Source organism: Halomonas sp. AOP43-D1-4, from assembly GCF_052446175.1.
GTDB lineage: Bacteria > Pseudomonadota > Gammaproteobacteria > Pseudomonadales > Halomonadaceae > Vreelandella > Vreelandella citrativorans.
This window is the reverse complement of record NZ_JBQSVY010000012.1, coordinates 57672-114315: the sequence shown is the minus strand read 5'-3', so window position 1 is coordinate 114315 and position 56644 is coordinate 57672. Positions and strand designations below refer to the sequence as shown.

The window sequence follows — 56644 nt, the reverse complement described above, 5'->3', positions numbered from 1 at the left end:
ACACCACAGAAGGCAGGCACCACATCAGGAATCACCTTTTGCTGCTCCAGGCGGCTCCAGAGCTTATGTTCACACGTTAAAACGCTCTTGATAGAAGGAGAAGGAAGGTCATAATGCTGGCAGAGGAGAGGAACGAGTACGCTGGTGGGAAAATCCCACTGCGCGATAATGCCATCTATTGACCCTGAGAAGCTGTCTAGTTTCGCCTTGATCTCTTCAAAAAGCTGATTAAACGATAGCTCTTCAGCCTCAACCGCGGTATCCACACTCAGCAGTTCATGAATATTTAATGCTTTTGCCTCACGCAAGGTCTCCATTGCATGACGCTGCTTATCTTCTAAAGCAATTACAAAAATATTACGTTTCATCATTATTCTCTCCGTGAATAAGGTTGTTCTCCTAATGCCGCATAATTAGCGTAAGACAGCTGGTAGCGTTTATCCTTGATATATGTAATTTATTAAATATCAATCCCTATCTTTATTAGCTAACTTGCGGTTAGCCGATCTTTGTTTATGATCCGGTAAGTTTCAGTTTGTTTGTAAATGTAACGCTTTTTTTCAAGCCTGCATTACCTGAAAAGCGTAAGTCGATGATTGATGATATAAATTAATATGAAAAAGTTAACAATTGTTAATTTTTATCACTTGATAGTTTAGTAATATCCTTTATCCAAGTGGGGCAAATAAATAATTCTTGTTTATCTTTTTTTCGTTGACTATATTTTTTTTGCCTCTTACCTCTTTTAGTTATATAAACTTTTTACCTTTTGACCATCATGTATAGCTTACGTCTAACTACAAAGGAGTGTAGAAATGGATAAGGTAATGGCAGGAAATTACGATATTATGGACAAAAAAAGCTTTGGCTTTAATGGTGGCACTGATGATTTCGACGCCTTGAATTTTGATATAACACTAGAGAATGTTCTGGGGTTGTATGGAGATTTGGGCAGCGACTCTTTAGAAAGCTTGCGGTCAACGCGCAAAAAACCGGTCGAATTAAAGAGAAATCAAAAGATGCTCTCATTATGTGATGGCCGGGCCGATATGTTTCTAGTAAAAGAAGGATGGGCGAGCCTTTGTCATGCCACCGATAAGCGAGGCCAGGATATATGTAATGTATTCATGCCTGGCGATATCATCGGTGTTCGAGAAAGCTTTTTTGACAACCACGATATTACTATACTAGCGCTTACTAACTGTAAGTTTGAAAAAATATCGGTCGAAGATATACATAAACTTTTTAAAACCGATATGGACGTTAGAAAAGCGGTAATGTCCTATATCATGGTCAATGACAATATTACGATTGAACGATTAAGAAGCTGTACGCATCATCGTTCTGAAGAGCGTGTTGCCCATTTTTTATTAGAAATTTATACGCGATTCTGCTTTAAAGGGTTGTTGAAGACCAATATTTACGCATTTCCTATTACCCAAGATGTGGTAGGCGAGCTATTAGGCATTACTAGTGTCCATGTTAGCCGCTGCATGACCGCGCTGGAGCAAAAGAAGTTTATACGTAAAACGAGGAGTAGTATTAAGCTTCTTAATCCGGAGGAAATGGCGGCAGCAACAGGTTTTGATAGTGATTTTATTTATGGTCATGTTCTTATAGAGTAACGCTATGTCCGTATTTGAGTAGCTATATGTTACGGGTTTTTAATGAAAGAGTTACTGATAAATGATCAGTAAATCGTATTCTCTTTTGGTTGGTTTTGTTGAACTGTTGGCGTAGTTGTTTTTTTGGTTTGAATGTTGGTCGTCTAGAATGAAATTGCCACTTTTTAAAGCCCTCTCCAATGGAGAGGGCTGTTGGCATGGCTTGGGTAGCATGAAGCCGCATGGCTGATTTGAGTTGGTGAAGTGTGTTAAAGTTAGTGCTGATAATCCCATAAAGCGTCAATGTGGTGGCAAGGGTGTTTTCCATCGCCACGGTCCAAGTATGAAACCTGGTCAGACATTTAAATAGCGAAAGATGGCTTTTGATAGAGCAATAAGCGATCTTTTTTCTAATTCGTGATAACTCAATATTTGTTATCTTTAGGGTTGGCGTTTTTAGTCAACTTTGGTTGGGTGTTGTAAGTAATTGACGAGTTTGATGAAATCTTAACCCATTAAGAAGGTTGAAACGTTAAAAGTCGCTTAAGCGATGTTGGTTTAATCCACGTTATAAAGGCTGTGTTATGCCTTGCAGAGACGTATAAGTTAGCTACCTTGTTATGGCAATGACATTGATCTGAAATTTAATCATACAAGGAGTGGATTAGATGACAGTCAGCAATCTATCTTTTCATAATGTGACCGCCCATAAGCATTACAGCGAGTTAGCGGATTCGCCCTCTTCGCAACATGCGAAATTTTATGACCCCTATCCATCGCGCTTGGCACAGCCTCCTCAAGCGCTTTGGCAGGCGCGTCAGGACGCCGTTGTGAAAGGGCGCCACTTGGCAGGACCTTTAAGCGAACCTCAACTGGATGAATTTGAACGTAAAGGCTTTTTGTTTATCCCGAATCTGATTAGCGGTAGTGAGCTTGATGAGCTATGTGCTGAGATGCAGGCACTTATGAGTACGGATGCTTACCGCGATAAAGACTTCAGTATTACTGAGCCTGAAAGTAACGAAATTCGTTCACTGTTTGCGGTACACCACCTTTCAGAACGCTTGGGCGCACTGGCCAGAGATGAGCGCGTGGCAGGCGCCGCTCGGCAGGTGATTGGTGATGATCCTTATGTGCATCAGTCACGGATTAACTACAAGCCGGGATTCGCCGGTAAAGGCTTTAACTGGCACTCGGATTTTGAGACCTGGCACGCTGAGGATGGTATGCCCGGCATGCATGCAGTGAGTGCGTCCTTGATCCTGACCGATAATCACGAATTTAATGGCCCGCTGATGCTGATTCCTGGCTCGCACAAGAAGTTTGTGCCCTGCATGGGAGAGACGCCAGTGGATAACCATAAACGTTCGTTGAAAGCGCAGGAAGTGGGTGTGCCAAGCCCAGAGGCTCTCACTGAACTGGTTGCCGAGCACGGTATTGAAGCGCCGAAAGGTAAGGCGGGTGGGCTATTGCTGTTTGATTGCAATACACTGCATGCCTCAAACGCTAACTTGTCGCCAGACCCGCGCAGTAACGTGTTCTTTGTCTTTAACCGCCCCGATAATCGCTGCCGCGAGCCGTATGCGGCCCCGCAGCAGCGTCCGGACTTTCTGGCCCATGACCCAGGCCAAGAGTGGCGAGTCGATAAGTGATTGGGAGGATGAGCGATAACCTCGTATTAGGTTGTGGAACATACACATAGGTAGGGTAAACTGTTGCGTCTGTTGTTAAGAACGCGGCACGTATAATGAGAAGGAGAGTACCCGCCATGCGTCTTGTTCCACAATTTACTGACGGTCAGGCATTTCCCCATGCATTGGGCAAAGTCGTATGTGTTGGCCGCAACTATGCTGATCACGCGAAAGAGCTGGATAATCCCGTTCCCAGCGAGCCGCTGTTATTTATTAAGCCTGCGACGAGTGTCGTGGATATAGAGCAGCCGCTGAGCCCGCCTTTTTCTCAAGGCGATGTACACTACGAAACCGAACTGGCCCTATTAGTTGGGGAAACCCTCACCCACGCGACGCCGGATGAAGCGGAGCGTGCGATTGTGGGTATTGGTTTAGCGCTTGATTTAACGCTACGCGATGTACAAACGAAGCTGAAAGAGAAGGGCCACCCGTGGGAAATCGCCAAGGGTTTTGATGGGTCTTGCCCGCTATCCAGGTTCCTGCCGCTAAGCAGAGTACCCAACTGGAATGCGCTGGCCTTTACGCTGGAGGTTGATGGTGAAGCGCGCCAGCATGGGGAAGGTTCGGATATGATCTTTGCGATTCCCTCGCTGGTCGCGGAAATGAGCCGTCATTTCACGCTTGAGCCGGGCGATGTCATTTTAACCGGCACCCCCGCCGGTGTCGGTGAATTAACTCGAGGCACATCACTGCGCTTAACGCTGACCGGCGGTCTGGAAGTGACAACCTCGGTTACTGAATAAGCCAGCGTTGCATAGTGAAAGCGCCCCTTGGCCGTCCAGGGGGGACGCTTTCTATTGGTGCTGAAAAGTAAGGAAAAAAAGTAAGGCGATAGCGTTACTCTAAATACGTATAGCCTTCCAGCCCTTCGTGCAGGCTTGCCGCAAAGCTTTCCTGCTCTTGCTCTGAGAAACCGCTATTGACAATCTGCTCGGTCAGCTTTTGCATAAGTACCTTGGCGTCAAAGTTGACGTAGGCCAGTACATCGGCAACGGTATCACCCGCCAGCGGGTTGGAAAGCACCCACTCGCCGTGCTCGTTTAATGCGGCGTCAACCGAGTCGGTATCGCCGAACAGGTTATGCAAGTCACCCAGAATTTCTTGATACGCCCCCACCAGGAAAAAGCCTAGCCAGCGCTCATCTTCCGAGGGCCATTCGGGAAGGGGCAGGGTGCTTTCTACACCTTGTCCATCAACATAGCTGTCGATACGGCCGTCTGAATCGCAGGTAATATCTTGAATGACAGCACGGCGCGTTGGGGTTTGATTCAACCCGCTTAATGGCAGCACCGGGAAGATCTGCTCAATGCCCCACACATCAGGCACCGACTGGAACAGCGAGAAGTTAACAAACAGCTTGTCAGCCAGCTTCTCGGCCAGCTCGTCCATAATTTCGCGATGTGCACGATTACGAGTATCCAACTGGCTGCGCAAACGCGCACAGGCGGCCAAATACAGGCGCTCGCCTTCGGCACGGGCATTGATATCGCTCAGCCCCAGCACAAACCTGTCCTGTAACTCGCTTACTGCCTGCAGGAGGTCATGCCAGGCCTCGACCAGCATGCGCGGCTCCTGAGGCGTGGCAAGCTGGTCGAACACGCGCCACAGGGCATCAACCTGTATATCGTCCCGAGCCGCCTTCTCGGGTGGCGTATCATCAATGCGCTCTTCGCCAATCACGTTGGTAATAAGCACCGCATGGTGGGCCGTCAACGCTCGGCCCGATTCGCTGATTAAATGGGGCTGAGGTAGGTTGGACTCTTCGCACAGCTGAGCAAAGGCGCTCACCACATTACGGGCATATTCGCGCATGGAGTAGTTGGCTGAGCAGTAACTGCGTGAGCGGGTGCCTTCATAGTCAATGCCCAGGCCGCCGCCCACATCGACCGTATCAATCGGTGCGCCCAGGGTAATCAGGTTCTGATAAAAGCGGGCACACTCACGCAGGCCACGCTGAATGTCGCGGATATTGGCGATCTGCGAACCCAAGTGGAAGTGCACCAACTGCAGGCTTGCCAAGGCATCCTGGGCGCGCAGCGTTTCCACCACCTCCAGAATTTGGCTGGCAGTTAGGCCGAACTTGGATTTTTCACCGCCGGTGTTCTGCCACTTGCCCTTGCCCACCGAGGCAAGCCGGGCGCGCAGGCCAATACGTGGAGTGACGTCAAGCTCCCGGGCCTCTTCCATAATCATCGCAAGCTCGGAGAGCTTTTCCACGACCAGGTAAACACGGTGGCCAAGCTTCTCGCCCAGCAGGGCAAGGCGCACGTACTCACGGTCCTTGTAACCGTTACACACGATCAGCGATGACCCACCGCCCGAGAGAGCAAGTACGGCAAGAAGTTCGGGCTTACTGCCCGCTTCCAGGCCTACTCGGCCATTACCGCGCTCGGAAGTCGCCAGAATTTCCTCGACCACGCGGCGCTGTTGGTTAACCTTAATGGGGTAAACCGCCGTGTAGCCGCCCTGGTAGTCAATATCACTCATGGCGGCATCAAAGGCGCCGCACAGCTGTTCAACCCGGTCGTGCAGAATATCGCTAAAGCGCACCAGAACAGGCAGGCGTAGGCCCGCCTCCTGCAACTGAATAACCAGCTCACGCAGGGGCAGAGTAGGGCCTTCGGCGTCGCTGCCCAAGGGGCGCACAAGCGCTTGGCCGTGGTCGTCTACATCAAAGTAGCCGCTGCCCCATTGGTCGATATTCCATGTGCGGCGAGCACTTAGCGCTGACCCACTTTGCGTTGCACTCATAAGTCAGCCTCAGGAAGAGGTAAGGCGCCATATGCAATGCGTGCGTTTAAGATGGTATGAAAACGCTCGGGGTCGTGAGGTGTTAAATCGTGAGCCGGTGGGTCAACGTAGACGACCAACAGGCGCGATAACCAATAGCGTAGCGCCGTCATGCGTAGCATTATCGGCCATACGTCACGCTCATCGTGGGTGAGTGGTCGGCGTGCCAAGTAAGCCCCCAGCAAGGCATTATAGCGCTCTGCATTGAGCGTGCCGTCTTCATTTGATGCCCAGTCGTTAATCACGATGGCGAGATCAAACAGCAGGTCACCAGTACAGCCATTATAAAAATCAATGATGCCGCCAAGCTGGTCGCCATCGAACAGCGTATTGTCGCGAAACAGGTCACCATGGATAGCCCCTTGGGGCAGTTTGGCGTACTGACTGAAGGCGCTTTCAAAATCCTCGACTTCGTTTTTCATTAATGCCTGATCATCAGGGCTTAAGTACGCCAATACTTTATGGTGCATGGCCTGTAGCCAGTGCAAGTCGCGGGGGTTCGGGCGATGGCCGGAGAAGTGCTGTGAGATCACATGCAAACGCCCCAGCGTATCCCCAAGCGCCCGGCACTGCGCCAGGTTAGGGGCGACGGGATGACGGCCCGGCATACGCGGAAATAGCAGAGCCGGTTTATCCGCCAGGCTGTGCAGTGCAATGCCATCGCGGTCATGAACCGGGCCTGGCACTGGCAAACGGTGTTCATCCAGGTAGTCCAGCAGGTCGACGAAGAACGGCAGCTCTTCATGTTCACCTTGTTCAAACAGGGTGAGCACCAGTTCTCGGCGCTGCGTGGTAACAAAAAACGTTGAATTTTCGGTGCCGCCCGCGACTCCTTGCAGAGATACAAAGCCACCAACATCAAAGTTGTCTAAAAACGTAGCGACCTGTGCGTCGCTAAGCGGGGTGAATACAGCCATGAAAGTCTCGCCCAGGTTGCTAAGCTGATTATTGTAGCGGCTTGCTGGCTGAGTTGGCAGCGTTGTTAAGCGCTTAAGCGTATTTGTATCCGCCAGTTTATTTCAGCCGCTGGCGCTTAGCGCGTATCATGACCCTATACTTTTTTTGCAATGGATATTGGTTATGGCCCGTGCCCCGATCGTGCTCGTCGATGGTTCCTCGTACTTGTATCGTGCCTTCCACGCGCTGCCGCCGTTAACAACCTCTAATGGCCAACCGACGGGAGCCGTTAAGGGCGTGCTGAACATGCTCAAACGGCTCATAAAGGATTATCCGCAAAGCCCAATGGCGGTGGTGTTTGATGCGCCGGGCAAAACCTTCCGTGATGAGCTCTTTGAAGACTACAAGGCGCATCGCCCACCGATGCCGGATGATTTACGCAGCCAGGTTGCCCTACTGCATGCCTGCGTAAAGGCGCTTGGCTTGCCGCTTTTATGCATTGACGGCGTGGAGGCGGATGACGTGATAGGTACGTTAGCGCACCGTGCCACGCAGGCGGGTCGGGATGCAGTGATCTCCACCGGCGATAAAGATATGGCGCAACTGGTGAATGCGCATATCACGCTGGTTAATACCATGAAAGATGAAACCCTGGATGAGACTGGTGTGGAAGGCAAGTTTGGTTTGCCGCCTGCTCTAATTATCGATTACCTCGCCTTGATGGGCGATAAGGTCGATAACATCCCGGGCGTGCCGGGCGTGGGCGAAAAAACCGCCTTGGGGCTGCTGCAGGGAATGGGCGGCGGGCTGGACACCATTTACGGGGATTTAGAGCGGGTTAAAACGCTCTCGTTTCGTGGGGCCAAAACGTTATCCAAAAAGCTTGAAGAGCACCGTGAGCAGGCCTATCTCTCCTATCAGCTTGCCACCATCAAAGTCGACTGCGATCTGCCGGTTGGGCTGGATAATTTAGATATTGCGCACCCGGATCGCGAACAGCTGGTTGCGCTTTATAAAGAGCTTGAATTCAGGCAGTGGCTGGCTGAACTGCTGGAGGGAAAAGATGAGGGCGTGGATGACGTAAAAGGCGGCGAACCGGTACCTGACGATGCTGAGGAAACCAGTGATGCGCAGTCAGCCAGCCCCCAAGAGCGCCAGGACCATGTCATCGTTGAGCAAAGCGAACTGGACGCTTGGCTCAAGCGCTTAAAAAGCGCCAAGCGGTTCTGTTTTGACTTGGAAACGACCAGCCTGAATTACATGGAAGCCGAAATTGTGGGAATTGGCCTAGCGCTCGACGCCGGTGAAGCGGCCTATATTCCGCTGGCCCACGACTATTTGGATGCTCCCGCTCAGTTGGATAGAGCCAAGGTTTTAGCGGCGCTTAAGCCGCTGCTCGAAGATCAAAAGACCATCAAGATTGGTCAGAACCTCAAGTACGATATTTCCGTATTGGCCAACTACGACATTATCGTTGCCGGAACGCTGGCCGATACCATGCTGGCCTCTTATGTATTGAATTCCACGGCAACGCGCCACGACATGGATTCGCTGGCACTTAAGTACCTGGGCGAGAAAACCACCTCGTTTGAAGAGATCGCTGGTAAAGGCGCCAAGCAGCTGACCTTCAACCAGATAGCGTTAGAGCAGGCAGCACCTTATGCCTGTGAAGATGTGGATATTACCCTGCGCTTGTACGATGTGTTGCGCCCGCAGGTAGACAAAGAGGGGCGCCTGGCCCAGGTGCTGGATCACCTGGAGCTGCCTCTGATCAAGGTGATTTCCCGCATTGAGCGTAACGGCGTGGCGATAGATGCTGAGCGCCTACACGCGCAGAGCCAACAGCTGGATAAGCGCATTCGTGAACTGGAAATTGAAGCGTTTGACCTGGCCGGGCGTGAGTTTAATCTGGGCTCGCCCAAGCAGTTAGGCGAAATTCTGTTTAATGAGCTGAAGATCCCTGTTCTCAAGAAAACACCCAAAGGCGCGCCATCAACGGCCGAAGCGGTGCTTGAGGAGCTGGCGCTGGATTACCCGCTGCCCAAGGTCATCATGGAGCATCGCGGGCTTTCCAAGTTGAAGTCCACCTACACCGATAAGCTGCCGCGCTTGATCAACAAGGCAAATAACCGGGTACACACCAGTTATCACCAGGCGGTCACCGCCACCGGTCGTCTCTCTTCATCGGACCCGAACCTGCAGAACATCCCCATTCGCACCGAAGAGGGGCGCAAGATTCGTCAGGCGTTTATTGCCCGGCCTGGCTATCGCATTGTTGCCGCTGACTACTCGCAAATTGAGCTGCGCATCATGGCGCACCTTTCAGAAGACAAGGGCCTGCTGGAAGCGTTTGCCGAGAATCGCGATATCCACACGGCCACTGCCGCGGAAGTCTTCGGCACCGCGCTGGACAAAGTGTCCAGTGATCAGCGGCGTAGTGCTAAAGCGATTAACTTCGGGCTGATTTACGGTATGAGCGCGTGGGGCCTTGCGCGCCAGCTGCATATCGAGCGCAATCAGGCGCAAACCTATATCGACCGCTACTTTGACCGCTACCCAGGCGTGGCTCGCTATATGGACCGGATTCGCACCCAGGCCGCGGAAGATGGGTTTGTGGAAACCGTGCTGGGGCGCCGCCTGTACCTGCCGGAAATCCACTCGCAAAACCGCAACCGCCGTCAAGGCGCCGAGCGTACCGCGATCAACGCGCCCATGCAGGGCACCGCCGCGGATATCATCAAACAGGCCATGATCGACGTGGACGCTTGGCTTGCAGAGGGCGAGTTCGATGCGCTGATGGTCATGCAAGTACATGATGAACTGGTGTTTGAGGTGAAAGAAGAGCAGGTGGAAGCGTTTATTGGTGAAGTGCAAACGCGTATGCAAGCCGCCGCTGAGCTTAAAGTACCGCTGATTGTTGAAGCCGAAAGCGGTGCCAACTGGGATGAAGCCCACTAAATGTAAACAGTGCTCACATGAAAACGGCCCGCCAAATGGCGGGCCGTTTTGTTTGCGTGGGGGAGGGCTTAGCGCCAGCCGACGCGGTCAAAAATACGAATGGCTTCGGGGTTATTCTCACCCAGCACATTAATATTCAGCTCATCCTTTTTGAAGTCACCCCATGACTCTAATACCGGGTCTTTCTTGACTCCTTCGACGACCGGGAACTCATAGTTACGCTCGGCGAAGATTTCCTGGGCGCCATCAGATGATAAGAATTCCAAGAATTTAATGCCGTTTTCCGGGTTTTGCGCATTGGCTACCAGGCCTGCACCGCCAACGTTAACGTGGGTGCCACGGTCGTTCTGGTTGGGGAAAATTGCTCCCACCTTGCGCGCTGCTTCACGGTCAGACTCGTTGTCGGAATGGAGCATACGAACATAGTAGTAGTGGTTGGCAACGGCCAAGTCACACTCGCCACTGGCGACCCCAAGAATCTGGTCAGTATCACCACCTTCGGGGTTACGTGCCAGGTTGTTAAACACGCCCTGGGCCCACTCTTCGGCACCCTCTTCACCGTGATGCTCAATCATGGAGGCAAGCAGCGACTGGTTATAGATGTTGTTGGAGGAGCGAATGCACAGCTGGCCTTCAAACCGAGGATCGGCTAAATCTTCGTAGCTTTCGATTTGGCTGGGGTCGAAGTTATCGCGGTTATAGAAAATTACCCGTGCACGCTGGCTAAAGCCAAACCATAAATTGTCAGGGTGGCGCATTGACTCCGGCAGACGCTCGCTCAGTACCTCAGAATCCACACTTTGGAACAGGCCATCCTGCTCGGCGCGCCATAAACGGCCCGCATCAACCGTCAGCATGACGTCGGCGGGGCTGGCAATGCCCTCACGCTGCATGCGCTCCATCAGTTGGTCGGAGTCGCCTTCCAGAACGTTCACTTCGATGCCCGTCTCGTCGGTGAACGCTTTATAGAGGATTTCATCCGAATCGTAGTGGCGGGCAGAGTAAATGTTAACCGCATCGGCAAGTGCTGTACTTGATACAGCAGCGCCCGCAAAAATGGCGGCGATAGCGACTGAAAGACGTGTTGTTTTCATATAGTTAGCGTCCTAAATGATTATGAGAATAAGTTGCATTAAGTTTTAATATTGAATACTTTCGCAGTACCCGCGTCAAGGGAAAAAAGAACAAGGTGTTCGTGGTTGTGCAACCCTGCGTGCATATCAAGCGAATGAAAAATACAATGGTGTTGATATTCAACGCAGTCTGCCGAGCAGCACGCCAAAAGTGCTGGCTAAGTGAGACGCTGGTTCAACGAGAACATGGTGACATTATGGCAGTAACCGTATCAGCTCCCGATAACGCCACGCTACAGGCGCTTTCGCTACACGATGTTCACCATACGTATGCGGCAAACCAAGTGGTGAAAGGTGTCTCGTTAGAGATTTCCCCTGGAGAAGTCGTGTGCCTGCTGGGGCCATCGGGATGCGGTAAAACCACGCTATTACGTATTGCCGCGGGGCTGGAAGCCCTTCAACAAGGTAGCGTTAGCCTGGAAGGGCAGGCCGTCGCGTCACCCGGCCAGCGTCACCTTCCGCCGGAAAAGCGTAATGTCGGCCTGGCATTTCAGGACTCGGCGCTTTTCCCTCACTTAAGTGTGCTGGAAAACGTCACCTTTGGGCTCAAACAGATGCCCGCGCGTCAGCGCCGCGAACGCGCGGTCGAGCTGTTGACTCAGTTGGGGATGGCGGATTATATCGATACCTACCCGCACATGCTGTCTGGCGGGCAACAACAGCGCGTCGCCTTGGCCCGGGCGCTTGCGCCAACACCCAAGCTGATGCTGCTCGACGAACCCTTTTCGAGCCTGGATGCACGCCTGCGTGACCGTATTCGCGACGATACGCTGCACGTGTTGAAGAAACTGGGGTCAGCCACGTTACTGGTGACCCACGACCCCGAAGAAGCCATGTTTATGGCTGACCGAATTGCCCTCATGCGCGACGGCCGAATTATTCAAACGGGCACGCCGCGTGAGCTTTACTGCACGCCAGTCGATCCGTTTGTGGTGACCTTTTTTGGTGAAGTAAATGAACTCAGCGGCACGGTTAAGCAGGGCCGTGTGCAGACCCCGGTAGGTGAAATAGATGCCAGCTGGCTGCCCGAAGGCAGTAAGGCACGGATTATGATTCGCCCTGAGGCGCTGCGGCTTCAGGAGCGCGACTTGCCCGCAGCCGCCCACCGCCATAGCCACGTGGTCATGGCAAAACTACTCGGGCGTTCCAGCCTCATTCATTTGTGCGCCCACGGGGCTGATGGCCAGGAGGCGCATCTACATGCCCGCGTGCCTGGCGTCTTTCTGCCCCAGGAGGGCCAGCCAATTGATATCGACTTGGACCACTCTCAGGTGTTTGTTTTTCAGGATGAAGCCTAGGTAGACTTACTGAGCATGGCTGCCGGGCCGAGCCCGGCGCATGGCTAGGCTAAGCAGAATCACCGGCAAGATGCCGACCACCACAATAGCCAGCGACGCGGTGGAGGCCTCAGCCAAGCGCTCATCAGACGCCAGGCTATAAGCACGCACCGCCAGAGTATCGAAGTTAAACGGCCGCAGGATAATCGTCGCGGGCAGCTCCTTCATTACATCCACAAACACGAGAATTCCGGCGGCCAGCAGGCTGCTACGCATCAGCGGCGTATGAATACGGCGCAGCGTGCCACCTGCGGTTTGGCCTAAAGTGCGCGAGGCGGCGTCCATATTGGGGGTCACTTTGCCCAGGCTTGCCTCAACCGCATTAAATGACACGGCCAAAAAGCGCACGACATAGGCATAAATTAAAATAAACGCCGAGCCGCTAAACACCAGGCCGATAATTTTTCCGTAGTGGGCGTGTAGCCACGTATTCAGCGTGCTATCCAGCCAGGCAAAGGGAATCAAGATACCCACCGCCACCACCGAGCCGGGAATGGCATAGCCCATGGCGGCGATTCGGGTAAATAGCCGGGCGCCGGGCGAATTATGTAGCCTGACGCCATAGCTCAACAGCACCGCCAGGCCCACGGCAATCAACGCTGCTACTGTGGCAAGGCTTAAGCTGTTGGTAGCGAAGCGGATAAAGCGCGTGCCCAGCAGGGCGTCGCCCTGCTGAATGGCAAGGTTCAGCAGAATGCCGCTGGGCAATAAAAAACCAATCACAATAGGCAGCAAGCAGGCGAGCGTTGCGCCGAGGGCGCGCCAGCCGTGCAGGCGATACTCAGGCAACTGCTGGTAGCGGTTGGTGGTATGAAAATAGCGCCGCTTCCCGCGCGAGAAGCGCTCCAGCAGCACCAGTACAATCACAAACGTCAGCAAGCAGGCCGCCAGCTGCGCGGCTGCCACGGGTTCGCCCAGCCCAAACCAGGTGCGGTAAATGCCGGTGGTAAAGGTATCTACGCCAAAAAACTGCACCGCGCCAAACTCGTTGAGGGTTTCCATCAGCACCAGCGAAACGCCACCCACCAGGGCGGGGCGCGCCAGCGGTAGGGCAACGCTTGCAAACAGATGCCAGGGGCCACGACCCAGCGTGCGCCCTACATCGAGTACGCATACCGATTGCTCAAGAAAGGAGGCGCGGGCGAGCAAATAAACGTAGGGATACAGCACAAACGTGATCAGCGTCGCGGCGCCGCCTAACGAGCGCACGTTGGGGAAATAGTAGTCGCCGTATTGCCAGTCAAACCACCCGCGCAGCGCACTCTGTAGCGGCCCCGCCACCTGCAAAAAATCCGTGTAAGCGTAGGCGATGACATAGGTCGGCACCGCCAGCGGTAATAAAAGTGCCCACTCGAAGATTCGTTTGCCCGGGAAGCGACACATCACCACCAGCCAGGCGCTACCGGCGCCCAGGATTAACGTGCCCAGCCCCACCCAGAGCACGAGCCAAAAGGTATTCGACAGATAGCGGCTCAACACGGTGCTCGCCAAGTGCTGCCAGACGCCTTCCGTCGGCACAAAGATATAGCTCAAGACAACTAGAATCGGCAGTGCCACCGTCAGCGCAATCAAGAACAACGCACATGACCAGGGTGTGAGTGATAGCCTAAAGCGGGATATACCGTCAGCGAGTAGCGCCAATCGTGAACGGCGAGCGGGAATGGGCACGTCGTTGTCTCCTAAGACGAGGCTGGCAGGCTGACTCGTCAATGCGAAAAAATAACAGCTGTAAATGGTATCACTTGAGTGAAGGAGTGTGGCTCATCAATATCGAGCAATGTCTGTTGAATAGGCAAAAAAATCCGGTATCCAATGAAGGATACCGGATTTTCTTAGAGCCTTCGGTCATAACCGAACAGCATTACGGCTAAGAGCGGGGTGGCCGGTTAATAGCCGACCATCAAGCTGGGTAAGCCCGTGACGAGCCAGGGGAAAGAGGCCATCAGCAAGCAAGCCAACAGGATAAGCGCCACAAACGGCACCACGGCTTTATACAAATCGACAATCTCCACACCGGGCGGAGCCACGCCTTTCAGGTAGAACAGGGCATAGCCAAACGGTGGGGTAAGAAACGAAGTTTGCAGCACCACGGCCACCATGACGACAAACCACAGCGGATCAATGCCCATCTGCTGGATGATCGGCAGCATGATGGGAAAGCTCAGCAGTACGATGCCGGTCCAGTCCAGGAACATACCCAGCACAAATACCAGCAGTAGCATCATGATCAACGCGCCGGTATTGCCGCCGGGCATGGCCAGCAGCAGGTCTTGAATAACCTGCATGCCGCCACCGCGCGAGAACACGCCGGTAAACGCGGTCGCGCCGACCAGCACCAGCATTACCATGGTGGTGGTTTTACCCGCCTCTAACAGCGTTCTAAAGCAAGTGGATAGCCTCCTGTCACCAAAGATTAAAAACAAAATGAATGCGATAAAAACGCCAATTGCTGAGGCTTCTGTGGCGGTGGCAATCCCGGTAAACAGCGCGCCAAGTACCCCAAGGATCAACGACATGGGCGGCACCACGTACTTGCCCAGCATGATTAAAAGCTGCTGGGTGCTAACTTCCGCGCGTTCCTCCTTGGGCACTGGCGGGCCGTAAGACGGTTTAAAGTGGCAGATCAGCAGTACGTAAAGTGCATACATAGCGCCCAGCATTAACCCTGGCACCATGGCGCCCGCAAACAGTGCGCCTACCGATACCGGCGAGTAGCTGGCCATCAGGATCAGCATGATGCTGGGCGGAATCAAAATACCCAAACAGCCGCTGGCCATGATTACGCCTGCGCTTAGCTCCTTGTTATAGCCGTACTTGAGCATCGGCACTAAGGCGATCATACCCATTACCGCGATGGACGCGCCAACAATGCCGGTCGTCGCGGCCAAGAGTACCGACACGATTACCACGGTCAGCGCCAATCCGCCACGTAGGTTGGCCAGCAGCAGGCGCATGGCATCAAACATTCGCTCGGTAACCCCGGAGTCGTTTAGAAAGCGCGCCATGAGTATAAAAAGCGGTATCGCCACGAGTACGTAGTTATCCATGGCGTTACCATAGATATTGTTGATCAGCGTGCCCAACACCCGCTCACCGGGGCCTAAAAACGCGCCAATCACTGCTACACCACCTAACACAAATGCCAGTGGGTGGCCCATGAAAAGTCCCACCAGCAGGCCGCCAAACATCACCAGGGCGAGCAATTCAGGACTCAGGTTCATGCCGGGGCCTCCTGACGCAACTGTATAATAGCGCGCAGTACAATAGCGATGGCCTGCAGGAGCAGCAGCACTGCCGCCAGCACAATCACGCCTTTAATGGGATACACCGGAATCGACACCATACCGTAGGTGGTTTCGCCGCGGCTAAAAGCGCGCTCGAAAAACAGCCATCCGTACTTGAGCAGCATCCAGATAAAGGGCACAAAGAAAATCAAATACCCGAATAGAGTGAGCAGCGCCTGCTTTTTGCGCGATAACAGGCGCTTTAAAACGTCGACTTCTACATGGACGTGGTGGCGCAGACCATAAGCCGCCATCAGCATAAAGTGCGCCCCAAACAGCATTTTGGTGATATCAAATGCCCAGTCGCTGGGTCGGCCAAACAAGAAGCGCGAGGTAATGTCATAAAGCACGATAAGGGTAATGACGGCGATCAAGGGGGCTATCAGGCGTCCAAAGGCTTCGTTAATCGTATCAATGGCCTGGGCAATCGCATTCATGAAAGATCTCCGATCAGCACAACAAACGCCCCGGCATGGCCGAGGCGAAACATGAGCGCCTTACAGGCAGGCTTCGATCTCTTCCAATGACGGCAAATTATCCATGGTTCGGCTCATGTTGAAGGGGGCGGAAACGTCACGCCATGTCGCATAATCCTGCAAATAGGTAATCATGGAGTGATAGACCTTGGCATGATCGGGATTTTCACAGGCGCCTTGCACGATCACCTGATTGGTCACTTCCTGAATGCGTGCAAGATCTTCTTCTGAAAACTGGTTAATGGTCACCTCGGCATCAATAAACTTCTGGGTAGCCGCGTTGGACTCAAATTCAGACCAGGCCAGCGACCAAGCCATTGTGGCATCCGCGGCGATACGTAATTTCTCTTGGGTTTCCTCGGAAAGTGCATCCCAAGCATCTTTATTAATCATTACGCCAAAGACGCTGGCCGACTGATGCCAGCCCGGCGTGGCCCAGTTATCGGCGACTTCGGCGAAGCCTGCATTGTAGTCAACACCGGGTGTTGAGAATTCACCAGCGTCAATCACTCCGCGCTCTATCGCCTGGTAAATTTCACCCCCTGCAAGCGTTACTTGAGAGCCACCCAGCTGTTCCAGTACGCGCCCTTGGTCACGGCCTGAAAGACGCAAACGCTTGCCCTCAAGGTCAGCAATACTTGCAATGGGGGTGCGGCCCATAAATCCGGACTCGTTGTTAGTAATACCGTAGGGCAGATACATCATGTTGAACTGGCCATAAATATCTTCATAGAGTTCACGCCCGCCCCATTGCTGAATCCAGTTAAGGTAATCAACGCCGTTAAATAGGCTTGTAGTAGTGGCTAGTGGTGAAAAAGCAGGATTTAAGCCTGCCCAGTAACCTGGCCAATCGCCTGCAGCTTCTATGCTGCCGGTTTCAGTCGCATCAAACACTTCGGTGCCAGGCATCAGAGTGCCTCCGGCCCGGAAACTAATTTGTAGTTCATCACCTGCCAATTTATTCACCAGCTCAACCCAATGCTGGTCAATCTTGATGAGGTCAAGGTTGTCAGGCCATGTGGAAGTCATTGTCCACTGCTCTTGTGCTTGTGCTGTCGTAGCGAGTGCGGCTAACGTCACGCTTGCCGCCAGACTGGTAAGGCTGAATCGAGTGATCATTTTCATGTTATTTTTCCTGGTTGGCATAAGGCATTGTTAGTATTTGTTACCGTGATGCAGGAAAGCGTAGCTAAGAAGTTGACGCGTACGTAAAGTGGCGATGCTTCAAGAGTAAGTTAGCATACTCTCCCCGCTGCGGCGCAATATCAGTAAGCCAAGTAAATAAACACTCAATTTTTCATTTATTAAGACAATATTTTATTTTAAATCAATTGCTTGCTGTTTTTGTTTGCACATTTTGTAAAACGTGTTGAGGCTATAAACGTTGAAAATTGATATTTTGTTCAACCAAAGTCTTAACCAAGGGGCGTGTGCCAGGAGTCGTGATGCCAGGGTTGTCATCACCAGCCAGATTGACGAGAACGTTAAGCATGATTAGTGAGCGGCCAGTTCAAACACTAGTTACCCATTCCAGGCGGCTGGAGAGGAGGCGTTGGCGTCAACTGGTATGGCTAGTCGGTAGGCCTTGCGAATGCCGTGCTCACGCGCATCGTCTATGGCAGGCTGCTAACTGGACAGCACCTTTATGGGTTGCTCATCAGGCCGATGATGTGCCCGTTGCGCCCTGGATAACGCCCCGTAAGGCGCGCACGCGTTTAGGTGCAGAGCATCAGCTCATCGTGCTGGATGCCAGTGGTGAGGCGGGCTTTGATCCTGACGCGCTAGGCGCGCTGGCAGGCACGTTGATAGCGGGAGGCTTGCTGGTGCTTATTACTCCCAAGCCTTGGGGTCGTCATCCGGACCCGGATTACGCGCGTTTTGCTGACCACCCTTGGCACTGGGAGCAGTTAACGTCGCACTATCTGGCGCGATTGGCTCGCCTGCTTCATGAGCGTACAGATGTTATCCCTTGGCATGCCCCAGGAGTGCCAAAGCTTCCCCGTTTACCCGCCAGCACGAATTGTCCACAGAGCGTTAGCGATAGCGCGTGTCTCACGGCGGATCAATCGGCTATCGTTGCCCAGCTTGTACGTTTGAAGCGCCGCCGCCCAGTGGTGATTACCGCTGATCGTGGGCGGGGTAAAAGTGCCGCGCTTGGGATCGCTTGCGCACGCCTTTTAGAAAATGGAACCTCGAATATCATTGTGACAGCTCCCAGGTTAAGCGCCGTGGAGAGTCTGTTCGCTCGGCTTGAAGCCCTGTGCCCTGACGGAGCGCGCATCGCCCCAGGGCGCTTTCAACTCGCAGATAACCGCGAGCTGAGCTTTTTGCCCCCGGATGTACTGACCGAGCACGTTGCGGCCAAACAGTTGGGAGGCGATGGCAGCTATTTAATGGTGGATGAAGCCGCGGCGATTCCTGCTGCCTTGTTAGGCCAGTGGCTGGCGGCGTTTCCGCGTATTGCGTTTGCGACCACCGTTGATGGCTACGAAGGTTCAGGGCGAGGGTTTGCCTTGCGCTTTAAAGACGTATTGACCCGGCTGACGCCGCAATGGAAAGCCTTGACGCTGGACACCCCCATTCGCTGGAGTGCCGGTGATCCTCTTGAAGCCGCGATCAACCGGTTGCTGCTACTCAAGGCGCCTTTGCCAGCCTTGGGGCAACGTGACAATTACGCGGATAACTCATATACACTCGAACGTGCCTGCCTTGCCCAGGAGGAAGCTGCTCTTGAAGCGCTGTTTGGCCTGTTGGTGCAGTCTCACTACCGGACCTCTCCAAGTGACGTGCGTCAGCTGTTAGACGGACCCGGAACCACGCTGCGTCTACTGGGGCACAAACATGCCCCTCAAGCGGTTCTGGTGGCACGAGAAGAGGGCGGTTTTGATGCCTCGCTTGCCGAGCAAGTCGCACGGGGCGAGCGCCGCCCGCAAGGGCATTTGATGGCGCAGTCGCTGGCCGCCCACATGGGCAGCCGTACAGCACTGACCGCCCGTTGGCGGCGTGTCGTGCGTATCGCCACTCATCCAGAGCGCCGCCGGGAAGGCCTGGGGCAACAGCTTATTGCCGAGGATGTTCAGGAGGCCGCGCAGCAAGGCATTGCGCTTTATGGCGCCACCTTCGGCGCCGAAGCGTCGCTACTACGCTTCTGGCTTGCCCAAGGGTTTCAGCCCGTGCGGCTGGGCATCACCCGTGAAGCGGCTACCGGGGAATTTGCGGTGATGGTTGCCAAAGCGCTGAACGTTGAGGGGCGCGCGGTACTGCATTCGTTAACGGCAGGGTTCAGCGCAGCGCTGCCCAGCTTGCTGGCCTTTGAATTAACCACGCTGCCCGCCGAGGTAGTCACACTGTTACTACGCGGGCTGCCTTCTGCACCGCTAACCGCAAAGGAGCGCCAAGCCATCAACGATGTCGCCTATGCGCATCGTGACCCGGCGCTGGCGCGGCCTGCGCTACAAGCGCTGGCGCGAGAAGCCAGCCACGTGCCCTCATCAGGCATGGCAACCGCGCATCACCAACTGGCGGCGTGGGCCTTTCAAAACCAGCCTTTAGCCGCTGCGCATAATGCGTCCGTTCGTGCACTACGCCAAGCGGTGGGGCAGGTGGCATCAATGCATGCTTTTCCCTCGTCGCCTTGAGGAGTAAAGTGGGTCGGTTACCGATAATGAAGAGCTTTTATGAACGCACATTTAGACGCGTTAACGCCGCCTATCGTTTGGCGCCATTTTCGTACGCTGTGTAATACGCCGCGCCCTTCTGGCCAGGAAGCTGCGTTGGTCGCGATACTAGAAGCCTGGGCCGATGCTCAAGGGCTTGCTCACGACCGCGATAGTTTTGGCAATTTACGCATTTGTAAGCCGGCATCACCTGGTTGTGAACACGCCCCAGGGGTTATTTTGCAGGGCCATCTGGATATGGTGGCCCAGGCCAATGCTGACAGCGCCCATGATTTTTCGCGTGATCCAATAAGCACCTACGTCGCCGATGGTTGGCTGCATGCTGAGGGTACGACGCTCGGGGCTGACAACGGAATGGGCGTAGCGGCTATTCTTGCCGTGCTAGAGGATGCAGAGCTTACTCATGGCCCGCTTGAAGCGCTGTTTACTCTGGAAGAAGAGACCTCAATGGGAGGCGCGCTGAACCTGGCAGAGAACTGGCTGAAAGGCTCATTGCTGCTTAACCTGGACAGTGAAGACCGCGGTGAAGTGTATATCGGCTGCGCGGGCGGTGGCGATGTGGTGGTGGATGCCCAGCTACCCGTTGCCAAGCTACGCGACGATGAGCAACTGGTCGAGATTGCACTGACAGGCCTTAAAGGCGGCCATTCAGGCATGGATATCCACAAGCCGCTGGGCAATGCCAATCGCCTGCTGGTGCGTGCGCTGCGTACCCTTGAGGGGTTTGATGGGCGGCTGGTTAGCTACCACGGCGGCACGCTGCGTAATGCGATTCCTCGTGAAGCGTTTGCTCAGCTGGCCTTGCCCGCTGACGAAATGGATGCCGCCTTCGACGCGCTAAAAGCGCTGGAAAGTACCCTGCGTGCCGAGCTTGGTAGTGGCGATAGCGGTCTGGTGCTGACGGCAACGCGTGCGGTGAATAATGCGTCAGTAGACCCGCTAACCCTGGACGCCAGTGCCATGTTGGTGGCCGCGCTTCACGCAGCGCCCTGCGGCGTCGAGCGCATGAGCGCTGATGTGCCCGGTGTTGTTGAAACGTCCAATAATCTGGGCGTACTCAGCCTGAAAGAGGGCCGTTTGCATCTGTGTGCGCTGGTGCGCTCCTTGCACGATACCGCAATGATCGCTTTGGCCGACCGTTTTGAGGCACTGTTTGGGTTGATTGGCGCACGTGTCCGTGTCGAGAATAGCTACCCCGGTTGGGCGCCGAATCCTGGCAGTGCGCTGTTAGCGATTTTTAACAAACGCCATGCCGCGCTGTTTGGGAAAGAGCCCGCTGTTAAGGTCATTCATGCGGGGCTTGAGTGCGGTATTCTGGGCAGTAAATATCCCCACCTGGATATGATCTCGTTTGGCCCGCTGATTCGTGGAGCTCACTCCCCGGATGAGCGGGTGGAGCTTGCATCGGTCGATGAGTTCTGGCGTATGCTGCGCGCGTTGATGGAAGACCTCGCTCAGAAAGGCTAGTCTCAGCTAAACAAAAACGGCACCGCGAGGGTGCCGTTTTTTGCATCTATCGCTAAGAAGAGCGCGTATCACTTACCGAGATAGGCGTTCAGCATCCAGATGGTTTTTTCCTGCTCGCGAATGTAGTCGCTGGCTAGTGAGGCTGTCCCTTCATCATCAGCGTCAGAGGCGAGTGAGAGCACTTCGCGCTGAAGCTCAATCAGGACCTGGTATCCTTTGATAATGCCGTTAACGCAGGCTTTGCCGTCGTGTACGTCTTTATCTTCCTGAATATGCGAAAGCGTGGCGTAGTCACTGTAGGCATGTACCGGCTTGTGACTCAGGGTGAGGATACGCTCGGCGACTTCATCTACCTTGGTCAGCAGGTCCGTGTAAAACTCTTCAAACTTGGCGTGCAGTTCAAAAAAGTCGCTACCCTTCACGTTCCAGTGGTAGCCGCGCACGTTCATGTAAAAAATCTGATAGTTCGCCAGCAGGTGGTTGAGTTTCTCGGCAAGCTGGCTGGCACTGCCTTCATGAAGGCCGATGCTATTGGTATCGGTCATGCTGTCTCTCCTTGTTGGAGCCGTGTAGCACGGCTATCAAATCGTTTGATTAGCATAAAACGCTGCTGGAACATTGCAAAACAGGTTTTTTGCATCGTACTCATAGCGTTATGACATTACCGTGACGGCAACACCGCCCGGTTTTAATAACTGGATCTTAAAACGGAGCATGTATCGACGTGGCTTTCACGAATGCTGCCTAACAACAGTAATGCTGCCGTTCGAGATGTTTTTCAAGGGGCCGTCGGGGTTAACCATAAACGAATAATTGTTTCACAGCGTGCCGCCAGCAACTCGGCTGTTCTGGGTAAAGCCTGTTCCAGTGTCATGGGACCATCGGCCAAGGCAAAGGCAGCGGTTACACCTTCATCAAGACAGGCTTGCCAGCCATCGCCCAAGCTGCCCGCTAAAATAACCACTGGTTTACCCAAGCGCTTGGCCGCACGGGAAACGCCAATGGGTGTTTTGCCCGACATGCTTTGTCCATCCAGGCGTCCCTCACCGGTAATGATCAGGTCAGCGTTATCGAGCAGAGTGGGCATATTCGCGTGCTGCATAATCAATTCGATGCCCGGTTTTAGCGTCGCGTTAAGAAACGCGCTGGCTGCAAACCCCATTCCGCCTGCGGCACCTGCGCCGGGCAGGTCTCGGTAGTCCTGCGCCAACGTGCTGGCGCAAATGTCGGCAAAGCGGGCAAGCGCCAAGTCAAGCTGAGCTACCTCTTCAGGGGAGGCGCCTTTTTGAGGGCCAAATACCGCACTGGCGCCCCGTTCACCCAGCAGTGGGTTATCCACATCCACCGCTGCTTCCACGTTGAGTGAGGCCAAGCGTGGGTCCAGCCCAGAAATATCCAGCGATTCAAGGCCTGCAAGCGCAGCACCGCCTGGCGCAAGTGGCTTGCCATGTGCATCCTGAAACCTGGCGCCCAGGGCTTGTAGCATGCCAGCACCGCCATCGTTGGTGGCGCTTCCTCCTAGCAGTAGCAGTACGTTTTCGGCGCCCTGGTTAAGCGCTGCGAGAAATAACTCGCCTACCCCAAAGGTGGAGGTTTGTAGCGCGTTGCGCTCTTGAGGGCTTAAGTGTTGTAATCCGCTGGCTTCTGCCAGTTCGATAAACGCGGTACGCTGTTCGCTAAGCCAACCCCAGGCGGCATCGCGGGGTCGTCCAAGTGCATCGTGAACCGTTTGATAGCACCGCTTGGCACCGGTTGCGGCAATTAATGCATCCAGACTTCCTTCGCCACCATCAGCCAACGGGCAGCAGTGTGTTTGCGCGCCGGGGACCGCACTACGTACGCCTTTAGCCATCGCCTTGGCTGCTAATTCAGCGCTTAGGGCGTCTTTAAAACTATCGGGGCAAAGCAGGATATTCATCGCACAATCTCCGCAAATGACGGTCTCTAATCTATTGTAATGATGAGAGGAGCTTAACGCGCTGCTTGCTGATAGACCAGTTGCTGATAGACCCGTTGTGATCATCGCTCGAGGATCTAACATGAAGTCGATACCGATTAGCTTAACCTGCCTGCTGGCGCTGGCTGGCTGCCAGGTGACGCCAGACCGTCTGCCCCAGGCCGAGCCTGCCCCCTCAGCGGCCTGCTATTTTTCTAACAGTGCTGAAAGAGACTCCCAGGAAGTGCTTCGCCAAAGCGTTGCGCTGCTCACCGAATCGGGATTTGAACTGAATTCGACGGATGCGACGTTAGGCCTGGTCACTGCTAGCCGCACCCAAGCGCTGCGTGGCTATTACGATCCTTATGATAACGCCTACGGTTATGGTCGCGGCATACGTGCCTTCGGCGGGTTTGGATTGGGAGGCGGCGGCGGTATCGGCATCGGAATGGGCTTTGGGGGCGGGCTGCAACAGCAGCCAGTCGAGGTCGAACGGGTCTCACTCCTGATCCACGACGACCATATTCGTATCTCGCGCGATATCCGCCGCTTCGACCATCTGGGCGATATGCGGGAGTCGTACAGTGCGAGCAACGATGATTTTTGTCAGCGCTTTCAAACGGCGCTTGAGCAATACAGGATGCCAACCGGGAGAGGGTTATGAGGCGAGGCCGTTGGGATATCAGGTGGGTAGGCGTGATGCTTTTGAGTACATGGCTTACCGGCTGCGCAACGACGTCGCCGTCTGTCCCGCGTGAGCTTGTCTATCCAGCCTCGGTCGATACGACGTTTCGAAGTGCTGTTGAGCTGATGATGAAGCAAGGGTACGTGATACGCCATGCCGATTTGACCCTGGGGCGTGCAGAAGCCTCGCTAGCCCGCTGGCCTGAATACCGTTTGCAACTGCAGGTGAGTGAAGCCGGGAGTGGTAGCCAGGTGAGTGTCATGGCTTGGCGTGGCAATCAACCATTGGCGCCTTATTTATTGGATCCGTGGCTAGTGGATTTACAAGCAACGTTGGGATTAGCACCGTGAAGCAGTGTGGTGATCAAAGAGTAAGTACTTTTTATAGCGGCAAATGTTGGGCGCTGGGCGCTGGATTGATCGGCTTGCTGATGAGCCCGCTTGCAACCGCACATCCGCATGGCTGGATTGATTTCAGTATCCGAGTCATGACCGACGAGGAGGGCGTTGTGCGCGGGTTGCATCACGCATGGCGGATGGACCCTTTTTATAGCCTGGTGGTGTTTGAAGAGCTCCAGCATGTGGATGGCGTTAGCCTGGAGGTTGGGCTTGACCGGTTAGGCACTGAAATACGCGATAATCTTGCGGGTCAGCACTACTTTACAGACGTTCGTCTGGATGGCGAGCCGTTGGCATTGGGCGAGGTAACCGAATACACGGCCAGGGAGCATGACGGGCGGCTTAGCTTTACGTTTATCCTCCCGCTACAAACGCCCCAACCCTTGGCGGGCCACGTGCTTGATTATCAAATATACGATCCAACGTATTATATCGAGATGGTTCATGAGTCAGAAAATAACCAGCCTAAAGACGACGCCTTGGTGCTGCACGGGGAACCTGCCTGCGAGCTAAGCATCTTAATCGCCGAACCTGACCCTGAGCTGGTCCTGCAAGCTGCTCTGCTGGACCAGGATGAGGAAGCCGAACCAGGGCTTGGACGGTTTTTTGCCGAAACAGGGCGTGTTGATTGCCGCTAATCACAAGCTGCAGACCCGACGAATTCTATGAATGTATGAAATAAGGTAGTGCTTTATGCGATCACTCGTTATGCGCAGGCCCATTATGCTGATTGCGCTATTAGCACTTGCTGCTGGGGCAGTGATATTTTTATGGGAAGGGGGATTACAGGGCACAAGCTACCAGATGCTGGCTTGGCAGCGGAGCTTTAACCGCTCGCTCACGCTGGCGATTACCGAGCTTGCCCGCGAACCTTCTCAAGCCACCTGGTGGGTATTATTGAGCGTCAGTTTTGGTTACGGCGTTTTTCACGCGGCAGGGCCTGGGCACGGGAAGGCGGTGCTGGCAACGTATCTGGCCTCTCATGGTGGCGCCGTGCGACGCGCGCTAGGACTTTCGTTTGCCGCGTCGCTGTTGCAAGGCGTGACTGCCATCGTCATGGTGGCCATTCTGGTGCACGGCCTGGGGTGGCTAACGCGTCAGGCCATGGGCAGTGTTGTTTGGGTTGAGCAGGCCAGTTTTTTACTCATAACGCTATTGGGTGTTTGGCTATGCGTTCGGGCTTACAAGCAGCTGCGCCGCGCTTATCAGCCTATTGCGTTTTATCCGGTTCAGCACGACCACGGCAATGGCCATCATCTCCATCACGACCACAGTCATGGCCACCACCACCACCACCACCACCACCACTGCTGTGGCGGCGCGCATCATATCGAACCCGAGCAAGCGTTGGATTGGCGTACCGCCATCATGACGGTCGGTGCGATTGGTATGCGTCCTTGCAGTGGCGCGGTACTTTTACTCGGCGCCGCCAGCCTATTGGGGCAGTTTTATATTGGCGTTTTATCGGTACTGGCCATGTCGTTGGGTACAGGAATGACGGTGTCGGCGTTGGCGCTTGCCAGCGTGTTTGCACGCCGCTGGGCAACGCGGCGTTTAGCCAGGCAGCAGCACGCTTCTCAGTCGGCGCATAAAGTGGTGGGCTGGGCGGCGCTTGCCGGCGGCATATTGATTGTTCTATTGGGCGTTATGCTTGTCACGACGAGTGTTTCTCAACCTGCCGGGGCGCCCTTGCTTGGCGAGCCGCCCGCAAGGCAAAGCAGCCCGCTTTTAAGGCCCTGACAGCAGCTAAGCGTTTAAGCGGTCAATATGCGCAATAAGTTGATCGCGCAGGTCGGCAAGTGACTCCAACTCATACGGTTCGGCGCTGCCATTGCCCCATACCGGCGCAGGCCAAGTGGCATCAGCTTGGTGGCGCACGACCACGTGGATATGCAGCTGTTTGACGACGTTGCCCAAGGTGGCGATATTCAGTTTATCGCCCTCGAAGAGGGTTTTCATCACGCTGCCCAGTTGGGTGGCTTCCCGCCATAGCTGGGCCTGGTCAGGCTCGGAAAGCTCAAATACTTCGCTGATATTATTCAGCCGAGGCACCAGAATCACCCAAGGATAGCGCGCATCATTCATTAACAGCACACGGCAAAGTGGCAGGTCGGCGATGGGGAAGGTGTCAGCGTCCAGACGTTGGTCGAGAGTGAAATCGTTCAAAGAGCGCGCTCCAGGTAGTCTTCAATGGTGTATATGATAGCCGATGCTTTGGGTAGATGACGCGGTGTAGGGAGCAACCTTCGGGAAAACAGGCGAAATTACCCAAACACTGTTACGCTAAAAGTACCCCTTGGAAAGGGTAGGCGCTACCAGAGGCGCTGTTGCTAGACACGTTAAGGAGAACTCAAATGAAAAAGCTTTTAGCGACTGGTTTTATTCTACTTATGACAGCAGGCGCGTTGGCCGGTTGTAACACGGTGGCTGGCGCAGGCCAGGATGTGGAAAGAGGCGGCCAGGCCGTTCAGGACGCCGCAAGCTAAGGTCCATGAACCCTTGACGATGTTGAGTGGGCCAGGCAATTGCCTGGCCCACTGTGTGTTTGGCCTGCAGGTTAATAATCATTCGGGGTAGGTTTATGAATACGTGGCGATCCACTTATGGGTTTCAGTACATGAAATTATTAGCCGCCAGCGGCGGCATTATTCTGCTTTCTGCATGCGCTGCCGGTTCTGACACGGCTAGAACGTCGGGTTCGGGCGATCAAAATGGCCAACCGGTATCCATGGACAGCTGCGATACCGCCTCAATTCGCTACGCCATAGGCGAGGCCTTCGATGAAGCGAACGTTTCGCAGTTGCAAAGCGAAAGTCAGTCGCGCCAGGTGCGCGTGCTACGTCCAAGCGATGTGGCCACTATGGACCACCGGCCGGACCGCTTGAATATCCATGTTGATAGTAATGAAACGGTCGAAGCTTTACGCTGCGGTTAGCGCAATATCAGCACTACACAAGCGGCGGTGAGCACTCCCATGGTGACGTTAAATATTCGCCAGGCACCGTCGCTTTTAATCCAATGACCGATCGCCATGCCAAACCCCGCCCATAGCGCCAAACAGGGGAAGGCAACCAGCTCTACAAAACCCACCAGGATTAACGCGTTTGCAACGGTTGAACCCTGATCAGGAATAAACCCCGCGATTAACGCAAGCCCCATGACCCACGCCTTGGGATTGGCGAATTGAAACGCGGCGGCCTGCCAGAAGGTAAGGGGTACGCTGTGTGCCTTGCTCTTTAAATCAGGCGGTGGCGCGCTGGCAATTTTCCATGCGAGGTAGAGCAAGTAAGCACTGCCTAACCAGCGCAGGGCGAACTGTAGGGAAGGATAGCGCTCAAACAGCACGCCTAACCCCAAAGCAATACTGAAAAACAGCAAAAAGCAGCCGCCGACAATACCCACCATATGTGGCAGCGTGCGTTTAAAGCCAAAGTTGGCGCCTGACGCGGTCAACATAATGTTATTAGGGCCGGGCGTTAGGGTCATCGACATCATGTAAAGGGCGGCTGGCCCAAGAATAACCCACTGACTATTCATAACGATCCTTCCAACGCTGGCGATTCACCTGCTCTTTAAGCATTTCAAGCATATCGTAAAGCACCAATTCTGTGATTCGTTGGCTGCCTTCATCGACGGTCAGCCAGCTGTTAAAGCCGCTCTCTGCGGTGCGTTCAACCACTTGCCTAAACTCGGGAGAATGGATACCCAGCGCAAGCTCATCCACTAACCGTTGGGCAACGCCGCTAATAGATGCCTGCATGGCATTCGTGGCGGTTTGGCCCATCGGCAGGCGGTGCAAGCGCTGAATCTCGGGGCTTTCACGTAGCGTGCGGCTTACAAGTTCATCAATGGCTTGCATCGCGTGCGTGCGATTTTGTTGGTACGCCTCGCCCACGGTACTTTCCAGACGCTGCACAATTTCACTAATCAACTGCTTTTTGCGCGGCATGATGACTCGGTCGACCACCCGCTCAGTTAGCGAGTCGCTGGACAGAATTTGCTGCTGTACATTGCCCAAAAGCCGTAGCGCGATACGATCAGAAAGTTCTTCAAGCAGGATATCGTAATATTTAAAGAAAAATTGATATATCGACCAGTGAGTAATATTAATAAGCCGCAGACGATGTAAGCGATGAAGTAATGACACCACACGCAGTATTCTGAGTAGGCGAAAACCGCTTAATGGAATACAGCCCAGAACGTCATACCAGTGCACAAAGGGGTAGAAAAACCAGCGATGATAGCGCCTTTCGGCTACGGCGACGGTCCAGCCCAGCAGAACATCGGCAACAAAAAAAGCGACAAAGAACAGATCAATCGTAAAAAAGCGGCTATGGACTTGGGTATCATAAAATGTATAAAAGGCGGGTGCCAGGCCTGCAATGGCCTGGTTAACAGGCTCGATTAAAAACAGTGAATCAAACAGCAAAAGCCCTAAATTAAGCACCACCGCGATGAGAATCAGTAAATCCCAGCCAATATGAGCGTACTCAACGGGCTTGGGCAATTGTGGGTAGCGCCGTCTGGTGGGCATGAAACCTCCTTGTGAATGGGTATTAAAGCAGCATCAAGCGCTTAGCCCACCTGATTCGGCCGCTGCCTGCGACGCCTCGTAATATCCGGGTTAGCCTATTAAGCCTGCGCCTGACAGTTTTAAGCCTGCGCCTGATAGTGCTGCTGGGTAAGTTTTTCTTCCTGCTCTGCCTGTTTACGATGCTTTTTTCGCAGTGCTGCTTTTTCAAAACGGAGCTGTTGAATAGGGGTGGTAAGCGTCAAAGGGGGAACGCTGGCGGGTTTTCCGTCAGGGTCCACCGCGACCATGGTGAGGTAGCAACTGTTGGTATGGCGGATGAGCTTATTACGGATATCTTCGGCGACCACCTTAATGCCGATCTCCATTGAGGAGCGACCAACATGGTTAACGCAGGCCAAAAAAGTGACGAGTTCGCCCACGTGAATGGGCTGTTTAAATAGCACCTGGTCGACGGAAAGGGTGACGACATAGTGGCCCGAATAGCGGCTGGCACAAGCGTAAGCGACTTCATCCAGTTTTTTAAGAATAGCGCCCCCGTGTACTTTACCGCTGAAGTTCGCCATATCGGGCGTCATTAGTACGGTCATTGACAGCTCATGCTGTCCTGGTAAGGCCGTGTGTGCGGCATCTGACATAACGTGTCCTTGGTTAACGCTGCCCGCCCTGTGGGGCGGGCAGATAAAAGCTTAGAACCAGACCAAGCCTATGGAAATAATCACCCCGGTGACAAACAGCTGAATCAGGCAGAAGCCCATAATATCTTTGGCTTTTAGGCCAGCGATGGCAAGCACCGGCAGCGCCCAGAAAGGTTGCAGCAAGTTAGTCCAGGCATCGCCCCAGGCAACGGCCATGGCCACCCGTGAGATATCGGCACCCAGCGCCTGGGCCGCTGGCAGCATCACGGGCGCTTGCACTGCCCACTGGCCGCCGCCGGAAGGCACAAACAGGTTAACAATGCCGGCGCTAATAAACGACCAAAAGGGCAGCGAGGTTGCTGTCGCAAACGAGATTAGCCACTCCGACATGCTTTGGGCCAAGCCTGACTGCACCATAATGGCCATAATGCCGGCATAAAACGGAAACTGAATAACGATGCCAGCGCCACCCTTAATGGCTTCGTTAAGGCTAATAAGCAAACTGCGTGGCGTGCGATGAAGTACGATAGCTAAAAACAGAAACAGAAAGTTCACGATATTCAGGTTTAAACCGCCGCCCCGAAGAATAAAGTGATCAAGCAGATACAAAAGCCCCGGCACGCCCACCAGTAGCGAAAGTACCAGGCTATTTTCGAGTTTTTCCGCCGGGCGGGTAATACGCTCCTTCGGCGCGGGGGCATCTTCAAGCAGCTTGCTATCGACATACACACTGTCTTTTTCGTCGGGCAGCATTAACCGATTAACCAGTGGTACCGCGATAAACAGACACACAACAATCGCCAGGTTAAAAAAGGCGAAGATCGTTGAGCCGGTGCCAATCACGCCAATCGCATCGGCAGTGAAGTGTCCTTCGGTGGCGATAGTCAGCGGCACGGAACCCGCAAGGCCACCGTGCCACACGATGAAGCCCGAGTAGGCACTCGCCACGAGCAAGCGGTAATCCACGCGTACCAACCGAGCTAACTCCTTGGCAAACAGTGCCCCCACCACCAGGCCAAATCCCCAGTTAATCCAGCTGGCCACAAGCGAGACCAGCGTCACCAGGATAATCGCGCCACCGGCACTTTTTGCCGTTCCGGCAAGCTTTTGCAGGATACGCTTCACGGGTGGTGAGCTTGCCAGCATAAAGCCGGTTACCAGGACCAGCAGCATTTGCATCGAGAAGGTTAACAAGCCCCAAAAGCCGTCTCCCCACATGCGCATCACCGCAAGGGGCGTTTGGCGCTCCACGGCAATGGCGGCAGCGGCCGCCACGATCGTCAGTAGCAAAACAAAAATATACGGGTCGGGTAGATAACGCTCAACCAGCTTAACCGCTGGTTTCGATATCATTTTTAGCATGGCAAGCTCTCTTGTTTGTTATAGGAAGTACATGGCTAATATACGGCGATGCGCCATGGCTTTCACATTTAAAGACGTACTTTAGAACGATAGCGCAGCTAGCCAATAACGGGAGGACGGGTTTAAACGCTTATTGCCAACGCGAGTGCCGGTAGCGTCGATAGTAACCAATCAATACACCCGAGCGCACCGTAATAAACAGGGTAAAAGCGAACCATAAGCCATGATTGCCTAGCCCTTGGGTCAGCCACCAGGCCGGCAGGTAAACCAGCATGGCGATAAAGATACTATTACGCATTTCACGCACGGCGGTAGCACCAATAAATACGCCATCCAGAAGATAGCTCCAAACGGCAATCAGCGGCATCACCACCATCCACGGAAGGTATAACGCGGCGGCAGTGCGTACTTCGTCAAGCCCGGTTAAAAGTGCCACCAACTGATTGCCGCCAAGGGCAAACCCCAGTGAGGCACCGGCCGCTGTCCAAAAGGAGAATTGGGCTGCCCTGCGAACAATGAGTGAAAGCTCCTGCCAGTCACGGCGACCAAAGGCGCGACCCACCAGCGATTCTGCCGCGTGGGCAAAGCCATCCAGGGCGTAGCTGGTGAGCATAATAAATTGCAGTAGCACCGCATTGGCGGCCAGCACCGTATCGCCTTGGCGCGCCCCTTGAGCCGTAAAGAAGGCCATGACGAACAGCAAGCCAAGCGTGCGTACAAACAGGTTGGCGTTGATATTGAAAAGGGCCGTATAGGCCGACAGTGCCAGCAGGTGTACACGCGATAAATGCCCAGAAAGCGTTTTAAGTTGGCGCGTCACCAAATAGCCGCCAAACGCTAGTGCACTGTAGTCGGCAATAACGCTTGCCCAGGCAACGCCATTGCTGGTCATGCCCAGGCCCACCACAAACCACAGGTCGAGCACGATATTGACGCTGTTGGTCAGCAACAAAATCATCAGCGTAACGCGAGAGTTTTGTTGGCCTAAAAACCATCCCAATATTGCATAGTTGGCCAACACGGCTGGCGCCGACCATAGGCGTATTTCGGCATATTCACGGGCCAGCGGCGTAGCTACCTCGCTACCGTCCAGCAACCAAAGCCCCAGGGAAATAAGCGGTGACGAGAAAAGAATCAGCAGTGCACCAATCGCCCCAGCAATGATCAGCGATTGGCCCAGTAACAGGCGCACATCGCTATCACTTTCACGGCCGATAGCCTGAGCGACCAGCCCGGTGGTGCCCATGCGCAAGAAACCAAAGCCCCAGTAAAGAAAGCTGAAAAGAGTGGCGCCCAGCGTCACCGCCGCCAGATAACGTGAATCGGGCAGATGCCCAACCACCGCAGTATCGACCAGACCCAGCAGCGGGACGGTAATATTGGAAAGGATAATTGGCCATGCGATGGCCCATATACGCACGCGATCGTCGCTTAGGCAGCAGTAATAATGCGGTACTTCTCTAACAGCTGCTGCTGCGTTTCCTTGCGTGCCGGGTCAAGCGGAATACAGTCTACCGGGCAAACCTGCTGGCACTGTGGCTCATCGAAATGGCCAACGCACTCGGTGCACAGGTTTGGATTGATGATGTAAATCTCTTCGCCGGGCGAGATAGCATCGTTCGGACATTCGGGCTCGCAGACGTCACAATTAATGCATTCATCGGTGATCATCAGTGCCATGGGCATACCTCGCAAATGGCTGGCACACCCGGGAATAGCGGCAAGAAATACCCGAGTGTTTTACTCAACAATGTTAGTGGTTACGTAGTGTAGTGCTTACGCAAGGCTTCTGCGACCTGGGAAGGTACCAGTGGTGAAATATCGCCGCCCAATTTGGCAATTTCACGCACAATCGTGGAGGAAATATACGAGTTTTCTACGCCAGGCGTTAGAAAAACGCTTTCCAGCTCCGGGTTTTGAGCGCGATTCATGTTGGCAAGCTGAAGTTCGTACTCAAAATCGGATGCGCCACGCAGACCACGTAAAATGATGGTGGCGCCTTGCTCGTGCATAAAGGTCGTCAGCAGATTGGAAAAACCCACTACTTCAACGTTGGAAAGCGACGCACAGACGTCTTTAGCCAAGGACATGCGGGCTTCTAAATCAAGGCTTGGCCGCTTGCCGGGGCTGGCTGCTACGGCAATGATGACCTTCTCGAACATCCTCGCGCCACGCGCTATAAGGTCCATGTGACCGTTGGTAATCGGATCAAAAGTGCCAGGGTACACGGCAATATTGACGCGTGGCGTGTTCATTCCGAGGGCTCCTCGTTGATGCTACCAAAGGGGTTATCACTGGTAAGTGATACCGCCTGGGCATAGCCTGGAATATGAATGCGGTCAGCGTGAATATCCAGCTCCGGCCCTTCCAGCACCTCTTCGCCAAACTGATAGCGCGGCGCATAGTGGCCTCTATCCGCTTGAGCCAGATAGGCATCTGCCTGGGCGCGTACGGTTTCACGACGCGTTTTCCAAGCATTGATGGCATCGGCGCCATGGCGCTGGAGCAACAGGCGCTCAGTAACATCGGGTGAAAGCACCACGCCGGTGGCGTTATTGCCGCCAAAGCCCTTGGCATTAATAAAGGCAGCATCTGCCTTAAAGGCGATAGGGGGTTGGAAAAAACGCAGCCGGTCGGCGTAGACATCGTCAGCCACTTCATTAAGCGTGGGGATGCCGGGCAATATGTCATGGGCAAAACTGCCGAGCGCGCTTACCAGCTGGTCGCCCGCTGCCGAGCCTTGGGAGTGGCCAATAAATGACTTGATGGCGACGACTGGCCAGTCGGTAATGCCATTCGCACGGGCAATTTCATCCAGCACATGGGACTCAGTCGTGCGGTTTTTCGGCGTGCTGGTGCCGTGGGCATGCAGAAAACTGCGCTCTCTTAGTGCTTTTTCGCCTAACAGGTCACGCACCAGCGATGCGGCCTTGCCCAGGGTAATGTAATTGCCAATACCTGGTGCGGAAATCGAGCGTTTAAAGCCGTCTGCGTTGACAAAGACATCCGGTACCGAGCCCAGAATGTCTGCGCCCAGCTCAAGCGCCAACGAGTCATCCATTAACAGGATAAACTGGCTGGCTTCTGCCATGGTAAAACCACAGTTAAGCGCAAACGGTCGGCTGGCGCGCTGGTAATCCGCATCTGTTAATAGCTCCAGAGCATCCAGCGCTTTTAAGCTAGCGTCGTCTGCCAGGGCGCCCATCGCGCGAAAGCCTTCAATAATTTCCGGGGTGATCGGCGCATCAGCGGTGCCTACCATGACCACTCTGCGTCGCCCCGAACGAATATCTTCAGTACCCAAGCGCAGGTTATAGAGAAAACTGGCGCAGGCGCCTAATACCGCCCCGGTACTGCCAACGCTACCCAGCACATAGGCATTTAAAAAGTCGGCGGGCATTTGCCCGTACCCTAACGGCATCTGTTTTGAGGTGGCGCGTTGACCGCTCACCAGGCTCTTCATCAAGCCGCCCCAGCCAGCATCATCCAACTGACCAATGGAGTTGCCTGCATAAACTGCGATGTGGTCAGGATTAAGCGTTTGGCGCAGCGTCTCCCAGGATAAACCGCTGGCACCCAGGCAGTCGCTGGCGCCAAAAATCGCCATCGAGAGTCCGCGAGGGTGATGCACGCTGCGGTACAGGCTTGCCGGTTCAAAACCGTGAGGAAGCTGCGCGGCTGCACATACCTTGGGGCGCTGAGCGTCGGGCAGCAGCGTCTCAAAAACGCCTGCCGGTACAGTGACCTCTACTTCACGGGCGCCCAGTTCGCGGACCTGCCAGTTTTCCGGTAAATTTTCCGGAAGCTGGCGGCGGCGCAGCGTAAAGCGCAGCGGCTCGCTCAACTGAAGGCTGGCCTGACGATTGGCAGGCAGCCCCGGCTCCAGGAACCTGGGGTCCTCGTTGCGGCGAACCAATGTGTGGTTAAGCACCTGATCACGTAACGACTGAGCAGGCGAGTTTACGGGCTGGCCTGCGCGATCGTGCCACCCTTTTTCGGAGTGCTCGACAAGCTGCATAAGGGCCGCCAGGCCCTCCAGGGTCTGGCGCTGCTGGTCAGCGGGAAGGGCATCAAGCACGGTACGACGGAAGGCCTGATGGCCTGAGGTCCTGCCGGCGGGATTGATGCCGCCCATGCCGACAATCACCGGTAAGTGTGACAAGCCGGGTTCCTCGTGGTGCGGTGGTTTTTAATAACAGTTATCGCCAATGGCAGGGTAAAAAGTACGCGGCCATTGAGCTTAATAAATATCTCGGGCGTGATCATAGCACCGGGCACCTTATGACGTCATGCTGCAAGCGCAGGAGACTGATAGAATCACCTCTTTTTAAGTCTGAGGGATGGCATGCAGAACACTTCTCGCCCCGTTATATCCAATCAGCCAGGCCCTCACCATGATCTAGCGCGCCGGGTCGATCGAGCGTTGGCGACGCCACTACGTAAACCTATTGCGGCTCATACTCTGGAAGCATTTGAGCAGGCTAGCCGCTGGTATCAAGCGCGTCATGCTCCGCTGATCATCGATGCCGGGTGCGGTGTTGGAATTTCGACCCGCCAATTGGCTGCACAGTTCCCTGACCATGCCGTGATCGGGGTCGACCGCAGTGAAGATAGGCTAGGGCGTGATCATGGCGCGCTACCGGATAATGCGTTGCTGGTCCGGGCGGACCTGGTTGACTTTTGGCGCTTGGCGGATCAGGCGCGGTGGCAACCTGAACGCCACTATTTGTTGTACCCCAATCCGTACCCCAAGGCCGCTCATTTAAAGATGCGCTGGCATGGGCACCCGGTTTTACCCACACTGTTGGCACTTGGTGGCCAGCTTGAGGTGCGCTCCAACTGGCCGCTTTATATTGAGGAGTTTGCCTTGGCAGTCGCGCAAGTAACGGGAAGGCAAGCAGACATCGGCGTATGGACGCCCGATAGTGAGTACTTAACCCCCTTTGAAGCTAAATACGATAAAAGCGGCCAAACGCTTTGGCGCTTACAGGTTCAACTCGAGCGCTTATAACGTTTGTGTTAGGTGAAAAACCTGGCCTGTCCGCGCGGATGGATATCGCCCTGATAGTGGTAGGTGTGGTGGTGATGCACGTGTTTTCAAAATGAATAGACATTGAGGCCGATAACAGTGACGTACTTCTTTAAAGCAACGGTGCGCAAGTGGCGTGTGACGATGACCGCCGGGGTAGCCGCCGCTTCACTACTGGCGAGCCCTGCGCTATTTGCCGATTTTAGCCGTTTGGGGCAGTTGCAGGATAAGGGGTTTTCGATAAGCGCGGAGGCGCGCCTGCTTGATACTGATGCGCCTGAGTTGCTGGGAAGCATCAACCCAGAGCGCCAGATGGCGCCCGCCTCTGTTACCAAGGCCTATATGGCGGCCGCCCTATTAAATCGCTTTGGCCCTCAGCATCGCTTTACCAGCCAGCTGGTAAGCAGTGGCGCTATCGATAACGGCATTTTGCGGGGGGACCTGGTGTTTGAAGGCGGCGGCGACCCTGGGCTTACGACAGAAAATCTGTGGCGCCTGGTACAGCGCTTACAAATGGCCGGTGTTAATGAAGTGGATGGTGCGCTCGTCGTAAGCCAGTGGCGTTTTGGCCCTGTCGACTGTATTACCAGCGACCGCTGCAACGCCCGCACCCGTGTGACCAATGCTTATAGCGCGCCGCTTACCTCCGCGGGGGTTAATTTCGGCAGCTGGTGTGTCAACGTAGCCCCTTCTCAAGTGGCGGGTGAGCCCGCTCGTACCACGCTTTGCGATAGCCAGTTACCATTAATTGATATCGATAACCAGGTCATCACACGTCCGGCCAATAGCGGAACCGAAATTAGCGCCGAGCGCGTCACCGATGAGCGTGGCGATGTAATGCGCCTGAGTGGGCAAATTTCAACCAACGCCATGGCTCGGGATATTTATCGAGGAGCCGGCGACGCCGCTGAAGAGACCGCGCAGATACTGCTTGGCATGCTAAACCAGGCGGGCATTGCTGTCAGGGACCCATGGCGTGTCACTTCAACTCAGCCTCTTGCCAGTGCGAAGCGCTTGGCGGCGGTGGATAGCCAGCCGCTACAAGAACTCCTGCTGCGCACCATGAACTACTCCAATAACTATATGGCTGATGTGCTGGCCTTAAACCTGGTGGAAACGCCGCAAGCCCAGCTGCGTCAGGCGGGTTCAGCGCTGGAAGTTTATGCCGAGAGCTTATCAGGCCACGGCCCTGTCACCTTATACAGCGGTAGTGGACTGACGACAGAAAACCGTACCTCGGCTCATGGCGTTAATGTAATGCTGGAGGACATGTATCTGAAGAGTTCGCTGTTTCCAAGCTTCGTGGCCGCCTTTCAGTCGCCTGCCAACGGCGTCATGCGATTTATTCGACGCGGCTCATCCACGTTTCAAGATAACGTCATGCTCAAAACAGGTACGCTGAATCAGCCTTTTGCCGTACGCGCTGTAGCAGGTTACTTTCGTACGGCCTCCGGGCGTTGGGGTGTTTTTAGTGTATTGGTGAACGGAAGTGGTAACACTCCTTATATAAGCTGGTCTGAGGTGCTTGATCCGTTGTCGCTCGATTTGGACGCAATGATTCTGGCTAATTAATTTCCTCGACGCTTAAAGTGAGACGACTTGCATGAAACCAGAGCATACCGGTCTAACCCATTTGGTGTACTCAACACGCTACTCCTGGAAAGGATTAAAGGCTGCCTTTCGTAACGAAACGGCCTTTCGCCAGGAAGTGTGTATTACCGCCGTGTTGTTGCCTTTTGCCTGGTGGATCAGTAATGACTCGCTAAGCTGGTTACTGCTGGTGGGCAGCTTGTTTCTCGTGCTCATTGTTGAGCTGTTAAACAGTGCGATTGAAAACGTGGTCGACCGCATTGGTACAGAGCATCACGAACTTTCCGGGCGGGCCAAGGATATTGGGTCCGCCGCCGTCATGCTGTCGTTAATAATGGCTGGGCTTACCTGGGGGCTCTTGGGTTGGCAAAAAATCTTTGGCTAGCGTGTAAGCGCTTGGCGGTGAGGTAGCTATGCAACAGGATAATTCGTTTATACCTTTAAACACTCTGCCTGAGGTGCTTCAGCAAGAGGGCCAAAAGGTGGGCCAGCGGCTGAACGATGCGCTTGGTCAAGCGGATAATACTGCCTCATTGACCCAGCAGCCGCTGCCCTCGGAAGGTTGGCAAGCGCTTACTCAACCACGCCGCGAGGCGCTGGCCAAGGTGCTAAGCGTATCTACCTTTGTGCTGGATACGTTCACCCGCTACCCGGGCTGGCTTGCAACGCTTGAAGCCAACGGCGAATTGGATACGGCACCGGCCCGCCATGATCAACAACAGTGGCTGCACGACGCACTGGAACGCGCAGAAGATGAAGCGGCCATGCAGCGTGTGTTGCGGCGTTTTCGGCGTGCACGAATGGTGGGTATCATCTGGCGGGATCTAAATCGGCCTGATGGTTATACCATGTGGGATACCGCTCACGCGGTTTCTCAACTGGCTGAGTTGTGTCTTGAAGCCGCGTTACGTTGGCTTGAAGGTTTTTATGCGCCTCGTTGGGGCATGCCAGCGCCCCGTGCCGATGGCGCTGCCCAGCGCTTGGTCGTTCTTGGAATGGGGAAGCTGGGCGCAGGCGAACTGAATCTCTCCTCTGATATCGACCTGATTTTTGCCTTCCCTGAAAAAGGCGAGACGCAGGGCGGGCGCAAGCCGCTGGAGCATCAGGAATACTTTACCAAGCTGGGCCAAAAGCTGATTGCCGCGCTGGATGCCATGACCGCAGATGGCTTTGTCTTTCGGGTGGATATGCGCTTGCGGCCGCTAGGCGATGGCGGACCGCTGGTAGGCAGTTTTGCCATGCTCTCAAGCTACTATCAGGACCAGGGGCGCGAGTGGGAGCGTTACGCCCTGCTCAAGGCGCGCCCGGTGGCGGGAGATATAGAGGCGGGGGTTGAGTTATTGGCTGGCCTGCGCCCGTTTGTATATCGCCGTTACCTGGATTTTGGCGCCATTGAGTCGCTGCGCGAGCTAAAAGCCATGATTAACCGCGAAGTAAAGCGCAAAGGGATGCAGAGCAATATCAAGCTCGGCCCTGGCGGCATTCGCGAAGTGGAATTTGTGGTGCAGGCGTTCCAACTGATTCGTGGCGGGCGGGATACGGAGCTGCAGGTAACGTCGTTGAAAACGGCCTTGAATCGCTTGCCCGAGCCAGGGCTACTGCCCCAAGCGGTGGTCGATGAACTAATGCCTGATTACGCATTTCTGCGCGACCTGGAGCACGTCATCCAAGCGCTTGAAGATCGCCAGACGCAAATGCTGCCAACAGATGAGACCGACCAGGCCCGGATTGCTTTTGCCATGGGCTATCAAGACTGGGCACTACTGATGGCGGCGCTTGATGATGTTCGAGAGCGTGTTCGGCGTCATTTTGATGCCGTGATTGCTGACCCCGAGGAGGATGTGGAAGAAGCCAACGACGCAAGCCGCTTGGCGCCTGCGCAGTGGCGTTTGATCTGGCGCAACGAGCTGGAAGCGGACGAAGCAACCGCTTACTTACACAGCGCAGGGTTTGCCGAGCCCGATCAGGTATTGAAGCGTCTGCAGAGTTTCTATCAATCGCGCCAGGTGCAAAGTATGCAGCGAATCGGCTTTGAGCGTCTTGATGCGCTAATGCCGCTACTGCTGGCCGCCGTGGCTGAAAATGAGACACCGGATATCGCGCTTGCCCGCGTGCAGCCTTTGATTGAGGCGGTACTAAGGCGAACCGCCTATTTAGCGCTGCTGCGTGAAAACCCTCAGGCGCTTGAGCATCTCATGCGCTTATGCGTTGCCAGCCCATGGATTGCCGAGCGCCTTTCTCGCTATCCGATTCTGTTGGACGAGCTGTTAACGCCAGAAACTCTTTACACCCCAGCGGATAAAGCACGCTTGGCCGATGAGTTACGTCAAACGTTAAACCGGCTGCCTGAAGATGATGAAGAAGCCCAGCTTGAAGCACTGCGGGTATTTAAACATGCCAAAATGCTTCACGTGGCCGCCTCTGATATCGCCGGTACACGACATTTAATGAAAGTAAGTGATTACTTAACGTATATCGCTGAAGTGATTCTGGACGCCGTTTTGGCAATGGCCTGGAAACATGTGACCCGTAAGCACGGAGTGCCCAAGGGGCTTAACGACCATGAACCGGCTTTTCTGATTATTGGCTATGGAAAGTTGGGCGGTATCGAGCTGGGTTATGGCTCTGATCTTGATCTGGTTTTTCTGCATGATAGCGATGGTAAAGGGGCTACCGACGGTCCTCGACCCATTGATACGCCGCTGTTTTTTACCCGTTTGGGCCAACGTATTATTCACCTGCTAACCGCGGTGACGCCCGCGGGCAGCTTGTACGACGTCGATATGCGCTTGCGCCCCTCAGGCAATGCGGGGCTATTGGTGACCTCGCTTGATGCCTTTGCTGACTATCAACAGCAAAATGCCTGGACCTGGGAGCATCAGGCGCTAGTGCGCGCACGGGTCGTCGCCGGAAGCAGTGCGCTTGCGAAACGGTTTAACCAGATTCGTGGAGACATCCTGGGCAGGCAGCGTGATAAACACGCCCTGCGTGATGATGTAGTCAACATGCGCCACAAAATGCGTGACCACTTGGGCAGTAAAACCCGAGAACCGCGCTTTAATTTAAAGCACGATGCTGGTGGCATGGTGGACATTGAATTTCTCTGCCAGTACGCGGTGTTAGCGCTGGCTCACCAAACACCCTCGCTGGCTACCTACAGCGATAATATGCGTATTTTAGAGATGCTTGCCGAGAGTGGGCACTTACCTTCAGTGGAGGCTGAGCAGTTAAAAGAAGCTTATCTGGCCTACCGAAGCAGAACACACCGCGCAGCACTAACGGGTGAGAAACTCATTGGTGAGGTCGATGACTTTAAGGAGCATCGCGCTGCCGTCGAAGCCCTTTGGCAGCGCTTTCTTGAACCATAAACCAGGCTTGGGTTGGTGGGGCTAGGGTCATTTGTTCTGGGCAATTAGCTTTGCGTCTTTCAGTCAAACGCCGCTATTCAGAACAGTGGAGCCGTCATAAAGGCTTCCTGATTGCTTTGGGAAGCCTCATGCCGATGATTAGCGCCGTTAATCACGCGGCGTTGCCTTGTTATCTTCGTGTGTTTTTACCTCGTAACTTCCTTCCAGAACATCCTGCTGACGTGACCGCGTATGAGGCTCTGCGTAACCGCCGCCAATATCCTGAGCTTGCTCGGCGCGCATTTGCTCCATCCGCTTTTTCATTTTATGGCGTACAAAAGGCATCATGGCCCAGCCAATTAAAAGAAAGAACAGGCCTAGTATGACGCCGACCACCATTAGCACGCCAAACGCCAGCCACGTTAGCAGCAATTTTAAGCTACCCATTAGCCCGCCGGGCTGCGACTGCGCTGCGCGTGTACGCCATTGTTGAGCAGCTTGCCAAGCGGCGTTACGTTGCTCGCGATTCATCTGTGGCATAAAAGCCTCCATCGTCGTGTGCCTTATTGGAACATAGTTTGTTAGCCAAGTTCACTGAAGGCTGGCCTATATCTTGCTTTACTAGCGTTAGGGAAACGGTTTGCCTTGAAATACCTCCTATAAGGAACGCTCATGCAAGATAATAGTATTCTTGAACTTGCTTACGGCATTACAACGATTACGCGAGAAAAAATCGGCATGATTGAAAAAATCATGCAGCAAACTGAAATTTTGGCTTTGAATGCACGTATAGAAGCGGCAAGAGCAGGTCCCAGCGGTGCGGCCTTCTCCGTCGTTGCTCAGGAGATGGGACGTGTATCCGGTGCGATCAATGAAATCGCCCGTGATTTTCGACACCAGGTGGAGGCGCACACTGAAAGTATTGAAACGGCCGGTACGTCAATGGCCAATGAGTTTCGCGGGCAGCGCTTTACCGATATTGCTTTGAATGCAGTTGAAATCATTGACCGTAATTTGTTTGAGCGCTCCTGCGATGTGCGCTGGTGGGCGACGGATAGCGCTGTGGTCGAGGCCATACAGCATCCCAATCAGCAGCGCTGTGATTATGCGAGCCATCGGCTGGCCACTATTCTGCGCTCGTATACCGTTTATCTGGATTTATGGGTGGCAGATGCAGAAGGCAATGTGATTGCCAGCGGTCGTCCTGACCACTATCCTGGCGTAAAAGGTGTAAACGTAGCCGACAATGAATGGTTCAAGCGTGCCATGAAAACACCTGATGGAGACGCGTTCGTGGTTAACGATATTGAGCACAATGCCCTGTTGGACGACGCAGCGGTGGCAACGTATGCCACGGCTATTCGCAAAGGCGGAGAGAGTGATGGTGTTGCCATTGGCGTTTTAGGCATATTTTTTGACTGGGCCCCTCAGGCAAAGGCGGTTATTGAAGGGGTCGGGTTAACCGAAGAGGAGCAGGCTTGTAGCCGCGTTTTATTACTCGACTCCAAGAATCACATCATTGCAGATACTCAGCAAAATACCGTTGGCAACCGGTATCCGTTAGCACGCGACAGCGAACAACGCGGGTATTATCAGGAGAAGGGGAGCTTGATAAGTTTTGCTGAAACGCCCGGCTATGAAACGTATCGAGGATTAGGCTGGTTGGGTGTTGTTGAATATCAGGTAATAGATAATCCGACTGGATAGGATCGCTAGCACCAAAATGATGCGGCTTGGCTAAAAAAGAGCATTTAATGTTTTATTTTGGTGCAGTGAGCGCGCTAAAGAAGGTGACGGAAAACAATTGTTTGCCCATTTAGATAACGGCGTTAAATACGCATGCCCTTCATGAATAAACGAAGACTGTACATAAACATCGTTAACCCGCTAGGGTTACAACGTCTATGTATAGTTTCTTTCATTCAATTACTTATCTAACAAGGTGGTTGTATGGCAAATCATGGAGGAAAGTCGGTGTTTATTGCATCGGCTGTCATCATTTTCAGCCTGGTAGTAGTGGGCGCAGCCTTTCCCGAAGGGTTCGGAGGTGCAGCCGAGTCGGCTCTCGCATCGGTAACACGGCTTTTTGGTTGGTTTTATCTGTTCTCTGTATTTGGGTTTGTTGTGTTCCTGTTTTCACTCGCCTTTAGCAAGTATGGCAAGGTACGTTTAGGGCCTCAGGACAGTACGCCCAACTACACTTTTTTCTCATGGATCAGCATGCTGCTGGCGGCCGGGTTTGGCGTAGGGCTTGTGTTTTATGGCATGGCCGAACCCATGTCGCACTATATTGAGCCGCCCTACGGTGATGTGCCCGCCGAAACAGAAGCAGCCGCCCGCTATGCCATTCAATACAGCTACTTCAACTGGGGTATTCATCAATGGGCGGCCTTTTCGGTGGTGGGCCTGATCATTGCCTATTTTCAGTTCCGTAAAGGTCAGGCAGGGCTTGTGTCATCGGTGCTCTCATCCGTTACCGCTAAAAGGCCACGGCTTCGCCCGTATGCCTCGTGGCTTGATGTGTTTGCGGTTGTCGCGACCGTGATGGGGGTGGCTACCTCGCTAGGGCTTGGGGTACTACAGATGAACGGCGGCTTGAACGCTGTTTTTGGCCTGCCTGAAAATGGGTTTTGGCAGTTTATTATTCTGTTGGTGATGTTCTGCGCCTATATGGCGTCGACCTGGTCCGGGCTTGATAAAGGTATTAAGCGCCTTTCAAACCTGAACATGGTGCTGTGCATCGGGCTAATGGTGTATGTCTTGGTGACCGGCCCGACCATTGCGATCCTTGAAACGATTACGCTAGGCATTGGTGACTACCTTCAGAACTTTATTGGGATGAGCCTACGTATCTCCCCGTATAGTGATAATGAGTGGGCCAGTAGCTGGACGATTTTCTATTGGGCCTGGGTCATTGCATGGTCACCGTTTGTAGGTACGTTTATTGCGCGCGTGTCCCGTGGCCGTACGATTAAAGAGTATGTGTTTGGTGTATTGCTGGTTCCGCCGCTGTTGGCTTGTCTCTGGATTGGCGTATTTGGGGGAGCAGCGCTAAACATGGAGCTTAACGGCACAAATGTAGGCTTAGCGGCCGCCACTCAGGAAAATATCACCGTGGCGCTGTTTAAAATGTTCGAGCTGATGCCGTTCTCTAACGTACTTTCTGTTGTTGCCATGATGCTCATCTTTATCTTTTTGGTAACATCGGCCGACTCTGCTTCTTATATCGTGGCGCAGATGACCGACAACGGCTCTATTAATCCCCCGCTTTATAAACGTATTATCTGGGGGGGGCTGATTGCGGCAATTTGTTTAACGTTGATTGTGGCGGGAGGCCTTTCCGGGCTTCAGTCAGCAGCGGTGCTGTCGGCACTACCGTTTACCTTTATTCTGTATATGATGGTCATTGTGCTGGTACGTGAGCTACGCGCAGACCGTAAGGCTATGTTGACCCAGCTTTATCGTCGCCACGGTGAAACGCCTGTTGGCGCCGATGCCTTTGAAGCTGAGCAGATGGGCGAAGAGGAGCGCTTACGCCGTGCACCGAATGTTATCAATCGGCGTATTAATAGCTAGGTGAACTTAATCAGGTCTTCAGGAGCAAACACATGGAGCGAGGATGCTGATGGCTCGGCGAGGACGCCACGGTGCAACACGACGCCAGCCCAAGGGGCAGGCGCTTGAGCGTTGGTTGGATCGCTGGCTGGACCGCGTCGTTACGGTCGCCGTTGTAACGGCACTGGTGATTGGTCTGTCGGCTGTCCTGGCACATTGGCTTTTGTAGGCCAACCTGGTGTAACGCAGTCCTGATTGAAATGCAGTCAAAGCGCCCGGCGATAAGCCGGGCGTTTGCTTATACAGTAAGCTTTAAGCGTTTTGTCATACCTTACAGGCGCTAATGTGCAGGCTTGCCACTGCCCCTAAAGAGAGACTCCCGATGTTGCTAAATGATGCTGCCAAGGCTGCTTCTTCCTACGCTTCACGCCGCGAAATATTCGGCTGGGCCATGTTTGATTTCGCTAATCAGGCGTACACCTTGCTGATCATTACGGTGGTGTTTGGTGAGTTGTTTACCACCGTGATTGTAGGGGATCGAGGCGATGGTTTTCGGCTGGCCAACTTTCTATGGAGCTTGGCGCTAGCGGTCAGCTATTTAATGGTGGTCGTAACGGCCCCACTTTGCGGTGCGATTATGGATTATCGGGCCGAGAAAAAACGCTTTCTGTTTTTTAGCTATCTGGCCACGGTCGTCACCACCGCGATGCTTTACTTTGTATCTCCCGGCTATGTCGTGCTGGGGCTTGTCCTGATTGTGCTGTCCAATTACGCCTACTCCATGGGGGAGTCCTTTATTGCGGCCTTTCTACCGGAGCTTGGGCCGCCTGAAAAGCTTGGCAAGATTTCCGGGTTTGGCTGGTCGCTTGGGTATATTGGCGGACTGTTTGCGGCGGGCTTTACCCTCGTCGTACTGGGGGAGGCAACCGTTGAAAACTATGAGCGTATCCGCTGGGTGGGGCCCTTCGCGGCCGGTTTTTTCTTGATTACCGCTATTCCCACCTTCCTGTGGCTTAAAGAGCGCGGCACGCCCAAACCTTCTGGGGTGGCGTATTGGGATATTGCTCAACAGCGCGTACGTTCAACCCTGCATGAGTTGCGCTATTTCAAAGACTTGAGTGTGTTCCTGGTCTCGCTGCTGTTTTCCATGGCGGGGGTCTACATCATTATTGCGTTTGCGTTTATCTATGGCGCCCAGGTGATTGGCTGGGATGAAAGCGTACGTAATATCATGTTTATTATCGTTCAGATAACCGCGGCGGCCGGAGCGCTCGGGTTTGGCTGGCTTCAGGATCGGTTAGGCGCGAAACACACCTATCAAATAACGCTTGGCCTGTGGGTGATTGCGATTATTGCCATTTGGGCAACGCCCGAAATAACCGCTTGGGCCAATGTGCGTTTTGGTTGGCAGTGGCAGGCACAGCATGTCTTTCTAGCGGTTGGTTGCCTGGCGGGGCTCAGTTTAGGGTCTAGTCAGTCGGCAAGCCGCGCCTTGGTAGGTGTGTTTTCACCGCTTGAAAAATCGGCTGAATTTTTTGGCTTTTGGGGTCTGGCGAATAAATTGGCAGGCGTGATGGGCATCGTGATGCTGGGTGTACTGCAAACGATGGTTGGCCTACAAGCGTCTATCCTTTTATGTGCAGGCCTGTTTGTTATCGCAATGCTGATTTGTGCAAACGTTAATGAGCGACGAGGGCGTGATGCCGCCATCGCGTGGCAGAGCGCTTAATATACCGCAAACGGGGAGCACATAATGCAGACAGCACAGCGTGGCAGCATCGTGATGATGCTGCTTTTCTGGGTACTGTTAATCGGCTTGGGTACCTGGTGGCTGGATGGGGGGATGGAAAAAATACTGAACCCTAATGCCCATATCGTGCAGACTGCGACTGACGGCGGCCCCGTTACTTTACAGCGTAACCGTTCGGGGCACTTTGAAGCACCGGGCGAAATTAATGGTGAGCCGGTGACGTTTTTACTGGATACCGGCGCTACCTATGTGGCCGTTTCAGATGAGCTGGCCAATCGGTTGGGGCTCGAACGTGGGCGCAGCGCCTGGTTTAATACGGCCAACGGTCGCGTACAAGGAAACCTTACTCAGCTTGATGAAGTAACGCTGGGGGGGATCAATATCCGCAATGTACAAGGCTCCATCAGCCCCGGCATGGAGAACCATGTCGTGCTGCTGGGGATGAGTTTTTTGCATCTGCTGAATATTGAAATACGCAGTGGCGAAATGGTTCTGAGCCTACCCGATGCATAAGCGATACTTGTGAATAGTGTATTGGTGTGCTTAGCTAAAAGCCCACGGAAACAAATAGGCAAGGAGTGGCTATGGGTATTGAAGTCGGTGGATTACTCGGTCTGATTTGGCTCATTATTATTATTTGGGCCATTGTCAAAGTTGCTAAAAGTTCAGCAGGCGGTCTGGCTAAAGTGCTGTGGATATTAGCGCTGCTGATCTTCCCACTGGTAGGCCTGATTGCATGGCTACTATTAGGGCCCAAAGGATAGCCAGGCGGGCTAAAGGCTGCGCTGCCGGTTAGCGGTGGCGCTGCAAATATCGGCTTTAAAAAAGGCAGGCATCGCGCCTGCCTTTTCTATAAGTATGTACCATTACGCACTGTTTCCATTACTGGGCGGCGCTTTATAGTGGCCAGGGATGGTTACTCTTTCCCCATTGGGTAAATCGCGCACTTGAGTAGGAACATAAACACGCTTGATAACACTTTTAGCTTTACCATCTTTCATGGCTTACTCCTCCAGCCAGATTGTCGACAGTCCGCTGTCTACATTAGTCCTCTGTTTTGGAAGAATCAAGCGGTGTGCGACGGCGAGTAGAGAAAAGCGGCTACTGCTCAGAAGAAGTGTTTGCTGGGTTTTGAGGTATCCTGTGAACAGGTAACCGGCTACCTTTTGAGAACGACTGACGACATGAATGACTAACTGCCTAAGCGGAGTGAAGGATAAGATGGATAATCACTTGGAACAGAAATTTCAGGCGCTTGGGTCACAAGAAACCGTTATGCCTGACTATCCCGTTCAGGATCATATTCTGATCATAGAGGATGATCAGCGCTTGGCTGAGCTGACTCGCGACTATCTGGAAGCCAACGGTTTCCAGGTCACGCTAGAGGCCGATGGGGTGAAAGGGATGGACCGCATTCTTACGCTACAGCCTGACTTGGTCATTTTGGATTTGATGTTGCCCGGCGAGGATGGTTTGTCGATTTGTCGCCGAGTGCGGCCCAATTTTGCGGGCCCCATCATGATGTTGACGGCACGTACTGACGACGTGGACCAAATCCTTGGGTTGGAAATGGGGGCAGATGACTATGTGCCCAAACCGGTGCAGCCTCGTGTGTTGCTCGCCCGTATGCGTGCCTTGTTACGGCGTGCAGATGGCCCTGCGCCCAATGGCGAAATGCGCCTACGGTTTGAAAATTTGGAAATTGATAATGCGACCCGAGAAGCGTGGCTTGCCGGTGAACGTATTGATTTAACCAGCGCCGAGTTCGACCTGTTGTGGTTACTTGCCCGCAATGCGGGCCGGGTATTGACCCGTGAAGAGATCTTCAATGAGTTACGTGGCATTAAGTACGATGGTCAGGATCGTTCTATCGATGTACGCGTATCGCGTATTCGCCCCAAGGTGGGCGATGACCCCAACCAGCCTCATCGAATCAAGACAGTGCGCAGCAAAGGCTACCTTTTCGTGAAGGACAGCTGATCAACACAGGAAAGGAAAAGGATTTATGCAGCGGCTGCTTAGCCATAGCGCGTTTTTAAAATTCTATCTACTGCTAGGCTTGGCGCTTTGTGTCGTACTGCTCATCGCGCTCGGCGGCCGCTCTTTTATTGAACAAGTACGACGTGAGGATTACCACGAGCAGTTGGCAGCACTGCCCATGTCATTAATGACCCAGCAACTGGCCGATGCCTCCGAAGAAGAAAGAAATTCGCTGGTTAATTACTTTGCCGAGCGGCTGGGTATGCAGCTTACTTTGCGGCGTATGAGTGAGGTAGAGCTTGGCTACTTCGCTGATAAACGTATTGAGCGTGGTAGCGTATTGGTGACTGAAGATCCTTGGCGTCTTCGTCAGCGAGTGCCTGAAAGCCAATGGTTTTTGGAAGCGACCCTGCCTGCCTGGAGCGAACGCCAATGGGAGGGCAGCCTGCTGCTGCTGGGCGAGTGGCTAAAAGCCTTGCCACGTGACGAGCGAGAAGCCAACCTGACGTCGCTGCGTTCCGGCAACTGGCCGCTCACTCTGCTTAATACGCTGCCCGATAACATAACGTCTCAGCAGCAAAGCCAACTGGTGTTAGGCAACGTATTAACGCTGCTCGTATCCGAAAAACTGGCCGTTAGCCTGCTTTATCAACTGCCCGATGAAGACGTCTGGTTAATGGCTGGTCCTGTCTCGCGCGGTGATACGCTGCCCATGAATTTACAATTGCCGCTGTTGATTGGTGTCATGGCTGTGCTGGGTTTAATTATCTATCTGATTATGCGCAGCATCGAAGCACGTATGGCGCGCCTTGAACTGGCGGCTACCCGGATTGCCAGCGGCCGTCTTGAAACGCGCGTAAAAATAGAAAGTGACGACTTTCTGGGCCGGTTAGGCATGGCGTTTAACGGCATGGCCAGCCAAGTGCAAACGCTGCTGCGTGGCCAGCAAGAGATGATTCGTGCGGTCTCCCATGAGCTTCGCACGCCGGTGGCGCGTATTCGCTTTGCCGTACAGATGGTCGAGGACATGACTGATCAGCCCGCTATTCGGCGCCAGTTGCAGGGAATTGATGCCGATATTTCGGAGCTTGACGAGTTGGTGGATGAAATCCTTACCTATGCTCGCTTGGGCGGTGAAACGGTGAACGGGGCCGAGCTTGAAATGGCGCTGGTGGACTGCCGGGCAATGGCCGAGCGTGTGATTGATACGCTGGCGCCACTCAATGAAGGGCTTACTATTGAACTGGCGGATGGGCCGGATATTGAGCTTTTAGCCGAGCCTCGCTATTTACAGCGGGCGCTGCAAAACCTGGTGGGTAACGCCTGCCGCTATGGCAAAAAACACCTTATTATCCGGCTTTGGAGCGAAGATCAGCTAGTGCGTATTGATGTTGAGGATGACGGTCCAGGCATTCCGGCAGATGCCCGTGTGGATATTTTTAAGCCGTTTACTCGGCTGGACGATAGTCGGGCCCGCAGCCTGGGAGGCTACGGTTTAGGCCTCTCTATCGTGCAAAAGATTATGGCGGGCCACGGCGGCAGCGTCACCGTGGATACCAGCCCTACGTTGGGTGGCGCACGCTTTACGTTGCTGATTCCTCGTCGTGAGTCGCTGGTTTAATGCCTGTGAGTACCGCAAACGAGGTTTCACGTGCGGTACGTAGAAAATCCTTCATCCAAGGCGCTTCCAGCGTCTCTTCTCGAACGGCCGCGTACAGCGTGCTCCAAATGCCGTTTTCACCCAGCTTAACGGCGCTGACGTAATCGCGCTCCAGATACTCCGTTAGCGCCCAGTTGGGCAGGGCACATACGCCTCGGCCGCTGGCGACCAACTGCATCATCATGATGGTAAGTTCGGCGGTGCGAATCTCCTGAGGACGTACGTTTGCCGGGTCTAAAAACTGCGTAAACACATCCAGGCGTGCCTGCTCTACGGGGTAGGTGATCAGCGTTTGGTCTGCCAGGGCTTGAGGCTCGATAAAGAGCTTCCCTGCATAAGCGTGCTGACGCGCTACGGCCAAAAGCCCTTCATAGCGAAACAGCGGCGCATAGTGAACACCCTCCAGTGCCTGAGGGTCGGCAGTAATGACCAAGTCCAACTGCTCGCGTGCCAGTGCTGGTAGCGGGTCAAAGTGATGGCCGCTGGGAATATCAATTTCCACTTCCGGCCAGTGGTCGCGAAAGTAGTCGACGGTAGGCATTAGCCATTGAAAGCAGCTGTGGCACTCAATGGCCATGTGCAGCCGCCCCTGCTCGCTCCCCGCCAGCCGGGCCACATCGCGTTCGGCTTTGCGCACTTCCGGAAGTATCTGGTCGGCCAGGGCTAATAGCCGTAAACCTGCCCGAGTAAACTCGACGGGCCGTGTTTTACGCACAAAAAGCGGGCTGTTAACCCGGCCTTCCAGGTCTTTGAGCTGGTGCGAAAGGGCCGATTGGGTAAGGTGAACGCGTTCGGCGGCCTCCACCAGTGAACCCGTTTCACGTAGGGCAAGCAGTGTGCGTAGGTGGCGTAACTCAATCATGGATAATATCTTTCAATTTGAAAGGATTTATCATGACAGTCTCTCATGTACTTGGCTATTGGCGTAGGCGTCTTTGCATGAGTTTAAAAGTGTGAGAAGCGTGCTTGCCAGCAGTAAAGCCGTTTATTAACGGCATTACTGCGCTTACTGGATTTTTCCAGTCATGCACATTGTGCTAGCTTTTGGATGCGAACGCGTAAAGCAGGGTCTCCTGAGCGCTGATCGCATCGCTATCACCGGGGTCCTGTAAGCGATAGGAGCCATCGCTTTGCAGCAGCCAGCTCTGGCAATTATCGACCAGGTAGGTTTCCAGGTCTTTACGCACTCGGGCGGCGAGCTTTTTATCCAATAGCGGAAAGCAGGTTTCTACCCGGTGGAACATGTTGCGCGACATAAAGTCAGCGCTTGAACACCAGGTTTCCGATTTACCGTCGTTATGGAAGTGAAATACCCGGGTGTGCTCCAGAAAACGGCCAATAATCGAGCGCACACGAATGTTTTCAGAAATGCCCGGAAGGTTGGGTTTTAGGCAGCACATGCCACGGATAATCAAATCGCACTCAACCCCCGCTTGGGAGGCACGGTAAAGCGCTTTAATCAGCCTGGGCTCGGTGAGTGAGTTACACTTGATAATGATATGCCCGCGTTTACCCTTTTGTGCCAGCTGTGCTTCACGGTCAATCATCTCCACCAAACGCTCATGCAGCGTAAACGGTGCGTGCAGCAGCGTATCAATTTTGCGCGCCCGGCCCATCCCTGAAAGCTGCTGGAAGACCTTGTGCACATCGGCACATAGCGCTTTGTTGGCGGTTAACAGGCTGTAGTCGGTGTAAAGCTTGGCGGTTTTAGAGTGATAGTTGCCCGTGCCCATGTGCGCGTAGTGGCGCAGCTCGCCCTTTTCACGCCGGACAATATGCAGCATCTTGGCGTGGGTTTTATACGCCATAATGCCGTAAATAACGATGGCCCCGGCTTCCTGTAGGCGTGAGGCAAGCTGAAGGTTATCCGCTTCGTCAAAGCGTGCGCGTAGCTCGATAACGACGGTGACTTCCTTACCTTGACTCGCGGCATCCACAAGCGCGCTCACAATAGGCGATTCGGCGCCGGTGCGGTAAAGCGTCTGTTTAATGGCCAGAACGTTTGGGTCGCGAGCCGCCTCACGCAGTAGTTCCTCAATAGGTGAGAACGACTGGAAGGGGTGGTGAAGCAAAACATCGTTTCTGGCAATCGAGTCAAACATGGAGCCGATTTTAAGCGTCTTGGGCACACTCGGCGTATACGGGCGATACACCAGTTCGGGGCGATCAACGTCTCCCAACACCGACATCATGCGGGTCAGGTTAACGGGCCCTTCAACGCGATAGAGATCCTCGGCATCAAGCTCAAACTGGCGCATTAAAAAGTTGGTCAAGTCGTCGGGGCAATTATCGGCGACTTCCAGGCGTACGCCTCTTCCATAACGGCGGGCCAGTAGCTCGCCTCGCAGCGCCGAGGCCAGGTCAGAAACCTCTTCCGGGTCGACGGTCATGTCGGCGTTGCGCGTCAATCGGAATTGATAGCAGCCGCGCACGCGCATACCGGGAAATAGCTCCTCAGCATGGGCGTGAATCATAGAGGAGAGGAAGATATATTCAGAGTAGCCTTCGGCGCAGAGCGCTTTGGGAAGCGCCATTAAACGCGGGAGCGAGCGAGGGGCAGGAAGAATTGCCATGCCGCCTGCGCGGCCAAAGGCATCTTTACCTTCCAGCTCAACAATAAAATTAAGGCTCTTATTGACCAGCCGTGGGAAGGGGTGCGAAGGATCAAGACCTATCGGGCTGATGACGGGCATGATCTCGTTATTAAACATCTCATGTACCCACTGCTTTTGCGCTTCGGTCCACTGTGCGCGGCGCCGAAAACGCAGGCCCTGTTGCTCCAGGGCGGGTAGCAGCGTGTCGTTAAGAATTTTGTACTGACGAGCGATCTGCTGGTGGGCAATTTCGGAAATTTCAGCAAGCACCGCCTTGGGCAAACGGCCATCGGCCGCTGTTGTATCATCGCCCATGGCCATCTGGTGTTTTAAACCCGCCACGCGAATTTCAAAAAATTCATCCATGTTGGATGAGAAAATAAGCAGGAACATCAGTCGATTAAGCAGTGGATGCGCATCGTCCAGTGCCTGTTCCAGAACGCGAATATTAAATTGAAGGTGGGAAAGCTCGCGGTTTAAATAGAGTTGGGGATCGTCCAGATCGGTTGCACTAAGGGTATCCTTGGCGTGCACACCGTTGGGCGTACGATTAATGCGTAACGGTAAACCATCCATTTCAACGTTGGGTAGTTCGCTAAGTGATAGCGCTGTAGATGGTGTAACGTGATCGTCCATATAAGGCTCCCCCGCATTAATGGCTTCAAACTAGCATAGCGTGATACCTGCCGTGCAAAGCAGTATGCGGGAGAAAGATGACAGAAAAATGTCATATATCTGTCATCTTGAGGGCGGGCTTCTAGCGTTGGTTCTGCAATAGTCGAGCGGCTTCCAGTGCAAAATACGTCAAGATGCCGTCGGCCCCGGCACGTTTAAAGCACATCAGTGATTCCAGGATCACCGGCTCGGCTTCCAGCCAGCCGTTATCGAACGCGGCGCGGTGCATGGCGTACTCACCACTTACCTGATAGGCAAAGGTGGGCACTTTAAGCTCGGTTTTAACCCGATGCACCACGTCCAGATAGGGCATGCCGGGTTTCACCATGACCATGTCAGCGCCTTCACTGATATCCATGGCCACTTCGTGCAGCGCTTCATCGCTATTGGCCGGGTCCATCTGGTAGGTACGTTTGTCGGCTTTGCCTAGATTGGCCGCAGAGCCGACCGCGTCACGAAATGGGCCGTAGTATTTGGAAGCGTACTTGGCGCTGTAGGCCATGATCCGCACATTGTGCAGAAGCTCTTGCTCAAGTACTTGGCGGATAGCGCCAATGCGACCATCCATCATGTCTGAAGGCGCGACAACATCCGCCCCGGCTTCAGCATGGGAAAGCGCCTGCTTAAGCAGTGTTTCTACCGTGCGGTCGTTCTGAACGTAGCCTTGCTCATCTAAAATACCGTCCTGGCCGTGACTGGTGTAAGGGTCCAGGGCGACATCGGTAATAATGCCCAGCTCAGGCAACGCCTCTTTAAGCGCGCGCACGCTGCGCTGAACCAGTCCGTTGGCATTATAAGCCTCTTCGGCAAGCTCGCTTTTCTGCTCGGTACCTACCACTGGGAAGAGCGCCAGCGCGGGAATACCTAACGCAAACGCTTCCCTGGCTTGTGCAATCAATAAATCAATCGACAGGCGCTCAACGCCGGGCATGGAAGCGATGGCTTCACGCTGATTTTCACCCTCTAAAACAAACACCGGCAAGATTAAATCAGACGGTGTCAGGGTCACTTCCTGCATCAACCTACGGGAAAAATCATCGCGGCGCATGCGGCGCAGCCGAGTGTTGGGAAACTGGCGGGGAGTGAGTGTGCTCAAGAGATCTCTCCGTAATAAAGGGTCATAAATAAAGATGCCCATAGGCTTGGATTGAGTATATCAGGCATGTCTTACGGCGAAAGCCGTCTTGTGGCAAACCGCCACACTGACTAAAGTGAGCGATTGCTTTGTTGTATTGCATTCGGCAGACACTGCGATAAGGGAGATAGGCATGACCAAACAGGTGGCAGTGGTATTAGCGGGTTGTGGCGTTTTTGATGGTTCTGAAATTTATGAAACCACGTTAACGCTGTTGCGTTTGGACCAGTTGGGCATCGGTTATCGCTGCTTTGCGCCCGATATTGAGCAACATCATGTTGTTAACCACCTCACTCAGGAAGCTGTAGAAGGTGAGTCACGCAACGTGCTTCAGGAGTCAGCGCGCCTTGCGCGTGGCGACATCCAGCCGATGACTGAGCTAAAGGCTGATGAGTTTGACGCGGTCATTGTGCCGGGTGGGTTTGGCGTGGCGAAGAACTTGTCTGACTTTGCAAGCGCAGGGGACGGCATGCAGGTGTTGGAGGCACTAAAAGACGCGCTTTCCGGCTTTCGGGAAGAGGAAAAACCGATTGGGTTAATGTGTATTGCGCCGGTATTGGTACCACGGCTTTTGGGTGAGGGTGTTGCGGTTACCGTGGGCCATGACCCAAGTGTGTCGGGGGCTATCAGCGCCATGGGTGGCCTGCATCGCAGCTGCGCAGTGGATGACATCGTGGTCGACCTTGAGCACCGAGTGGTCACCACGCCCGCCTATATGCTGGCAACGCGTATCAGTGAAGCCGCCACCGGTATTTTTAAGCTGGTAGACCGCATTGACGAAATGATGGGCTAATAAGCGGTAGAAGCTGCGCTATAAAAAAGCCTCTGTCATGAATAATGACAGAGGCTTTTTAACGTGGTGATAACGTCAATAACGATGCGGCTTTCAGGTGATAGAAGCGCTGTTTACGGCTCCTGCTCCTTGGTGGCTTGCTCATCACGCCGCTTGCGCACCAGACGACCAAACAGCAGGCCTACCTCGTAAAGCAGATACATGGGCAGTGCCAGCAGGCTTTGTGATACCACATCTGGCGGCGTTAGCAGCATCCCTATGACAAAGCAGCCCAGAAAAACATAGGGCCGCTTTTTGGAAAGGCTCTCTACGCTGGTGGCGCCCGACAGGATTAACAAAAAGGTCGCAATGGGGATTTCAAACGCCACGCCAAAGGCGAAAAAGAGCTTCAGTACAAAGTTCAGGTACTGGTTAATATCGGTCATGACCGTGACATTTTCAGGCCCGGCCTGGGTGAAAAAGGCAAACAGCAGCGGAAACACCACATAGTAGGCAAAAGCCGCACCCGCATAAAAAAGCCCAATGCTTGAGACCAGAATAGGGATGGCTAAGGCTTTTTCATTATCGTATAGCCCTGGCGCGATAAACGCCCATGCCTGATGCAGTACAAAGGGTATAGCGATAAAAACGGCGACCACCAGGGTTAGCTTAAAGGGCGCCAGAAAGGGCGAGGCTACTTCGGTCGCAATCATCTGCGAACCCGGCGGTAGCAGAGCCATCAGCGGCTCGGCCACAAAGCCATAGATATCATTGGCAAAAGCATAAAGGCCCAGAAAAACCACTAAAATGACCACCACCGCACGGACAAGGCGCATGCGAAGCTCAATCAAATGCTCAATCAATGGGGCCTGCTGCTGATCGTTCTGGGGTTCCCGAGCGTCGCCAGAGGTACTCATGGGTTCTGACTATCCTTTTTAGAGGTCGCCTTTAAGGGCTCGTTGGAGGTATGGGGCGCCGCTTCGTTTACTTCCCGCTGCGCTTCATCCAACTGGGCACTTGCCTGGGCTACACGTTGCTCCGTTTCACTCTGGCTTGCCGATGAAGAAGTGCTGCGCGAGGAGGGAGTGTCGAGAATACTCTCAACGTCTTTTTTAGCACTCTTCAGACTATCGTTAATGGTCTTTTGCTGTTCGTTCAGCGTTTGGCGCAGCTCTTCTGCTTCAAGCTGCGCGCTAATTTCGCGCTGCATGCCGGATATCGTGCGCTTGATTTTACCAACCCAAAGGCCTGCCGTACGCGCCGCCCGAGGGAGGCGCTCAGGGCCAAGTACCAGTAGTCCCACGACACCGACAAGCATCAGTTCAAGAAAGCCGATATCCAACATAAATTATTTGGGCTCTTCGTTACGGGCCTTGCGATTTTCTTCGGCCTGAACGTCATAAGTGTTGCCAGGTTCTTCGTGGCTAACCTTGGCATGTGGAGGCTCGGCGTCTTTCTTTTCGTCGTCTTTCTCGTCTTCATGCACCGCTTTTTTAAAGCCTTTAACCGCGCCGCCCAGGTCGGTGCCCACATTGCGTAGCTTTTTGGTGCCGAAGATTAAAATAATGATGCCTAAGACAATTAGCAGCTGCCAAATACTGATGCCACCTAACATATGCGTATCCTCGTTAATTCAAATGCGTGTTATTTATTATGGCGTACGTGCGGCTTTTTCGACATGGCCGGAAATGCC

Annotated in this window: 55 protein-coding genes (2 of these 55 only partly in view); 26 read left to right on the top strand and 29 right to left on the bottom strand. The window is 53.9% G+C overall.

The window, feature by feature from the left end:
- On the bottom strand, positions 1–371 hold the 5' portion of the coding sequence (locus ACT3RQ_RS14110) for an ATP-grasp domain-containing protein (protein WP_444680701.1). Its footprint begins 925 nt before the window's first position; 371 of the gene's 1296 nt are visible here — the first part of the coding sequence; the start codon lies at positions 369–371; its stop codon lies off the left edge, out of view.
- 444 nt (positions 372–815) lie between these two features.
- Between ACT3RQ_RS14110 and ACT3RQ_RS14105 the strand changes: the two genes are divergently transcribed.
- On the top strand, positions 816–1625 hold the full coding sequence (locus ACT3RQ_RS14105; RefSeq protein ID WP_444680700.1) for a Crp/Fnr family transcriptional regulator: 810 nt from the start codon (positions 816–818) through the stop codon (positions 1623–1625).
- A 22-nt stretch (positions 1626–1647) separates the two neighbouring features.
- Here ACT3RQ_RS14105 and ACT3RQ_RS14100 read toward each other — a convergent pair whose 3' ends face one another.
- Positions 1648–1932 (bottom strand): hypothetical protein, encoded by a 285-nt coding sequence (locus ACT3RQ_RS14100; protein WP_444680699.1) that lies wholly within the window; start codon positions 1930–1932, stop codon positions 1648–1650.
- A 340-nt stretch (positions 1933–2272) separates the two neighbouring features.
- Between ACT3RQ_RS14100 and thpD the strand changes: the two genes are divergently transcribed.
- Positions 2273–3256, top strand: a complete 984-nt coding sequence (thpD, locus tag ACT3RQ_RS14095) for an ectoine hydroxylase (protein WP_444680698.1) — start codon at positions 2273–2275, stop codon at positions 3254–3256.
- 116 nt (positions 3257–3372) lie between these two features.
- The gene (locus ACT3RQ_RS14090; RefSeq protein ID WP_444680697.1) at positions 3373–4038 is read left to right on the top strand and encodes a fumarylacetoacetate hydrolase family protein; all 666 of its coding nucleotides are present in this window, start codon (positions 3373–3375) and stop codon (positions 4036–4038) included.
- 94 nt (positions 4039–4132) lie between these two features.
- Here the strand turns inward: ACT3RQ_RS14090 and speA are convergent, their stop codons facing one another.
- Together speA and ACT3RQ_RS14080 are read right to left on the bottom strand one after the other, a co-directional pair.
- Complete coding sequence (gene speA / locus ACT3RQ_RS14085) at positions 4133–6046, bottom strand: biosynthetic arginine decarboxylase (RefSeq protein WP_444680696.1); 1914 nt, start codon at positions 6044–6046, stop codon at positions 4133–4135.
- On the bottom strand, positions 6043–7002 hold the full coding sequence (locus ACT3RQ_RS14080) for a homoserine kinase (RefSeq protein WP_193053323.1): 960 nt from the start codon (positions 7000–7002) through the stop codon (positions 6043–6045). The genes speA and ACT3RQ_RS14080 overlap by 4 nt, the downstream gene beginning before the upstream one ends.
- A 163-nt stretch (positions 7003–7165) precedes the next feature.
- Here ACT3RQ_RS14080 and polA point away from each other — a divergent pair, with 163 nt between their 5' ends.
- The gene (gene polA, locus ACT3RQ_RS14075; RefSeq protein WP_444680695.1) at positions 7166–9940 is read left to right on the top strand and encodes a DNA polymerase I; all 2775 of its coding nucleotides are present in this window, start codon (positions 7166–7168) and stop codon (positions 9938–9940) included.
- 68 nt (positions 9941–10008) lie between these two features.
- Here the strand turns inward: polA and ACT3RQ_RS14070 are convergent, their stop codons facing one another.
- Positions 10009–11034, bottom strand: a complete 1026-nt coding sequence (locus ACT3RQ_RS14070) for a Fe(3+) ABC transporter substrate-binding protein (protein WP_444680694.1) — start codon at positions 11032–11034, stop codon at positions 10009–10011.
- A gap of 236 nt (positions 11035–11270) precedes the next feature.
- Between ACT3RQ_RS14070 and ACT3RQ_RS14065 the strand changes: the two genes are divergently transcribed.
- The gene (locus ACT3RQ_RS14065) at positions 11271–12371 is read left to right on the top strand and encodes an ABC transporter ATP-binding protein (RefSeq protein ID WP_444631184.1); all 1101 of its coding nucleotides are present in this window, start codon (positions 11271–11273) and stop codon (positions 12369–12371) included.
- A 6-nt stretch (positions 12372–12377) separates the two neighbouring features.
- Here ACT3RQ_RS14065 and ACT3RQ_RS14060 read toward each other — a convergent pair whose 3' ends face one another.
- The 4 genes from ACT3RQ_RS14060 to dctP form a co-directional block, all read right to left on the bottom strand.
- Positions 12378–14078 (bottom strand): ABC transporter permease, encoded by a 1701-nt coding sequence (locus ACT3RQ_RS14060; RefSeq protein WP_444680693.1) that lies wholly within the window; start codon positions 14076–14078, stop codon positions 12378–12380.
- Between the two features lie 218 nt (positions 14079–14296).
- Positions 14297–15631, bottom strand: a complete 1335-nt coding sequence (locus ACT3RQ_RS14055) for a TRAP transporter large permease (RefSeq protein ID WP_444680692.1) — start codon at positions 15629–15631, stop codon at positions 14297–14299.
- Positions 15628–16131: a TRAP transporter small permease subunit gene (locus tag ACT3RQ_RS14050; RefSeq protein WP_193056823.1), complete on the bottom strand. Its 504-nt coding sequence runs from the start codon at positions 16129–16131 to the stop codon at positions 15628–15630. Before ACT3RQ_RS14050 ends, ACT3RQ_RS14055 begins: the two co-directional genes overlap by 4 nt.
- Before the next feature lie 60 nt (positions 16132–16191).
- On the bottom strand, positions 16192–17295 hold the full coding sequence (dctP, locus tag ACT3RQ_RS14045) for a TRAP transporter substrate-binding protein DctP (protein ID WP_444680691.1): 1104 nt from the start codon (positions 17293–17295) through the stop codon (positions 16192–16194).
- A 545-nt stretch (positions 17296–17840) separates the two neighbouring features.
- Between dctP and ACT3RQ_RS14040 the strand changes: the two genes are divergently transcribed.
- Both ACT3RQ_RS14040 and ACT3RQ_RS14035 read left to right on the top strand, forming a co-directional pair.
- Complete coding sequence (locus ACT3RQ_RS14040) at positions 17841–19808, top strand: tRNA(Met) cytidine acetyltransferase TmcA (protein WP_444680690.1); 1968 nt, start codon at positions 17841–17843, stop codon at positions 19806–19808.
- Positions 19809–19847: 39 nt separating this feature from the next.
- Positions 19848–21314 (top strand): aminoacyl-histidine dipeptidase, encoded by a 1467-nt coding sequence (locus tag ACT3RQ_RS14035; RefSeq protein WP_444680689.1) that lies wholly within the window; start codon positions 19848–19850, stop codon positions 21312–21314.
- A gap of 68 nt (positions 21315–21382) precedes the next feature.
- Here the strand turns inward: ACT3RQ_RS14035 and ACT3RQ_RS14030 are convergent, their stop codons facing one another.
- Both ACT3RQ_RS14030 and ACT3RQ_RS14025 read right to left on the bottom strand, forming a co-directional pair.
- A complete protein-coding gene (locus ACT3RQ_RS14030) occupies positions 21383–21859 on the bottom strand; it encodes a Dps family protein (RefSeq protein WP_172117354.1) in 477 nt (158 codons plus the stop codon).
- A gap of 233 nt (positions 21860–22092) precedes the next feature.
- A complete protein-coding gene (locus ACT3RQ_RS14025; protein ID WP_444680688.1) occupies positions 22093–23232 on the bottom strand; it encodes a glycerate kinase in 1140 nt (379 codons plus the stop codon).
- Between the two features lie 121 nt (positions 23233–23353).
- On the opposite strand from ACT3RQ_RS14025, the gene ACT3RQ_RS14020 reads away from it, so the two are divergent.
- The 4 genes from ACT3RQ_RS14020 to ACT3RQ_RS14005 are packed head-to-tail and all read left to right on the top strand — an operon-like array spanning position 23354 to position 26073.
- Positions 23354–23914 (top strand): hypothetical protein, encoded by a 561-nt coding sequence (locus tag ACT3RQ_RS14020; RefSeq protein ID WP_444680687.1) that lies wholly within the window; start codon positions 23354–23356, stop codon positions 23912–23914.
- The gene (locus tag ACT3RQ_RS14015; RefSeq protein WP_172117357.1) at positions 23911–24285 is read left to right on the top strand and encodes a hypothetical protein; all 375 of its coding nucleotides are present in this window, start codon (positions 23911–23913) and stop codon (positions 24283–24285) included. Before ACT3RQ_RS14020 ends, ACT3RQ_RS14015 begins: the two co-directional genes overlap by 4 nt.
- A gap of 53 nt (positions 24286–24338) precedes the next feature.
- Positions 24339–24971, top strand: a complete 633-nt coding sequence (locus tag ACT3RQ_RS14010) for a DUF1007 family protein (protein WP_264298632.1) — start codon at positions 24339–24341, stop codon at positions 24969–24971.
- A 55-nt stretch (positions 24972–25026) separates the two neighbouring features.
- Positions 25027–26073 carry a nickel/cobalt transporter gene (locus ACT3RQ_RS14005; protein WP_444680686.1) on the top strand — a complete coding sequence of 349 codons (1047 nt, stop codon included), beginning with the start codon at positions 25027–25029 and terminating at the stop codon, positions 26071–26073.
- A gap of 6 nt (positions 26074–26079) precedes the next feature.
- On the opposite strand, the gene ACT3RQ_RS14000 is transcribed toward ACT3RQ_RS14005, so the two are convergent.
- Positions 26080–26499, bottom strand: a complete 420-nt coding sequence (locus ACT3RQ_RS14000) for an HIT domain-containing protein (protein WP_193053317.1) — start codon at positions 26497–26499, stop codon at positions 26080–26082.
- Positions 26500–26687: 188 nt separating this feature from the next.
- Here ACT3RQ_RS14000 and ACT3RQ_RS13995 point away from each other — a divergent pair, with 188 nt between their 5' ends.
- Positions 26688–26819, top strand: a complete 132-nt coding sequence (locus ACT3RQ_RS13995) for an entericidin A/B family lipoprotein (protein WP_087105855.1) — start codon at positions 26688–26690, stop codon at positions 26817–26819.
- 131 nt (positions 26820–26950) lie between these two features.
- Positions 26951–27268 (top strand): I78 family peptidase inhibitor, encoded by a 318-nt coding sequence (locus ACT3RQ_RS13990; protein WP_444680685.1) that lies wholly within the window; start codon positions 26951–26953, stop codon positions 27266–27268.
- On the opposite strand, the gene ACT3RQ_RS13985 is transcribed toward ACT3RQ_RS13990, so the two are convergent.
- From ACT3RQ_RS13985 to ACT3RQ_RS13950, 8 genes are all read right to left on the bottom strand, one after another.
- Entirely contained in the window at positions 27265–27870 is a 606-nt protein-coding gene (locus tag ACT3RQ_RS13985; RefSeq protein WP_172117361.1) for a LysE family translocator, read from the bottom strand. The genes ACT3RQ_RS13990 and ACT3RQ_RS13985 overlap by 4 nt on opposite strands.
- Entirely contained in the window at positions 27863–28867 is a 1005-nt protein-coding gene (locus ACT3RQ_RS13980; protein ID WP_441677295.1) for an ion transporter, read from the bottom strand. The genes ACT3RQ_RS13985 and ACT3RQ_RS13980 overlap by 8 nt, the downstream gene beginning before the upstream one ends.
- Positions 28868–28986: 119 nt before the next feature.
- Positions 28987–29502: an acyl-CoA thioesterase gene (locus tag ACT3RQ_RS13975; protein ID WP_172117363.1), complete on the bottom strand. Its 516-nt coding sequence runs from the start codon at positions 29500–29502 to the stop codon at positions 28987–28989.
- Positions 29503–29553: 51 nt separating this feature from the next.
- Positions 29554–30864: a short-chain fatty acid transporter gene (locus ACT3RQ_RS13970; RefSeq protein ID WP_172117364.1), complete on the bottom strand. Its 1311-nt coding sequence runs from the start codon at positions 30862–30864 to the stop codon at positions 29554–29556.
- A gap of 130 nt (positions 30865–30994) precedes the next feature.
- Entirely contained in the window at positions 30995–32284 is a 1290-nt protein-coding gene (locus tag ACT3RQ_RS13965; protein ID WP_193053312.1) for an MATE family efflux transporter, read from the bottom strand.
- Positions 32285–32295: 11 nt separating this feature from the next.
- Positions 32296–32544, bottom strand: a complete 249-nt coding sequence (locus ACT3RQ_RS13960) for a YfhL family 4Fe-4S dicluster ferredoxin (protein ID WP_087105869.1) — start codon at positions 32542–32544, stop codon at positions 32296–32298.
- An 80-nt stretch (positions 32545–32624) separates the two neighbouring features.
- On the bottom strand, positions 32625–33119 hold the full coding sequence (gene coaD, locus ACT3RQ_RS13955) for a pantetheine-phosphate adenylyltransferase (RefSeq protein WP_193053311.1): 495 nt from the start codon (positions 33117–33119) through the stop codon (positions 32625–32627).
- Positions 33116–34999 (bottom strand): beta-ketoacyl synthase, encoded by a 1884-nt coding sequence (locus tag ACT3RQ_RS13950; RefSeq protein ID WP_444640205.1) that lies wholly within the window; start codon positions 34997–34999, stop codon positions 33116–33118. Before ACT3RQ_RS13950 ends, coaD begins: the two co-directional genes overlap by 4 nt.
- Positions 35000–35209: 210 nt before the next feature.
- Between ACT3RQ_RS13950 and trmB the strand changes: the two genes are divergently transcribed.
- From trmB to glnE, 4 genes are all read left to right on the top strand, one after another.
- A complete protein-coding gene (gene trmB, locus ACT3RQ_RS13945) occupies positions 35210–35875 on the top strand; it encodes a tRNA (guanine(46)-N(7))-methyltransferase TrmB (protein WP_444640181.1) in 666 nt (221 codons plus the stop codon).
- Positions 35876–36037: 162 nt separating this feature from the next.
- Positions 36038–37465, top strand: a complete 1428-nt coding sequence (dacB, locus tag ACT3RQ_RS13940; protein ID WP_444680705.1) for a D-alanyl-D-alanine carboxypeptidase/D-alanyl-D-alanine endopeptidase — start codon at positions 36038–36040, stop codon at positions 37463–37465.
- 31 nt (positions 37466–37496) lie between these two features.
- A complete protein-coding gene (locus ACT3RQ_RS13935) occupies positions 37497–37868 on the top strand; it encodes a diacylglycerol kinase (RefSeq protein WP_193053309.1) in 372 nt (123 codons plus the stop codon).
- A gap of 28 nt (positions 37869–37896) precedes the next feature.
- On the top strand, positions 37897–40851 hold the full coding sequence (glnE, locus tag ACT3RQ_RS13930; protein ID WP_444680684.1) for a bifunctional [glutamate--ammonia ligase]-adenylyl-L-tyrosine phosphorylase/[glutamate--ammonia-ligase] adenylyltransferase: 2955 nt from the start codon (positions 37897–37899) through the stop codon (positions 40849–40851).
- Positions 40852–40998: 147 nt separating this feature from the next.
- Here the strand turns inward: glnE and ACT3RQ_RS13925 are convergent, their stop codons facing one another.
- Positions 40999–41370, bottom strand: a complete 372-nt coding sequence (locus ACT3RQ_RS13925) for a hypothetical protein (protein ID WP_444680683.1) — start codon at positions 41368–41370, stop codon at positions 40999–41001.
- Positions 41371–41502: 132 nt separating this feature from the next.
- Here ACT3RQ_RS13925 and ACT3RQ_RS13920 point away from each other — a divergent pair, with 132 nt between their 5' ends.
- The 6 genes from ACT3RQ_RS13920 (at position 41503) to ACT3RQ_RS13895 (ending at position 46899) form a co-directional block, all read left to right on the top strand.
- Positions 41503–42537, top strand: coding sequence for a methyl-accepting chemotaxis protein (locus tag ACT3RQ_RS13920; protein ID WP_193053307.1), 1035 nt, complete (start codon positions 41503–41505; stop codon positions 42535–42537).
- 243 nt (positions 42538–42780) lie between these two features.
- Positions 42781–44406 (top strand): BCCT family transporter, encoded by a 1626-nt coding sequence (locus tag ACT3RQ_RS13915; protein WP_444680682.1) that lies wholly within the window; start codon positions 42781–42783, stop codon positions 44404–44406.
- A gap of 43 nt (positions 44407–44449) precedes the next feature.
- Positions 44450–44614: a hypothetical protein gene (locus ACT3RQ_RS13910; protein WP_172117332.1), complete on the top strand. Its 165-nt coding sequence runs from the start codon at positions 44450–44452 to the stop codon at positions 44612–44614.
- A 153-nt stretch (positions 44615–44767) separates the two neighbouring features.
- Positions 44768–46114, top strand: coding sequence for an MFS transporter (locus ACT3RQ_RS13905; RefSeq protein ID WP_444640178.1), 1347 nt, complete (start codon positions 44768–44770; stop codon positions 46112–46114).
- A gap of 24 nt (positions 46115–46138) precedes the next feature.
- Complete coding sequence (locus ACT3RQ_RS13900; RefSeq protein ID WP_172117374.1) at positions 46139–46648, top strand: retropepsin-like aspartic protease family protein; 510 nt, start codon at positions 46139–46141, stop codon at positions 46646–46648.
- A gap of 71 nt (positions 46649–46719) precedes the next feature.
- Positions 46720–46899, top strand: coding sequence for a PLDc N-terminal domain-containing protein (locus ACT3RQ_RS13895; protein WP_172117375.1), 180 nt, complete (start codon positions 46720–46722; stop codon positions 46897–46899).
- A gap of 102 nt (positions 46900–47001) precedes the next feature.
- Here ACT3RQ_RS13895 and ACT3RQ_RS13890 read toward each other — a convergent pair whose 3' ends face one another.
- Positions 47002–47136: a hypothetical protein gene (locus ACT3RQ_RS13890; RefSeq protein WP_254908543.1), complete on the bottom strand. Its 135-nt coding sequence runs from the start codon at positions 47134–47136 to the stop codon at positions 47002–47004.
- A 220-nt stretch (positions 47137–47356) separates the two neighbouring features.
- Between ACT3RQ_RS13890 and ACT3RQ_RS13885 the strand changes: the two genes are divergently transcribed.
- Complete coding sequence (locus tag ACT3RQ_RS13885; RefSeq protein WP_319941254.1) at positions 47357–48115, top strand: winged helix-turn-helix domain-containing protein; 759 nt, start codon at positions 47357–47359, stop codon at positions 48113–48115.
- 25 nt (positions 48116–48140) lie between these two features.
- Complete coding sequence (locus tag ACT3RQ_RS13880) at positions 48141–49736, top strand: ATP-binding protein (RefSeq protein ID WP_444680681.1); 1596 nt, start codon at positions 48141–48143, stop codon at positions 49734–49736.
- Here ACT3RQ_RS13880 and ACT3RQ_RS13875 read toward each other — a convergent pair.
- The 3 genes from ACT3RQ_RS13875 to hemB all read right to left on the bottom strand — a co-directional run bounded on the left by ACT3RQ_RS13875 (position 49699) and on the right by hemB (position 54140).
- Entirely contained in the window at positions 49699–50637 is a 939-nt protein-coding gene (locus tag ACT3RQ_RS13875; RefSeq protein ID WP_172117377.1) for a LysR family transcriptional regulator, read from the bottom strand. The two genes, ACT3RQ_RS13880 and ACT3RQ_RS13875, sit on opposite strands and share 38 nt — an antisense overlap.
- Positions 50638–50812: 175 nt before the next feature.
- Positions 50813–53005 (bottom strand): polyphosphate kinase 1, encoded by a 2193-nt coding sequence (gene ppk1 / locus ACT3RQ_RS13870; protein WP_444680680.1) that lies wholly within the window; start codon positions 53003–53005, stop codon positions 50813–50815.
- Positions 53006–53126: 121 nt separating this feature from the next.
- Positions 53127–54140, bottom strand: a complete 1014-nt coding sequence (gene hemB / locus ACT3RQ_RS13865) for a porphobilinogen synthase (protein ID WP_444640176.1) — start codon at positions 54138–54140, stop codon at positions 53127–53129.
- Between the two features lie 172 nt (positions 54141–54312).
- Here hemB and elbB point away from each other — a divergent pair, with 172 nt between their 5' ends.
- Entirely contained in the window at positions 54313–54972 is a 660-nt protein-coding gene (gene elbB, locus ACT3RQ_RS13860; protein ID WP_444640175.1) for an isoprenoid biosynthesis glyoxalase ElbB, read from the top strand.
- Positions 54973–55085: 113 nt separating this feature from the next.
- On the opposite strand, the gene tatC is transcribed toward elbB, so the two are convergent.
- The 4 genes in view from tatC to ACT3RQ_RS13840 are tightly spaced (at most 36 nt apart) and all read right to left on the bottom strand, a layout consistent with a single transcriptional unit that may run on beyond the window.
- A complete protein-coding gene (gene tatC / locus ACT3RQ_RS13855) occupies positions 55086–55868 on the bottom strand; it encodes a twin-arginine translocase subunit TatC (protein ID WP_172117381.1) in 783 nt (260 codons plus the stop codon).
- Entirely contained in the window at positions 55865–56296 is a 432-nt protein-coding gene (tatB, locus tag ACT3RQ_RS13850; protein WP_193056847.1) for a Sec-independent protein translocase protein TatB, read from the bottom strand. Before tatB ends, tatC begins: the two co-directional genes overlap by 4 nt.
- Before the next feature lie 3 nt (positions 56297–56299).
- Positions 56300–56566: a Sec-independent protein translocase subunit TatA gene (gene tatA, locus ACT3RQ_RS13845; protein WP_193053297.1), complete on the bottom strand. Its 267-nt coding sequence runs from the start codon at positions 56564–56566 to the stop codon at positions 56300–56302.
- 36 nt (positions 56567–56602) lie between these two features.
- On the bottom strand, positions 56603–56644 hold the 3' end of the coding sequence (locus tag ACT3RQ_RS13840) for a phosphoribosyl-ATP diphosphatase (RefSeq protein WP_444680679.1). Its footprint extends 318 nt past the window's final position; the window shows 42 of its 360 coding nt (coding positions 319–360); its start codon lies beyond the right edge, outside the window; the stop codon is at positions 56603–56605.

Excerpts from the sequence above, each read along its gene's own strand:
- ACT3RQ_RS14105 (WP_444680700.1), top strand. The coding sequence starts at position 816 with ATGGATAAGGTAATGGCAGGAAATTACGATATTATGGACAAAAAAAGC.
- ACT3RQ_RS14100 (WP_444680699.1), bottom strand. The coding sequence starts at position 1,932 with ATGGAAAACACCCTTGCCACCACATTGACGCTTTATGGGATTATCAGC.
- thpD (WP_444680698.1), top strand. The coding sequence starts at position 2,273 with ATGACAGTCAGCAATCTATCTTTTCATAATGTGACCGCCCATAAGCAT.
- ACT3RQ_RS14090 (WP_444680697.1), top strand. The coding sequence starts at position 3,373 with ATGCGTCTTGTTCCACAATTTACTGACGGTCAGGCATTTCCCCATGCA.
- speA (WP_444680696.1), bottom strand. The coding sequence starts at position 6,046 with ATGAGTGCAACGCAAAGTGGGTCAGCGCTAAGTGCTCGCCGCACATGG.
- ACT3RQ_RS14080 (WP_193053323.1), bottom strand. The coding sequence starts at position 7,002 with ATGGCTGTATTCACCCCGCTTAGCGACGCACAGGTCGCTACGTTTTTA.
- polA (WP_444680695.1), top strand. The coding sequence starts at position 7,166 with ATGGCCCGTGCCCCGATCGTGCTCGTCGATGGTTCCTCGTACTTGTAT.
- ACT3RQ_RS14070 (WP_444680694.1), bottom strand. The coding sequence starts at position 11,034 with ATGAAAACAACACGTCTTTCAGTCGCTATCGCCGCCATTTTTGCGGGC.
- ACT3RQ_RS14065 (WP_444631184.1), top strand. The coding sequence starts at position 11,271 with ATGGCAGTAACCGTATCAGCTCCCGATAACGCCACGCTACAGGCGCTT.
- ACT3RQ_RS14055 (WP_444680692.1), bottom strand. The coding sequence starts at position 15,631 with ATGAACCTGAGTCCTGAATTGCTCGCCCTGGTGATGTTTGGCGGCCTG.
- ACT3RQ_RS14050 (WP_193056823.1), bottom strand. The coding sequence starts at position 16,131 with ATGAATGCGATTGCCCAGGCCATTGATACGATTAACGAAGCCTTTGGA.
- dctP (WP_444680691.1), bottom strand. The coding sequence starts at position 17,295 with ATGAAAATGATCACTCGATTCAGCCTTACCAGTCTGGCGGCAAGCGTG.
- ACT3RQ_RS14035 (WP_444680689.1), top strand. The coding sequence starts at position 19,848 with ATGAACGCACATTTAGACGCGTTAACGCCGCCTATCGTTTGGCGCCAT.
- ACT3RQ_RS14030 (WP_172117354.1), bottom strand. The coding sequence starts at position 21,859 with ATGACCGATACCAATAGCATCGGCCTTCATGAAGGCAGTGCCAGCCAG.
- ACT3RQ_RS14025 (WP_444680688.1), bottom strand. The coding sequence starts at position 23,232 with ATGAATATCCTGCTTTGCCCCGATAGTTTTAAAGACGCCCTAAGCGCT.
- ACT3RQ_RS14020 (WP_444680687.1), top strand. The coding sequence starts at position 23,354 with ATGAAGTCGATACCGATTAGCTTAACCTGCCTGCTGGCGCTGGCTGGC.
- ACT3RQ_RS14015 (WP_172117357.1), top strand. The coding sequence starts at position 23,911 with ATGAGGCGAGGCCGTTGGGATATCAGGTGGGTAGGCGTGATGCTTTTG.
- ACT3RQ_RS14005 (WP_444680686.1), top strand. The coding sequence starts at position 25,027 with ATGCGATCACTCGTTATGCGCAGGCCCATTATGCTGATTGCGCTATTA.
- ACT3RQ_RS13995 (WP_087105855.1), top strand. The coding sequence starts at position 26,688 with ATGAAAAAGCTTTTAGCGACTGGTTTTATTCTACTTATGACAGCAGGC.
- ACT3RQ_RS13990 (WP_444680685.1), top strand. The coding sequence starts at position 26,951 with ATGAAATTATTAGCCGCCAGCGGCGGCATTATTCTGCTTTCTGCATGC.
- ACT3RQ_RS13985 (WP_172117361.1), bottom strand. The coding sequence starts at position 27,870 with ATGAATAGTCAGTGGGTTATTCTTGGGCCAGCCGCCCTTTACATGATG.
- ACT3RQ_RS13980 (WP_441677295.1), bottom strand. The coding sequence starts at position 28,867 with ATGCCCACCAGACGGCGCTACCCACAATTGCCCAAGCCCGTTGAGTAC.
- ACT3RQ_RS13975 (WP_172117363.1), bottom strand. The coding sequence starts at position 29,502 with ATGTCAGATGCCGCACACACGGCCTTACCAGGACAGCATGAGCTGTCA.
- ACT3RQ_RS13970 (WP_172117364.1), bottom strand. The coding sequence starts at position 30,864 with ATGCTAAAAATGATATCGAAACCAGCGGTTAAGCTGGTTGAGCGTTAT.
- ACT3RQ_RS13960 (WP_087105869.1), bottom strand. The coding sequence starts at position 32,544 with ATGGCACTGATGATCACCGATGAATGCATTAATTGTGACGTCTGCGAG.
- coaD (WP_193053311.1), bottom strand. The coding sequence starts at position 33,119 with ATGAACACGCCACGCGTCAATATTGCCGTGTACCCTGGCACTTTTGAT.
- ACT3RQ_RS13950 (WP_444640205.1), bottom strand. The coding sequence starts at position 34,999 with ATGGGCGGCATCAATCCCGCCGGCAGGACCTCAGGCCATCAGGCCTTC.
- trmB (WP_444640181.1), top strand. The coding sequence starts at position 35,210 with ATGCAGAACACTTCTCGCCCCGTTATATCCAATCAGCCAGGCCCTCAC.
- dacB (WP_444680705.1), top strand. The coding sequence starts at position 36,038 with ATGACCGCCGGGGTAGCCGCCGCTTCACTACTGGCGAGCCCTGCGCTA.
- ACT3RQ_RS13935 (WP_193053309.1), top strand. The coding sequence starts at position 37,497 with ATGAAACCAGAGCATACCGGTCTAACCCATTTGGTGTACTCAACACGC.
- glnE (WP_444680684.1), top strand. The coding sequence starts at position 37,897 with ATGCAACAGGATAATTCGTTTATACCTTTAAACACTCTGCCTGAGGTG.
- ACT3RQ_RS13925 (WP_444680683.1), bottom strand. The coding sequence starts at position 41,370 with ATGCCACAGATGAATCGCGAGCAACGTAACGCCGCTTGGCAAGCTGCT.
- ACT3RQ_RS13920 (WP_193053307.1), top strand. The coding sequence starts at position 41,503 with ATGCAAGATAATAGTATTCTTGAACTTGCTTACGGCATTACAACGATT.
- ACT3RQ_RS13915 (WP_444680682.1), top strand. The coding sequence starts at position 42,781 with ATGGCAAATCATGGAGGAAAGTCGGTGTTTATTGCATCGGCTGTCATC.
- ACT3RQ_RS13910 (WP_172117332.1), top strand. The coding sequence starts at position 44,450 with ATGCTGATGGCTCGGCGAGGACGCCACGGTGCAACACGACGCCAGCCC.
- ACT3RQ_RS13905 (WP_444640178.1), top strand. The coding sequence starts at position 44,768 with ATGTTGCTAAATGATGCTGCCAAGGCTGCTTCTTCCTACGCTTCACGC.
- ACT3RQ_RS13900 (WP_172117374.1), top strand. The coding sequence starts at position 46,139 with ATGCAGACAGCACAGCGTGGCAGCATCGTGATGATGCTGCTTTTCTGG.
- ACT3RQ_RS13895 (WP_172117375.1), top strand. The coding sequence starts at position 46,720 with ATGGGTATTGAAGTCGGTGGATTACTCGGTCTGATTTGGCTCATTATT.
- ACT3RQ_RS13890 (WP_254908543.1), bottom strand. The coding sequence starts at position 47,136 with ATGAAAGATGGTAAAGCTAAAAGTGTTATCAAGCGTGTTTATGTTCCT.
- ACT3RQ_RS13885 (WP_319941254.1), top strand. The coding sequence starts at position 47,357 with ATGGATAATCACTTGGAACAGAAATTTCAGGCGCTTGGGTCACAAGAA.
- ACT3RQ_RS13880 (WP_444680681.1), top strand. The coding sequence starts at position 48,141 with ATGCAGCGGCTGCTTAGCCATAGCGCGTTTTTAAAATTCTATCTACTG.
- ACT3RQ_RS13875 (WP_172117377.1), bottom strand. The coding sequence starts at position 50,637 with ATGATTGAGTTACGCCACCTACGCACACTGCTTGCCCTACGTGAAACG.
- ppk1 (WP_444680680.1), bottom strand. The coding sequence starts at position 53,005 with ATGGACGATCACGTTACACCATCTACAGCGCTATCACTTAGCGAACTA.
- elbB (WP_444640175.1), top strand. The coding sequence starts at position 54,313 with ATGACCAAACAGGTGGCAGTGGTATTAGCGGGTTGTGGCGTTTTTGAT.
- tatC (WP_172117381.1), bottom strand. The coding sequence starts at position 55,868 with ATGAGTACCTCTGGCGACGCTCGGGAACCCCAGAACGATCAGCAGCAG.
- tatB (WP_193056847.1), bottom strand. The coding sequence starts at position 56,296 with ATGTTGGATATCGGCTTTCTTGAACTGATGCTTGTCGGTGTCGTGGGA.
- tatA (WP_193053297.1), bottom strand. The coding sequence starts at position 56,566 with ATGTTAGGTGGCATCAGTATTTGGCAGCTGCTAATTGTCTTAGGCATC.